This is a genomic window from Azospirillum sp. B21, from assembly GCF_008364825.1.
Lineage (GTDB): Bacteria > Pseudomonadota > Alphaproteobacteria > Azospirillales > Azospirillaceae > Azospirillum.
In genome coordinates this window covers 57,076-114,746 of record NZ_VTTO01000015.1, presented here as the reverse complement: position 1 = coordinate 114,746, position 57,671 = coordinate 57,076, and the positions used below count along the sequence as shown (strand labels likewise).

Here is a 57,671-nt window from a genome sequence, read left to right as displayed (position 1 = left end):
TCCAGCGGATAGCCGTTCGGATCGAGGAAATAGATCGACTCCAGTGCCTCGTGCCGGGTGTATGGCGAGACGGTGATCCCCCTGGCTTCGAGTGTTTTCTTCCACAGCGTCAACTCGTCCATGGAATCGACGCCCCAAGCGGTGTGGGTGGCCGAATAGAAATGATGATCCTCGGGGATGTAGCGATCCGGCCGTTCGCTGCCGATATAATAGAAGAAGGCGATCGTTGCGCCTTTTCCGGCATCAAAGAAGAAATGCAGGAAATCGTGGTGGCCCGGCGGACCCCATCCGCGCGCGCTGATCGTATGAATCAGCGGCAATCCCAGAATGTCGCGGTAGAAGGTCACCGTCTCACGCAGCTTCCAGGTCGGGCGGGCGGTGTGGTCGACCCCGTTCAGCCGCAGCTGGACACCGTCGTCGCTGGCGCGCCGCAGTCTCGAAACGTCCACGTCCTGCGTGCGGTATGAGTGGTCTCCGGCGAAGGCCGTGTTGGAACGCGCCCCCTCGTGCAGTGCTTCGGGCATGGCTTACGGTTCCTGTTCGTGATTTGACGATAGTATCAAAATTTTGACGATTGCGCAAGTAGAGCGTTGGCGTTCGACTACGCCCTCTCTTCGGAAAGAATCCGCTTGATCTCCTCCCGCAGGAGGGGCTTCGAGATTTTTCCGGAAGAAGTCATTGGGAACGCATTCACTTCCTCGATCCGCTCCGGCCATTTGAATTTGGCAATTCCAGCCCGATCGAGATAAGCTCCCGCTTCAGATACCGTTGGTGCCTTCTCCCCGTTGTTCGGAATTATGAAGGCGCAGGTGCGTTCACCGAAAATTGGGTCGGGCATTGGAACAACGGCGATGGCGCCGATTGCAGGATGATCGATCAGAGCCTTCTCGACCTCCTGGCAGTTGATCTTCTCGCCGCCGCGGCTGACCACGTCCTTAACCCGGCCTTCAAAGGTGACGTAGCGCTGGCCGTCGATCCTGACGATGCGCATCAGGTCGCCCGATTTGCAGAATCCGTCCGGCGTGAATGCTTCCCGGTTTCGTTCCTCGGCGTCGAAATAGCCCCGGCAGGAACTCGGACCGCGGAAAACGAACTCGCCGAGTTGGCCCTCGGGAAGCTCCGCACCCGTTTCGGGATCGACGATCCGGTATTCGTCCGCCGGCCCCACCGGGCGGCCCACGGTGTTGTCGAGCACATCCTTCGGATCACCGATCCGCCCGTAGCAGATGATGCCCTCGGTCATGCCGTAGAGCGGAACGCCGAGCGCGCCCGTCAATTCCTCCACATGCCACGCAGACTCTGACACCGACATGCGAACATTCTCGAACCAGGACCGGTCGAGCAGCCCCTCCTTCTGCAAGGCGATCAGCGTCGGCAGAGGAATGCCCATCCAGTTCGGGCGCCGGGCCGCGATCGTCGCCGCGACCAGAGCCGGTTCGAGGCTGCGGGCGCAAACCACCTCGCCACCGCTGAAGAAGGCGGAGCCCCAGTAGCAGATGATCGGGGCGTTGTGCAGCATCGGAGCCGGCGAGAACGCCACCGTGTGTTCGTTCAGGCCATGAAAGTCGGCAACCGACTTGATCTGGTAGAGATACTCGTTGTGGAACCGCGGAATGATCTTGGGCACGCCACTGGTGCCACCGGAAAGCTGGAACACGGCGACCTGTCCCGGATCGGACGGCAGCGCCAGAAGACGCTCTCTCGCGTCCTTCGGATTCTGGCGGGCGGCCAGGTCCGCTGCGGATTTGACCGAGGGATCCCCGCCCGGAGCATCTCCACGCGCCACGATCGTCAACTCAAGGCTCGGCGCGACGGACCGCACCTCCCGCGAAAACGCGAGAAAGTCGAACTTCGCGTCGTCCGTATGAATGAAATGGGCGCGTGCGCCCGCGTGGCGGGACAGGTAGCCGATTTCGGCGGCACGGTGCGCGACCAGCGTGCAGATCGGAATCACCCCGGCCTTGAGGCAGGCGACAAAAGCCACGACCAGTTCGATGCTGTTGCCGACCTGGAAGGTCGCCCGATCGAGGGGCTTCAAGCCTGCATCGAGCAGTCCGGCCGCCAGGCAGTCGCTGCGCTCGTCCAACTCGCGGAAGGTCACCGTGTCCGTGGCGTTCGAGACGGCAACCCGGTCGGCAAACCGCGTGGCGATGCGGCGGAATGCCTGCGGCATGGTCTCGTCACCGAAGAGACCCATCGCCCGATATCGCGCGACATCCTCGGCCGATGGATACACCACGCCCGGCATGGGCTTGCTGACGTCCATGAATGTCCTCCCAAATTTGTCAGGATTGTTGGTGTCTTATACATTCATTGCCGTCAAAAAATCAACGGCCTTATCAAATTTTCCGGCGTCGTCGTTGGAGTCGCTGGTCAATCCTGCCGTCGCTTGCTACAAGCGCGGACGTGAACCGGCACGCCGGGCACGTTGACGGCAACCTTTCACAAGAAGCGGAACCGCATGAAATCGACGGACGACGCTGGTGGGAACGATCGCCGCAAAGTGCGGGTCGAACGCGCGCTGATCGAAAAAGCGTGCATTCTGTTTGCCGAGAAGGGCTATGCCGGCACGAGCCTCACCGACATTGCCGAGGCGGTCGGCCTGACGAGGGGGGCCGTGTACTATTACTTCAAGAACAAGGAGGCGTTGCTCGAAACGATCGTCGATGAGATGACGGTCGCTCCCCTCGCCGAAATCACGCTTTGGCGCTCGACGGCTTCCGGCACCGTGGCGGAAAGGCTGCACGCGTTCGTTGTGCAGCGTGTCAGGGACGTTCTTGCCCGGCAGACCGAAATGCGGATGATCGAGGTCACGGAGGCTGCCCTGCCTCCCGATCTTCTCGAACGGCATTCGCAAGCAAAGCGCCAGATCCTGGGGGAATACCGCAGCATCATCAAGGAGGGCATACTCACCGGTGAGTTTCGGCCCGTGGATGATCGCATCGCTGCGTTCGGCATGATCGGCCTCGTGAACTGGAGTGCGCATTGGTACAGCCCCGATCGGGGTCCCACGGTCGACGAGATCGCCAACCAGCTTGCCGAAATGGCCGTCAGGTCCGTCATCGGCGAAACCGGCCGCAAGGACAGGTTCAGCAACGCCCGCGACGCGATCGCGACCCTACGCGAGGATCTCGACCACCTGGAGAAGCTGGTGGATGACAAGGCCGACCGGCACAGCTGATCGTCGTCGGCGTCGGCGCCGCCGGCGACATCGGATGCAAGGCATGCCTCACGGCTTCAGGATAAGCTTGCCGGCGGTGCCCCGGCCAAGCATGCGTTTGAGCACCGAAGCGGCATCCGAAAGCGGATACTCGCCTTCGATCACCGGCTTGATCTTGCCGGCGCCATACCAGCCGATCAACTCGCTCATGTTGTCGGCATAGACGTCCGGCTCCTTTTCGGTGAAGGCACCCCAGAAGACACCCACGAGCGAGAAGCCTTTCACGAGCGCGAGGTTTACCGGGAACTTGGGGATCTCGCCCGAAGCAAAGCCGATCACCAGCAGGCGACCATTCCAGGCCATGGAGCGCGACAGCGCGTCGAAGGTCGCACCGCCCACCGGATCGAAGGCGACGTCGACGCCTTTGCCATCCGTCGCGGCTTTGAGGTTTTCGCGAAGATTGTCGTACCCGCACACATGGTCCGCTCCAGCGTCCAAAGCGATCCTCTGCTTCTCCGGCGATGACGCCACGCCGACGACGCGCGCGCCCATGGCCTTGCCGATCTGAAGTGCGGCCAAGCCGGTCAGACCCGATGCACCGAGCACGCACAATGTGTCGCCCGGCTGGAGCCGAGCCCTCTGCTTGAGCGCGTAGTGGGATGTTCCGTAACCGCACATGAGCGCGCAGGCATGCGCGGCCGGCATATCCTCCGACAGCTTCATCGCGGCCTTGGACGGAACGGCCACTTTCTCGGCATAGGTGCCATAGGGGCCGAGCGCGACCGCCCGGTCACCCGGCTTGAAGCCTTCGACTCCCTGTCCGACCGCAATGATCCTTCCGGCGACTTCCATGCCCGGAATGAAAGGGGTCTGTGGCCGGGCCTGGTACAATCCTTGGACGAGGAGCCCGTCCGGATAGTTGACTCCGATCGCCTCGGCCTCGATCAGCACCTGACCGGCCTCAACGTCCGGCTCAGGCCAGTCGGCGTAGTCAAGTTGATCGAGCGGGGCGAAATCTCGGGCGATAACAGCTTTCATATTTTGCGGCTTTCCAGTGATTGGCTTTGCTTCGGTGCGACCTTTGCGGCCGTGCAACCGTCCGGCATCGGCGGACAATAGGGCGACCGCGAATGGTTGACAAGATCGTCAGACGATTTTGTGTTGACTTTTCTGCCGGACGACGATGAAGTCAGGGGCAATGGCGGCGCTTTTGCAATCCGCGGGCAAGGGAGGAAGCAGTGCAGGCACATGATCCCGATGCTGTCCGATCAGAACAGACAGGCCGACCGAAGGAAGGCCCGGATGTCGCATCCTCGGCCCTGCAGGCATGGCTTGCTGCCAACGTTCCGGGTTTCGAGGGGGCCTTCGAGGCGCAACGCATCTCCGGCGGCCAGTCCAATCCGACGTACCGTCTGATCTCCAGATCCTGCCGATTGATCCTTCGTGCAAAGCCGGTCGGCCAAACACTACCGAGCGCGCATGCGGTCGATCGGGAGTTTCGCGTCCTGTCGGCTCTCGCCGGTACGACGGTACCGGTTCCGAAGGTCTACGCGCTGTGTGAGGACGATTCGATCATCGGCAGCATGTTCTACGTCATGGACGAGGTTCCCGGACGAACCTTCTGGGATCCCCGGCTGCCCGACCTGTCGTGCGACGAACGCACCTCGATCTTCAATGCCATGAACGCGACGGTCGCGGCCATCCACGCGCTCGACCCGGAAGCGATCGGGCTGGCGGACTATGGCCGCACCGGCTCCTATTTGGAGCGTCAGGTCTCCCGGTGGACGCGCCAGTATCGCGCCTCCGTCACCGGCGAGAACGAGCCGATGGAGCGGCTCATTGAATGGCTGCCGCGCAATCTGCCTCAACCGGGCCCGGTTCGGCTGATCCATGGCGACTTCCGTCTCGACAATCTGCTGATCGCCCCCGACCAGCCACGGATTGCTGCCGTGCTCGATTGGGAGCTTTCCACTCTCGGTGATCCCTTGGCCGACTTTGCCTATCACGCAATGAGCTGGCGGTTTCGGCCCGATCTGTACCGAGGGTTGGCCGGTGTTGACCTGAAGGCGCTCGGCATCCCTGAAGAACAGGAATACCTGCGTGATTACCTGCAGCGCACCGGCTTTGCCAGCCCCGAGTCCTGGGAATTCTACATCGTGCTCAGCATGTTCCGAATTGCCGCGATCATGCAGGGGGTCGCGCGCAGAGCCATAGACGGGACCGCATCGAACGCCGATGCGGCCGAAGTCGGAGCCAAGGCCATACCGATTTCCGCGATGGCCTGGTCAATCGCGAAAAACATGTAGGGAGTAGCCGACCGTGACAGAATTGAAGGACTTCCGCATCGGGGTCGTCGGCGCCGGACTTATGGGTGCCGAAATCGCCTTGGTCCATGCGCTGTCCGGCCACCAAGTCGTCTTGGCGGATCGTAACGAGCCGGCGCTGTCTGCGGCGATGGCGCGGCTCACCGGCATCTTCGACAAGGGAATTGCGCGCGGCTTCTATGAGAGTTCCCTAAAAGCGCCGACACTCACGGCGATCCGCACCACGACCGACCTTTCCGAATTGGCCGATAGCGACCTGGTCGTGGAGGCCGTTTTCGAAAAGGAGGAGATCAAGGCGGAAGTCATCTCCACGCTCGACGGCTGTCTCAAGCCCGGCGCCATCATCGCGACGAACACCTCGACCATTCCCATCACCGTTCTGGCCTCACATGTCGGCGAGGGACGGCAGCCGTATTTCATTGGGACACATTATTTTTCACCGGTCTCGCGCATGACGTTGGTCGAGGTCATCCCGGCGCTGCAAACCAGCGACGAAACCATCTCCACCACCCTGCGCCTGTGTCATGCGATCGGAAAGACCCCGGTCCGGATCAAGGACGTCACGGGTTTCGCCGTCAACCGGTTGCTGCACGTAATGTTGATCGAGGCCGTTCGGCTGGTGGAGGAGGGCGTGGCCAGCCCATCGGATATCGACCAGGCCTGCCGTCTTGGGCTCGGCCATCCGCTCGGGCCGTTCGAACTGATGGATGCGACGACGTCCAGCCTTTGTCTTCAAGTGCAGGACATCCTGTTCCAGGCCTACGGTGAACGCTTCCGTCCCCGTCCGCTCCTCAAACAGCGCGTCCAGGCAGGCTATGTCGGCGGTCGCGGCAAGAAGGGCTGGCGGGCGTAAGACCAATGGGCGCGAATGGCGGCATGCTGCGGCGCATTGTCCGTTGAAGCGGCGCGGATGCCAACGATCACATGAGGCTGACATGGACTTGGATGGCAGGATTGCTGTCGTTACCGGCGGCGCCAGTGGCATCGGCCGGGCGTTGTGCGAGGCGCTGGCGGCCGCGGGAGCGGCGAAGGTGATCGTCGCTGATCGCGATGCTGGGGGCGCGCGTTCGGTGGCCGAGGCAATCGGGGGCGGAAGCCGGGAATGCGACGTATCCGATCCGGCTGCGCTCGCGGCACTCATCGCAGAAACGGAAGAGAACGACGGCCCGATTGATCTGTTTTGCTCGAACGCCGGCGTTGCAACCGGCTTCGATCCCGCATTCGCCAATGCGGCGGGTGCCGCGCCGGAGGTCTGGCAGCAGGCCTGGAAGGTCAACGTGATGGCGCATGTCGAGGCGGCTCGCCTGCTCGTACCGCGCATGAAAGCGCGCGGCGGAGGCCATTTCCTGAACACCGTGTCGGCGGCCGGCTTGTTGTCGCAAGTGGGCAGTGCCGTCTACGCCACGACCAAGCACGCGGCGGTCGGCTTTGCCGAAAATCTGGCGTTTACTCATTTCGATGACGGTATCAGAGTTTCCATTCTTTGTCCGCAAGGTGTCGACACGCCGATGCTTCGTGGCCTCCCCGAGGGGCCGCAATCGAATGATGGAGTCCTCAGTGCGAAGGAGGTCGCGGCGGCGGCCCTTCAGGGAGTGAGGGAGGAACAGTTCCTCATTCTTCCGCATGCGAAGGTCGGCACCTATCTGCGCCACAAGGCGGATAATTACGATCGCTGGATCGCTGGTATGGCCAAGCTCCAGCGCAGCATGAAAAGAGGGACCGAGCCCTCCGCCGAATAAATTGGGCGAAACGACGCACCGGATTTTGAGGTGATGTGGTGGACGGCCCCACCGGTTCTGTCAGCCTTCGCGCCATTTTGCTCGGCGGCGCAGCGACTGGCGATCCATGTCCAGCGGCTCGCCACGCTGCGCGACGTCCCTTCCGTCGCGCAATTCATGGTGTCCGCCTGACCATCGGGTCGCCAGTTCAGACTGGGCCCGGCACCTGACGGAACCGGTCGATGGCGTCGCGGTCAGTCTGCCGCGCGTTCTTTCGCCAACGCCGTGATGCGGGCTATGTGATTGCGGGCTTCGCGCTCGGCCGCTTCGGCATCCCCGGCGAGAATCGCCCCCGCCACGGCCTTATAGTCGCGGAACCGCTCTCGGAGCGTCTGCTGGACGGAACTGCGGATCAAATTGACTTGGATGCTGGGAACAATCCGCTGCAGTTCGCGATTGCCGGAAATCCGGTTGATGGTTCCGTAGAAGGCATCGCGCGCGCTGATCTGCGAATAGTCGTCCGGCCCGTTTTCAAAACGGCGGAGCTTCTCCCAGGCGGCAACGAAGGCGTCGCGGTTGCCGGGTTGATCGATGCGCTGAGCGGCCAGCCGGCTGGCCAGCCCGTTGCACACCTCCAGCAACTGCAACGCGCCGACAACCTCTTCCGTGCTCAGGCGCCGGATGGAGGCGCCCCGATAGGGGAGGACTTCGACAACACCTTCCGCCGCAAGACGTGAAATGCATTCGCGGACGGTCGGCCGGCTGACGCCGAATTGAGCGATCAGATCGGTTTCGACGAGCCGCTGGCCAGGCGCGAAAAGTCCCTCGTGAAGGCCGCGCAATATGGAACGCCGCAGCTGTCCGGCGGCGCTTGGCGCGTGCGCGGAACCGCGCTCGTCCTCGAACTCGGACGTCGTATCGGTGTTCGGACGTTGACGCTCAGCCACGGTAATCCCCTCTCGATCGCATGCCAGAACTAAGTCGATTCGCGCCTCAGCGTCAAGATCGATTGTCAGACGATCTTGCCAGATAATATCGTTTGCCCTACAATGGGGTCTCAAATCCAAACGAGGACAAGGCATGATTCCGTATAAATCCGAGCGGGTTCGCGACTATGAGCACCGGCTTCTCGCGTTCATGGAGGAGCATATCTACCCCAATGAAGCACGGTACTACCGTGAAGCCGAAGAATTGGGGCCTTGGAAGGTCTTTCCGGTCATTGAGGAACTGAAGCCCAAGGCCCGGGCGGCTGGCCTGTGGAACTTGTTCCTGCCGGAGTCGGAGTACGGCGCCGGCCTGAACAACGTCGAATACGCGCCATTGTGTGAGATCATGGGCCGGTCGCATCTGGCGCCGGAGGTGTTCAATTGCAACGCGCCCGATACCGGCAACATGGAAGTGCTGGTGCGCTATGGCACCGAAGAACAGAAGGAACGTTGGCTGAAGCCGCTCCTCGCGGGCGAAATCCGCTCCAGCTTCGCCATGACCGAACCTGACGTCGCCTCTTCGGACGCCAAGAACATCCGGAGCGCGATAACCCGCGACGGCGACGAATACGTCCTCAACGGGCGGAAATGGTACACGACGGGCGCCACCGATCCACGGTGCAAGATCCTGATCTTCATGGGAAAATCAGGGGATGGGCTGGATCGGGACGCGCCCCAGTCCATGATCCTCGTGCCCAAGGACACCCCCGGCGTGACCGTCGAGCGCGCACTCCCGGTGTTCGGCTACTATGGCATGCCGGATCGCGCTTCGGAGGTTCGGTTCGAGAACGTGCGTGTGCCCGCCTCCAACATGCTGCTGGGCGAGGGACGCGGTTTCGAGATCGCCCAGGGCCGCCTCGGACCTGGGCGTATCCATCACTGCATGCGCCTGATCGGGCTTGCCGAAAGGGCGCTTGCCAAGATGTGCCGCCGTACCAGCGAACGGGTGACCTTCGGCAAGCCCGTCGCGGAACAGTCGGTGACCCGCGAGCGGATCGCGGAGGCGCGCATCATGATCGAACAGGCACGCCTCCTGACGCTGAAGGCTGCGCACATGATGGACACCGTCGGCAACAAGGAAGCGCGGGCGGAGATCGCCATGATCAAGATTGCCGTACCCAACATGGCGTGCAAGGTGACGGACTGGGCGATCCAGGCGTTCGGTGGCGGCGGAACCGGCAATGACTTTGGCCTTGCCGCCGCCTATGCAACCGCGCGTTTCCTGCGGCTCGCCGATGGACCTGACGAGGTGCACCGCGACCAGCTCGCCCGGCTGGAGTTCAAGTGGCAAAGCGCTCGCGGCAATCAGGGCGGCATCGGAAACTGGCAACCGGCGACCTCCGCAACCGCCTTGGGCGCCATCTGAACCCTCGGCGGACCACACCAAGCCAAATCACCGCACCGGAAATGCCGGAGCGCCGCCTTCTCCTCTTCCCGGACCAGACCACCGAAGGCCGGATATCCGGCTCGTCGGCAATGCGCACCAACGGGCGGCCACCGGGAATGTGACGGTGCCGCCCGGCTGCCGCCGCGTTGGCTCGACAAGATTCTTGAAGTGATCGCTCGTTTATACGTACTGTGCTTTCATGAGCACGACCAAGAAACCGGTCCAGCGCGGCCGTCCGGTGAACGAACAGGCCCGGCAAGAACGGATGACCCAGATTCTTGACGGGGCACGCGCATGCTTCATCGCGCGCGGCTTTCATGCCTCATCGACAGCCGAGATCAGCGCGGCTGCAGGCGTTAGCGTCGCCAACATCTATCAATACTACCCGAACAAAGAGGCGCTCATCATCGCTTTGATCGAGGCGGACCTAAAGCGGCACCATGATATGATCGTCCGGTTCTGGGCGAACGATCTGAGCGTGACGGCCGTCAAGGCGACCTTGAGCGACCTCTTCCTGACGAAGGAAGGGCATGACCTTGCGGTTCTGCGGGCTGAGATCGCGAGCGAGGGTGCCCGGAACCCGGATGTCGCCGCCATGCTCCGCCGCTCCGAGGCTGGCCTCATCCAAGTTCTGCAACGCAGCATCCTCGCAGCCCGGGATGAAGGGCGCGTGCCCCTCCACATCGATCCGATCGCCGTTGGCGAGCGCTTGTCCCTGGCTTTCGAGGGCATCATGCGCCTTTACGTCTTCTCCCCGTCCGACGGTGCGATCCTCCTCGATCGCTATTATAGCCAAGTCGCCGACAGCTTGCACCTGAAGGCCTGAACCGATACCGACCATGCCTCATTTCGGCGGTCGAAAACCCGTTGACAATATATAAATGAGGCCTCACATATATTGACGTAGCTGACGCTGCGGCGGCCGGAAGCTTCCGACGCCCCTCCCGTAGCAGCCTGAAGGTCATGCCGGATCCCGCTCACGGCCTGATCCCATCTCTCGACGGCAGCGGGCACCCAGATGGAACGAAGCCATGACACAGCATTTTACGACCACGCCCGATCCGCGCCTGAACTGGATCAATGGCGCTTGGAATGGCGGCGGAACGGTTCGCGAATCGATCAGCCCTTCGACCGGCGAGGTGCTCGGCACCTACACCGATATCGGTGCCGACGAGGCGCGACAGGCGATTGACGCCGCCCGGACGGTGTTCGATACGACCGCTTGGTCGCAAGACCGGGGTCTCCGCTCCCGCGCACTCTTTGAACTGGCAGACCGCATCGAGGCGCATGGGCCTGAGATTGCGCGCATGCTCAGCCGCGAGGGGGGCAAGCTCCTTGCCCAAACGCAATGGGAACTGCAAGGATCGGCCGAATGGCTCCGCTATTCAGCCGCGACCGCCATGCTTCAGACGGCCGGCCGGGCGCTTGAATCGGCTCCGGGCGTGCACTTCCGATCCACCCCCGAGCCGATGGGCGTGGTCGGAGTGATCTCCCCCTGGAACTCACCGATCATCCTCTCCATTCGTGCCATGGGCCCGGCCCTTGCCGCGGGATGCACCGTCGTGCTCAAGATGCCACACCAGACCGCACTGACCAATGCGTTGTTCGCCGAGGCCGTGGCCGCAACAAAGCTTCTCCCACCCGGCGCATTGAATATCATCACCGAAAGCGGAAGCATCGGCGCGGCCATGCTCGTGGACTCACCCGACGTCAACGCAATCAGCTACACGGGCAGCACCAAGGTCGGGCGGATGATCGCCGAGAACGGCGCCAAGACGCTGAAGCGCCTCAACCTCGAACTGGGCGGCAAAACTCCGCTGGTGGTCTTCGACGATGCGGACCTCAGCGTCGTCGTCCCGCAAATTGTAACGGCTCTGGTTGTGATGAACGGGCAGTTCTGCTGCACGGGGTCGCGTGTTCTCGTTCAGCGCGGCATCGCCGACGCCCTCCGGGCGGCGTTGATCGAGGCCTACGAGAACGTCCGGCTCGGCCAGAGCGAGGATCCCGACGCCCAGCTCGGGCCATTGATCGACAAGGCGAGCGTCGGGCGGGTCGATGCTCTCGTCGCCGAAGCGGAATCCTCCGCGACGATCCTTGTGCGCGGCGGGCCGGTCACGGAGGGGCCGCTGGCGAGCGGCGCGTTCTACAGGCCGAGCCTGATCGAGGTGCAGCCACTCGATTCCTTCATCATTCAAAACGAACTCTTCGGACCGGTGCAGACCCTCGAGTTGTTTGAGGACGAAGCCGACGCGATCTACCGCACCAATGCGACGGAATTCGGCCTCGCGGCGTCCATCTTCACCGCAGACGCCGCTCGCGCCCGTCGCGTCGGTAAGGCCATTCAGGCGGGCACCATTTGGATGAACTGCTGGGGTGTGATCTCCGAGCACTTCGAGGAGAGCGGCTTCAAGCAGAGCGGCATGGGTGTCCTGTGCGGTCCTCGCGCCATTGAACAGTTCCAGGAGATCAAGGTGTACGCGTCCGTCGACGCGGCGCCGGCTGCTTAATCGCTATCAAACCTTACGGCGAGCCGCGAACGCCGGCGTGTTGCAGGGATAGCCGGAGTTGCCGCACTGGGGAGCGTTGGTGCAAGGAGGCGGGTGCCCGGCCTCTTGGCCCTCTTCGTCTGAGGTCCGGGGAGCCGCCCGCCAGCCGGCGATCGCCGCCTCATCGACCCAAGAGGTCAGGCTGCCGCGTCGGCGCAGACCCGACTCATAGGAGGACCAATTCGTCACCTTGAACGTCATCTTGGGGATGCGGTGGCGGCGGGCGCTTACGGTGTTCTGGTTTCGCTATTCTTCTTCGCTCGATCCTTCTTCGCTTGATCGTGATGCCATTTGATGGCGAAGAACATTCCCGTGCCTAACACGATAATCTTGAACGGAAAGAAGACCAAAGGGAACCAATCGTACATTTTGAATATCTCCAAGCTATGACACGATCATATCGTCAGGGGAGTCTGACGGCAGTCAGGTCGAGCGCGTGTCTTTGCCTGCGGGCGGGGCCACAGGCGGCTGGGTTGGCGCGGCTGTACCGAAACGGGCTTCCTCGGCGTTGTAGAAGTACTGGCTGGCCACCAGCCAACCCTTCAACGGCCGCAAGGGCGGAATACAGGTCAGCAACAGGAACGGCAAGGTCGTGGCGAGGTGTACCCAGTAAGGGGCCTCGAACTTAGCCTCTATCCAGAGCGCCAGGATGACCGTGGGAATGCAGGCGAAGCAGATGACGAAGAAGGCGGGGCCGTCAGCCGGATCGGCGTAGGAGTAGTCCAGACCACAGACCTCGCAGTGGGAGCGTAGCGTCAGGAAGCCACTGAACAGATGACCCAGGCCGCAGCGTGGGCAGCGACCACGCAGGCCAGTGCTGAAAGGGGGAAGAGGCGGCCACTCCTGTTCGGATGACATCGCGTGTTCCTTCGGGAGGCAATGGCAGACAATGCCTGCATGCAATATGAAATTGTATGCTCCGCTGTGGCCTACAATGTCAACCTGAATGCATGCAATATGCCGGCGGAATTCATACGACCATGGAAGACATGGCAGGTGCCTCGGCCAGAAGGTCGGCCACTTGCCGCAATGCCTCGCGCAGATCCTGGCGGTCCTTCGGGGCGCCGAGCGCGACACCGACAGCCTCCGGCAGCGTCGACACGGCAAAGGCATCGCTGCCGACGATACCGATCCCCGTCCCACGCAAGCGCATGATGAACTCACCGCGGGTCCACTCGTTAGGCAACCTTAGATGTTTAGTCCCGGCATTTGATGGTGCATTCTACCCGCAGGAATGGAGGGATGCACTATGGGCTAAGTACTCCATGGGAGCGCCACGACGACAGAGGCGATCCGTCGAGCGATACAACATAGTCAAGAGAGCCTGAGGGTTCTGGCCAAACGCTATGGGATCAACCCGAAGACGGTTGCCAAGTGGAAAGCGCGGCCCACGGTAACCGACAAGAAGACCGGTCCCAAGGCACCTCGTTCGACGGTGCTGCCGGTGGAAGAAGAGGCAGTCATCGTCGCTTTCCGGCGCTATACCCTGCTGCCGCTCGATGACTGCCTCTATGCCCTGCAGCCGACAATCCCCCACCTGACCCGGTCATCACTGCATCGATGCTTGCAGCGCCATGGCATTGCCCGCCTGCCTGATGTCGAAGGAGACAAGCCGGTCCGCAGGAAGTTCAAGGCCTATCCCATCGGCTTCTTCCATATCGACATCGCCGAGGTTCGGACCGAACAGAGCAAGTTGCACATGTTCGTCGCCATTGATCGAACGTCGAAGTTCGCCTTCGTCGAACTGCATGAGACGGCGACGACAGCGACCTCCAAAGACTTCCTGCTGCGCCTGATCGCCGCTGTCCCCTACAAGATCCACACGGTGCTCACCGACAACGGCATCCAGTTCACCACACCGGGCGGCGGCGGATCGGCCGTCCCCCTGATCAAGGAAGCCATCGCCAAGGGCGAGCGCTTCCGGGCTCATGCCTTCGAACTTGCCTGTGCGCGCCATGGCATCGATCACCGCACGACCAAGCCCAAGCACCCGTGGACCAATGGCCAGGTCGAGCGCATGAACCGAACCCTCAAGGACGCCACGGTCAAGCGCTTCTACTACGAAAGCCACGACCAATTCCGGCAACATCTCACCGACTTCGTGGCGGCCTACAACTTCGCACGCAGGCTCAAGACCCTGAAGGGGCTGACACCATACGAGTTCGTCTGCAGAGCTTGGGAGAAGGACCCCTCCAGCTTCACCCAAAATCCGCACCATCAAATGCCGGGACTAAACATCTAAGGCGGTTCAGAAGGCCGAGACTGGGAGGTGCTGGTCTCCCACAAGTCGGAGCAGCCCAGAGACATCATATGGTTGCGGTTGTGCGGTTGACCGGCTATTCGGTGGTTGCGTCTCTTATCAAGCGCATCGGCCGCGATAGCACGTCCGCCACCCCTCTTCGGTCGGACAGTCGCTGGGATAGGACTTCGATGGCCATCCTCTCCGGCAGGCATTGGGAAAACTTCAGATCCCGGACCAAGCCGGCATCGGCGACGGCTTCCAGCTGCGTCTGCGAAATACCGGCCACCTTACGCTGCAAGACCGACGCTTCTGCGGCATCGGTTTGGATGGATAAGTCATCATGGCCACGGGTCGCAAGACCCGAGGAGGCAAGCGCATGTGTCAGCATGGCATTCGCCCGCCCGCCTGCAAAGGTCCACCAACGCATCCGACCGGTTCCATCCGATACCAGCGGCAGCGAGGCGCCGTCGCAGAAGGCATAGCTTTCCTGCAACGACTCCAGGCAGGCCGCTCCCCGCTTCGACAGCCGGGATGGAACGTCTCCGCTGGTCACCACCCGTTCCATGGCTCGACAGAGTGCGAAGCCGAGGCTGTGGGTGCCGCCCATCCAGCGCGAACGTCCCACGTCCGCTGACGGTTCGACAAGAACGAGTCTGCGCGTCCAGTCCACGTCGACGACCTGCCAGCTTCTGCCAGCAAGCAACAGTGTCGTCGGGCGGCCATCGGTTTGTTGCAGGCTGGTGGGGTCGACCTGTCCGACCTCGACGCCGCCGTATCGCACCGAAAGGAGCAGCGGAGTCGTGAAGGCCGCCATCAATTCCATGAAGTTTCTGCGGCCGAATTCGCGCTCACCCTTGGGACCCATCCCCAGAATGCCGCCATCTTGCGCCAAGATGCCGGAATCGAGCATATGGGCGACGATGCTGCCTGCCCGATCGGCAACCAGCTTTCCGAACACGCGGCCTAGACTGTCCTGCCATCCTCCCGTCTCAAGGCCGCGCTCCTGCAGGATCATCGCCATGACCTGCTGCGCGAACAGATGGAGGGGGGCTGCAGGCGGCTCCACGGGTTCGACCCATCCGTCCCCCCACAGGCGCAGGATGCCGGCTGCTTGGAGAAATGCGCCCTCGGACGTCGCAAGGAACAGGCAGTTGCGCGTCGTGCCGGCGCGGCGTCCGGTTCGCCCCATGCGCTGGAGAAAGGACGATACGCTGGACGGGGCGTCGAGCTGGATCACCCGATCGAGGTCTCCGACGTCGATCCCCAATTCCAAAGTGCTTGTGGCGACGATGACGCAGTCGTCGCCGGTGGCGAACGCCTCTTCCGACCGACGACGCTCATCGATGCCCAACGAGCTGTGCGAAACGAAGGTCCGTACTCCCGCAGTCCGCAGGAGCGAGCCTAGCCGCTCAACCTTGCTTCGGCTGTCGCAGAAGACGAGGCGCTTTTCGCCGCGATGGAGCCGCGAGAGCACGATCGACGCATTCTCCAGCGACCCGACATGGTCCAGCATGACGTCGCCACCGGCCGGCGGTGCCGGCTGGCCGACGACGGTGCCGCCTTCGCCACAGGTCAGCCAATCGAGCAGATCCTCCGGATTTCCGACGGTCGCGGAAAGGCCGATCCGCTGGATCGGATGGCCGGTGACGCGGGCGAGCCTTTCGGCGACGGCGAGCAGATGCCAGCTGCGATCGTCACCGGCGAAGGCGTGCAATTCGTCGACGACCAGGGTGCGCAGGCCGGCGAACAACACACGATGATCCACGCGCCGGGAAATCAGGACGGCTTCGAGCGACTCCGGCGTGGTCAGCAGAATATCCGGCGGCTGTCGCAGAATGCGGCTGCGGTCGCCCGCACCGACATCACCATGCCAGAGGCCAACACTCCTCCCCACCAGCCCGGCATAATGCCGCAGCCGGGGTTCTAGGTTGTTGAGCAGGGCCCGCAGCGGACAGACATACAGCACGGAAAGGCCGTCCCACCGCTCGGTCAGCATTCGCGACAGGACGGGAAAAGCCGCGGCTTCGGTCTTGCCGCCGGCCGTAGGTGCCAGCAGCAGCGCGTTGCGACCGTCCAGGATCGGATCGATGGCCTGGAGCTGGGTCGGCCGCAGGGTGGACCAGCCAAGCGAATTGACGATGTGGTGCTGAAGTGCCGGATGGAAGCGGTCGAAGGGACTCACAGTTCCAACTCGACGTCGTCCACGGACCCGGCCGCCATTCCGGCCCGTTCGGCCGCCGTCATCTCCGTCGGCGTCACGGTCAGCGCGTAATGTCTGCGAGGATCGAAATCGTCGAACTGGTCGATACGGTCCAGTACGTCGCCGACCAGCTTCTTCAGGAAAAGCCGTGGAGCGACGCCGACCCGCCCGCCGAGTTGCCCGGTCAGCGCCTGTGCGAGGTCGCGGACATAGGTGTCGTCGGCCAGTTCGCACAACCGCTCCGCATTGGAGGATCCCTCGGCATAGATGTCTCGGACCTTCGCGCCCAGCCGGCCGAGAAGGTCCAGGTCGAAGCCCGGCAGGCGGATCTGGACGGCCCGTGGATTGTCGAACCGGGCGTCGGTCCCGAAATCGACATGGAGACGCTGGGCGAGCGGAGGCAACCGCTGGACGCCCTGCGGGCCGTCGTAAAATGGGGGCGTACCGGTCGTCACGACGAACAATCCCGGGAACCGGCCGGCGTCGATTTCATCCACCAGCTGACGCAGCGCGTTCAGCCCCTTCTCGCGGGTGTCGGTGCGCATCCGCTGAAGCGTCTCCACCTCGTCCAGCACCAGCAGCAATCCGGCATAGCCGGAATCGCGGAGGATGGTCAGCAGCCCGGCCAGGAAGTTTGTGGCGCCGAAATGGTCGATTTCCCCTTTGATGCCGGCCGTACGCTTCACCGATGCCGCGATGTTCGGCTGCCCGCCCAGCCAACCGAGCAAGCCGTCGGCCAACCCCTGATCCTCGGCCACCAAGGCCTGCCGGTAGGCCCTCAGCACGGCCGAGAAGGCAGGTGCCTGCCGCGTCACCGCCGCCAGCCGCTGCTCCAGCAGCGCGTCCGTACGGGCGACCAGCGCTTCGGCATCGGCCGGATCGAGGTCGCCTTCCGCCAGCACGTCCTCTTCCAGCGTATAGAACCAGCCGTCGATTACGTTGCGAAGCGCCCCCTCGCTCGCGTCCTGGGTGGCCAGCCGTTCGGTCATCCGTCGGTAAACGGTTTCCATCCGGTGAAGGGGGGTTTCCGTTTCCGAGATTTGCACCTCGCTGGTGGCGAAACCCCGGCTGCGCGCCCTCTCCTGAAGCCAGCGGCCGAAGAATGTCTTTCCGCTGCCATATTCGCCGCGGATCGCCTTGAATGCGCCGCGGCCGGCCGAGACCCCATTCAGGTCGTCGTCCAGAGCGGGAGCAAAGCGTTCGATGCCGACTGCAAGGACGTCCAGACCGGAGCGGGGAACCGTGCCTCGCCGCAATGCGTCGATGATTTCCGACCGCCTGTGCGGACTCAGCATGACAGTCGCCTCATTGCTTGAGTTCGAATTGCGTGTCGAGAAGCGCGCGGTTCAAGGTCACCGTGCCGGATGAGTCCTCGACCCCCAGCACCTGCACCTGATCCACATTCAAGACCCGACGTGCGGCCATGACCAACGACCCCAGACGGACTTGGGCAACGCCCAGCCGTTGGGCCAGCGCGACGCGGCTCAGCTTTCCACCGCGCTGCGACAGCGCGTCCAGGATCGCACGGATGTCGTCGTCTTTCGGCGCACCGCGGCCGGCAAGCTGCTTTTGCGCCGCATAGACCGGCGATGCCAGCAAGCGGGTGATCCAGTCGGAAGTGGGCGCTGGTGTCGCCGGCTGCGCCGGCACCATGTCGAACAGCGACGGCTGTGTGGTTGATCGCTTGCGAGCCGGCGGCGCTTGCGGACCAGGACGCGCGGGTGCGGTGGCGACCGGCATGGGTGGGGGCAGCGCCTCCCACCAATCCGGCTGAACCGGCGGCGCCAGTCGCCAGCCGTCGGGAAACACGCCCGCCGACAATACGGTCAGGGGGACCAGCACCTCCTGCGGGCTCGCTCCTCCGTGATAGCCGTTCTTCCGTCCGCAGTAGCGTATGGTTTCGCTCCAGGGCAGCACGATGCCGTTCTCGCCGCTCGGCGACAGGGTTCTGCCCTTGGAAAATGCCAACTCCCCCACTGCGGCCGGGACCGTGCCGGCTCGCCAGCGACCGTCATCGGCCTTCGTCATCTGCGTCGTGGCTTCCTCGACCAGATGGCCGTGGTCGGCGGTAAGCACAACCACCCGGCCGGCATTGCGGGCTTCATGCAGGATTGGACGCAGCAGATGCAGATCGTCCAATGACCAGCGCTGGCGCAGTTGCTCCGGTCCATCCAGATGATCGTCGATGGCGTTGTGGACGACGGCCACGATCCGCCGATCGGGGGTGCCGATTGCTTCGCGGACCAAGGGGGCCAAACTGCCGCCTTCGCTGAGGTCGCCTTTATGGAACAGGATCGGCGGGAGGCCGGCCTTGCCGACCGTCCGAAGGGCGGCATGTTCGGCAAAACCTTTGCTCTCGGTGGACTGGGAGCCGCAAGCCGGGCGTCCGCACAGGAGGCTTGCCCGCGACACGGTGGTGACGGTGGGAAGCATGGCGACGGCCGAGGCCGGTTCCGTCGCTTCCGTCGGCCACAACTCGCTCCACCCCGTGTTCATGAAATCGGGCAGCAGTTCGCGGTAGACGGCATGACTCATTCCATCCATCACCAGCAGCAGCACGGGGGCGCTGGCCGCCAGCGGAGCCACGACCTCCTCAAGCACCCGTTCGACCGGAAGCACGGGCCAAGTGGCCGCCGGTGCGGCGTTCCAGTTCCGCAGCAAGTTGGCAAAGCGTTCATTCTGCGTCTCACGGCAATTCCGCACCGCTGCGGCGAGGCTGGAATAAGCCGCCGACAGGTCGGCCATCTCGTCGCCTCCCGCCAAGAACCGGCGGGCCAGATCGACGAACGCTCCGTCGCGGGCATAGTCGAGGACGCCGTCGGCGAAGGACTGAGGTGCGGATCGGGCGGTCACGAGCCAGCGCACCAGACGCAGGGCCATAGCCACCTTCTCCGCCCGTCCCCTCTGGTCTGATGCCTGATCGTGGGAGGCGACACGGGCGGCAGCGGATTCCAGCGCCTGGAGGGCAGCGGCATCGGGAAGGGATGGAAGCGCCCGCGTCAGCTCATCGGCGAAGGCGCGCAGGCGAGCCTGGAAGCCGGCCAGCAGGACCGGACTGGTTATGGCAAATCCCCCGGCGTGGACCTGCTCGAGGAGGGCATCCGCACGCTCCAGCAGCCTGCGCCGCGTGGCTTGATCGAGCGGACGGAGGGCGCCTGCCGCCGCCGCCGCCCACGCCTTGCCATGATCGGCCGCGATCCGTCGCCCACCCACGAACGGTTCAAGCCGTACGGCGGCGGCGGTCAACTCGCTGAGGTGCCAGGACGTTCCGAAGACGACCCCGGCGACAAGTCCCAGCGGCAGTGCGTCGGCACCGAAACCGCTGTCGATGCATGCGGTCACCAAGCTGCCTGCCGGGCCGGCGGCCTCCGACAGCCACGAGGCGATCCCGTTGCGCGCCGTCGGAGGCAGCGACGTGAACCGGGCCAGCGCTCCGTCGCCGATGCTCCAGCGCAGCAGGGCTTCCGCGTCGGGCCGTGCGAAGGGCAGGCCCAGCAGCCGGTCCAGCAGGTTCGCCCATGCCGTATCGGCATCGAGCAGCCCGCCCGGCACCGGCGGATAGGGGCCGCGATGGGCGTGTTCCAACAGCAATTCGGCCAGCCAGGGCTTGCCGGAAATCCGGGGGTCGATGTTGCGGGCCTGGAAAGCCTCCCGCACCATCTCCCATGCCTCGACGGTCAGCAGCCGTGCCTTTACAAGGCGGGCCACGACATCATCGCCGAGCATCTCGGAGGAAAGGTTGGTCAGCAGCACGACGCCGGTGTCGCCGTCACGTTCGGTCAGGGCTTGACGGGCCGCAAGGGAGGATTCGCACCAGACGAGAGTGTAGGCCTGGCCGGCGCAGTCCAGCCGCTCCGGCCAAGCCTGACGGTTCGGTGAACGGATGCCGAGCGCCCGGACCTGGGGGTCGTGCCTGACGACAGCCTCGACCTGGGCACGGATTTGTGCGGTCGTCGGTGCCAGCAACGTCACGGGCGCCTGCCCTTCCTGACGATTTTCCAGGACAGGTTCAGTCGATAGTCCGGATGCCCGGCCAGTTCCCGCTTCAGCCGGTCGAGCAGGTCGGCGGCCTCGCCGGACGACAGGTTGCGCCGGTCGTCGACCGTGATCACCACGTCGTCGGGCTCGACCAGCGGCTCGACCGGGGCGGCGATGTGCGGAATCGTGACCGGTTCCTCGCTGAAGCCAATGCCCGGCCGCGTCGTCGGAGTCGGCGGCGGCGCCGGTTGAGCGGGGGCCGTGTCGGTCAGCAGCTTCAGCGCGCGCCCATGCAGATCGTCGAGCGACGGCTTGAGCAAGACGGCGCGCTCGTCCATCGACAGGGTTTGGCCGATGCGGTCGAGGATAGATGCCGCGGCGGCCTGCCGGTGGTCGGCCAGTTGCCGAAGCGTCTCGAACACCTTCCAACTGGAGTCGCGAAGGGCCAACCCGACCTCGCCGGCGGAGGTCAGGGTCTTCGCGACGTCGGTCTCGGTGGTCCGCAACTCCGCGCCGGCCAGCGAGGTGATGACCTTTTCCGAGGTTGCCGCACCGATGGCGACCAGCATCGCCTGCGCGGAGCGGGCGGTGGTCATCCGGTTGGCGTCGTCGGCGTCGATCCCGAGCGCCGCCAGCCTGTGGCCGAGGTCGCGGACCAAGGCATCCAGCTTGGGACGCAGGTCGGCCGCGCGTTCCGCGATCTGGGCGGACAGCTTGGCAACGTTCGTCGCGTTGCGCAGGTCCGGCGGCACCAGGCCGAATAGGGAAGAGGCCCGCTGCACCGCCAAGCGCCAGTCTTCTTCAGGCGGCAGCGCCTGTTCCCGCAGCTCCAGCTCGTCGTCGAGAGAGTCCAGCGTCGGCCGGATCAGTGCCGTTCCCTTGAAGAAATTGCGGTTGGTCTGTTCGGCATAGGTGAGGATGACGAGGTTCTGCACCTCGCGCGATACACCCATCCGCTGCGGCTCGTCCATCCAGGCGCGCAGGGATTTGACGGTCATGGCGCCGCCCTGCTGCGCGTGCTTCTGGGCGAAATGGGAGCGCCAGTGACGGGTAAGGACGAAATGCGTCTCGCCCATCTCCCCCAGCTTCAGCGGGTTGGCGATGGCGCGCATGGAGTCGCGTATCGTCTTGTCGGCGATGAACACGCGCCCTTCCGGGTCGGCCAGCGCCCGCTCGATGTCCGGCTGCAGCTTGCGCAGGGCCGGCAGCCTGACCTCGGTTCCGAAATTCGGGTGGGCCGGGTAGAGATAGCCGAACAGCTGTTCCAGCAGCTTCTCGAAGGCCGCCTTGAAGTTGGCGCCCACCGGCAGCGCCGGCTTGAAGCCGTTCAGCGACTGCAGGTGCTGGGACGCCTCCAGCGTTGCGCCGACCGCATCCGACGGTTCGCTGGCGATTCCGTAGGCAACCTCCAGGCAGGCGCGCAGGCGTTGCTGGAGCTGGCTGCGCTGGTTGGCGAGGAGCGCGCGCGCCTGATCGCGGTCGACCGCCGATAGATGGCGGGCGTGGTCGGCGAAACGTTCCCCCGTCAGCAGGTGGTTCAGTTTGACCAGCGTGCCGAGGTCGCGCATCGCCTTGTCGCTGAGGAAGGACGGCAGCCAGACGATGGTGTCGGAGCGCCCGACCGGGCCGTCCTTGAATTCCTGAAGGCGGGCGATGTCGTCGGCAGGCCAGCGGTTCGGCTCGTCGAACGGGAAGTCGAAGATGACCGACCACGCGCCGTCTTGGTTGCGCAGCCGGTCGTCGGCCATTTCCCGGACATTGTCGTAGACGATGTTGATCTGCCGCCGGATGCCGCGCCAGACCATCGAATATTCCAGGAAGAAGCCGTCGCTGTCCGGCGGCAGCCCCAGCATCTCGAACAGCATGGAGCGGACGAGCCGGCGGCGGTTGCCGGGATTGTCTTCGCTTGCGACGCTGGCCAGGATCGGGTCGGTGTCGACGCCGGTGATCTGGATCGAGATGACGGGGTTGGCGTCCTCGGTGGTCTTGATCTCCCCGACCTCGCCGCCCCAGCCTTTCAGCTTGGTCAGCACCATGTTGTTTTCGCGGCCGGGGATCGGCGAGCGCACGCTGCCATGGTTCAGCGCGGCCAGCCGCGGCGCGGTCAGGCCCTTCAGCGCCTCCACCTCCGGCACCAGCGCGGCCAGCAGCAGGGTCTTGATCAGCCGCGCATCGTTGCGCAGGGCTTGCGCCTTGGCGGGATCGGCGGTCTCCGCCTCCACCTCGGTCCAGCTGACGCCGTTCTGCCGCTCCAGCAGGGGAAGCAGCTTGGTCCGGTAGAGCTTCTTCGCATTCTCGAAATGGAACTTCATCGCTTCGGAGAAGGGTTCGTCCCCCTCCGCGATGGCGTCGAACAGGTCGCCAACCGGGATGATCTGGCCCAGCCGAAGCTCGTTCCGCCTTTCGACCAGCAATTGCGACATCAGCTTCAGCGCGGTGCGTTCGCGCTGCAGCACCGACGACACCGCGATCAGCGTCTGCACCAGGGCCGGGCTGAACGGATAGACCTGCCGGAACATCGCCTGTTCGCCGGTGGAGCCCAGCAGCGTGTCCAGCACCTCGCGCCGCACCTTCAGGAAATCGTCGAAGGCACCGTCCAGCGTTTCCTTTGCGGTGGGGGAGAGCGGCCGCAGGACGCGCTTCTGCGCGATCAGCGGCAGGTTGCGGTCCTCCAGCGTGATGCGGTGGAACCGGGCCTCCCAGTGCTTCAGCACGTCGGCGAACTGGAGCTGCAGTGCGCCGGCCAGATTCTGGCCGACCAGTTCGCGCAGGTCGCGCTGGCGGGCGATGAAGCTGACCAGCGGGATCGGGCGGCTGTTCAGCGCCTCCACCAGCTTCGACAGTTTGGAGCCTTCGCGCGAGACGAAATTGACGTCGGCCGCATGGGTGGCGAGCCACAGGATCAGCTCGTCCAGGAACAGGATCACCGCGTCGTAGCCCAGCGACTGGGCATGGCGGCTCATGATCGCCAGCCCTTCGTCCAGCGAGACGAAGGCGTTGCCCTTGTTGGTGGCGACATGGGCGTAGCCGGCGAAATAGACGCGCACGAGGTCGCCGATCAGCCGCTGCCGCTCGTCCCCCGTCACCGGCTCGGCCGTGGCGGCATCGAAGCTGCCGGCGTCCCACAGGCCGAAATCGAGCGTGCCCCAGCCGTCGCCGCCGTCGCCGTTCTCTTCCTTGCCGGCGTTCAGCTTGGCGAAGAAGGCGGCGTCGCCCAGGTTGGCGCGCAGGTTCCGCGCATCCTCGAACAGCGTTTCCGACAGGTAGAATCCGGGCACCGGCGCGTCGGGGTGCAGGCGCCGCACATGGCGGGCATACTGGCCGAGGATCGCCGATTCCAGGTCGCTGGCCCCGATCATGTGGTAGGGGACCATCAGGAAGCGCCGGCCCTGGATCCACTCGTCGTGGCGGACCACCACCTTGGCCAGTTCGGGAATCGAGCGGGCGTCCGGGTCGCCGGCCAGCAGCAGGGTCAGCACCGCCATGAAATGGCTTTTGCCCGACCCGAAGGAGCCGTGCAGGTAGGCCGCCTTGCTGGTCCCGCCGGTGACCGCCCCCTTGATGAAGCCCAGCGCGTCGTCGAAACACAGCTCCAGCTGCGGCGTCACGACGTAATCGCGCACCGTCGCTTTCGCATGGCCCAGCCCGTCGGCCAGCTTCAGGACGAAGTCGCCCTGATGCACATGCTCCGGGATGTCGATCAGGTCCCTGATGAGGGGACGGGAGTCGGTGGTCATACGGCAGCTCGGTCCGGGGTTCGAAGGGGGCGGAGAATAGAAAAGCCGGGATGCGGCCGCCACAGCTTTCGGGCGGCCGCAACCCTGCCGGTCACCCGGCGGTCGCCCCGGCCATGCCGCCGGCGGAGACGCCGACCGTCTCGACCTCCTCGATCAGCAGGCAGGCGCCGGGGGTGCGTTCGAACTGGCGGACGATTTCGACGCTGGGCGGACCCATCAGGCCGAAGGTGACATAGGTCTCCAGCTCCACCCGGCGCTGGTTGAAGCTCCGGGCCACCTGCTTCAGCACGGGGATCAGGGTCTTCAGCGCCTTGCGCTGCTCCGGCCCCATCTCCAGCGTGGGGGAGTCCACGGTGAAGGGGTCGCGGAAGGGCTTCTGCAATGCTGCGACCATCTCGTTGTGGGCCTTGATGCCGGCGTCCATCGCGTCCAGCCCTTCCTCCGGTCCCAGCAGGAGCCATTGCGAGCGGGCGCGCGCGATGCTGGCGATGGCGTGCTGCAGCACCAGGGTGATGAACATGTCGGTGTCGTGCAGCGCGTCGCCGCGGGACAGCGCGTCCTTCATCACCCGGCGGAAGAACAGCGCGCCTTCGTTGATCATGGTGTCATAGGGCAGGACCGACTTGCCCAGCTTGTGCGCGCTCTGCGCCCCATCCAGTCCGGCCAGAATCTTGGACTGGATGGCGGCGATACCGGCGTCGCGGAGCCAGTCCACCTTGTGGTCGGTCTTGGCGCTCCGCTCCAGGATGGCTTCGCACTGCTGCGAGACCGCCGTCAGCTTGGACGCCAGCATCGTGAAGCCGGCCACCATGATGGCGGTGTTGACCGCCTGCAGGCCGACCATGACGGCGGGGTTGGCGAGTGCGGCGGCAGGCAGGTTGCCTGCAAGCTCCTGAGCCTGTTCCACGACCTTTCCGTCGCGAAGGAAGCCCTTGATGTGTCCCACTGTGTTCCGAAACTCGCCTCCATGGAGGATCCACTCGCCGGTAGCGAGCTTCTCAGCCACCCAGGCCGGAATTTCGAAGCTGACCGTCGTGATGCTCATCCCACCACCTCCATCTCGTCGGCCATGGCGGCGCACCACAGGCGCATACGCGCTTCGGCGATTGCCATGACGCATTGACCGGTCATCTTGTAGTCCGGCCCCATCTTCTCCCACATCGTCCACGCGGCGATCCCCACGCTGACGGGTATCGCAACCGCACCGATGGCACGGATCAGACCGAGGCCAACGCCCGCCGCGTTGAGCACAGAACCGACAGTGTCACCAAGGGAACTGCCACCCAGCTTGTCCGCATCTACCCGTTCCTTGACCAGTAGCCGTTCCATGTCGAACACGCTGGTGGTGTCCGTCACCGGAATCTCGACCTTCCCGCACAGGTTGGCTACTACGGCCCGATAGCTGCGCAACTCGCCGGCGTCCAATACGTCGTGGCTACCCCACCAGCGGATTTCTTCGACGATCTGCGGGATATAACGGTGGTGGTCGCCGCCGCCCGTCTTATAGGCGTCGCACTCCCTCAGCGGATCGCTCTTGTCGCCGGCTTCCCTCTCGACCAGGATCTTCACCAGCGGGTCGAGGTCGGAACGGCCGAACGCGCCGAGCACGACGGTGAGGTCGTCGGATTCGAGGCGTTCGGCCCGGCTCATGGCTTGGCTGGGCGGCGGGGCCGCCCCTTTGCCTAAGCCGTCCAGGTCCAGGGGTTCGGGCATGCGGGCGCTTCCTTAGCTGGTCACGACGCCTTTCTCCGGCCACGGCGGGCGGTGGCGCGCGCCGGCGGGGTCCACGACCGCAAATCGTCGATGGTCAGACCCAGCGCGCGCGCCTCGTCCGCCACGAAGTCCCGGTAGTAGCTGCCCAGCCCGACGCCGAAGTCAGGGTTGTAATCGTTGTGCCATTGCAACAACCAAGGCACAAGCTCCTGTACGCCGGCCAGCAGCGGAATCAACCGGTCCGCCCCCCAGCCCTCGTTTTCCTTCATGGCGAGATAGTGGGCGGCCAGCGCGGTCGCCTGCTGGAGGTGGTCGTAGCCGGCCCAGGCGACCATCAGGCTGCCGTCGGCGTCGCGTTCGGCGAAGGGGTAGCTGACGAAGCGTTCCTTCGGCACGTCCAGCCCGCCGCGCAGCCGCCAGTAATCAGTCTTCTGGAAGTCGGGCGTGCGGTATTTCGGCGGGACCGGGATGTCGCCCACCTCGCGCGCCTTCATCTCCTTCGCCTGTTCCGGGGTCAGCCGGTTCGGATCGCCCTCCGGCAATCCGGTGCGGGCGTCGATGGCGTCCTCGCGGCGCTGAAGCTCCCAGGTTTCCTCCCAGGTGCTACGCTTGCGCAGACCGTCCTCGCTGTAGCGCAGGACCGGCAGGAAGGGGACGGACTCCGCCGCCACCAGTTCCGCCACCAGCGGCATCACCTGGAAGTCGGGGCGGCCGGTGTACAGCTCCGCCATCGCCATGAAGTCGGCGTCGCGCCGCGCCATGTCGGCCAGCCGCGACACCGGCAGCAGCGAGGGATCCCCCGACCAATAGCGGCCATCCTCCAGCCGGTCGAGCAGCCAGTCCCTCAGCGCCGCCTGCTCCCGCTTCGCCCAGCCGGCGTCGAAGCCCTGGTCGTCCCACTGCCAGCGCCGCTTGTATTCCGGCCGCTCGACCAGACCGATCCAGCGGTTGTCCTCGATCAGCGCGATGCGCCGTTCGACCAGCGCCCGGTAATCGGCCGGCCAATGGGCGGGGATGTCGGTGACGGGGGTGGAGCCGTGGCGGTCGAACCACGTCGTCTCCAGCTCGCCGTCGGCCATCTTGCGGGCCATGACGATTTCGAAGGCGCGCTCGCCCAGATCGACCTCCGGCGGGGCCGGATGCTCGGCAGCTTCGTCCAGCAGGCCGTAGAGGCGGTAGCAGCGGAAATCCAGCTCCTCCTGCAAGGCGATCATGCGGCGGCGGATCGACCGCGCGCGCGCCTTCGCCGCGTCCAGATCGGCGCGGGTCGGCAGGGCACGGGCGATCACCGCCTTCGGCAGCGCGTCGGTCAGCTCTCGGGCGAGACTGTCCAGCGCGGTGGCGAGGTCGGTGGGGTAGGGTTCGGCGAGGGGGAAGGATTGGAGTTTGGTGGCATCAAATTCGTATCTACTTTCCCAGGCCTCATCCTGAACACCTCGCCCGATTCCGCTGCCTCCTTTCAAAAAAGATACTTGCTTTATCCAGAAGCAAGCGATTGAGCTATTGAGAATCCCAATAGTCGCCAGAAAATCATTCTTATGAGACCCTTTTTTTAGTTTTATGACCGGAGATGATCTATTGAATATTCTGCCGTCAATATCAAATGAGAAATGATTGTGCGTTGAAACAAAAGAAAAACATATACTAAATCTGTCATTCAGCTTCGTTTGGTAAAGCTCCTGGTACTCATGCCAAGTTAATCCCTTGGCAATCATCGGGGTTCCAAATCTCTTTCTGGTAAGTAGTCTTTGCTTGAGGGGCCACAAAATATTTTCTAGTGTGCGAAATTCCCTCAGAGAAACCGGTTCATATTTCTCATTGTACGGCCATATTGCATATTGTGCATCAATGCTCCAGTCTCTCACAGCATCTCCATTAACAAACTCTACAAAGCCAATAACACCATTTCTCTTTGCGTGAGAAATGTCGCCAAATAGAAATGCATCATCCTCTCCAGTAACGGCTGTTATTCCAACGTCTTGTGACGTGTCTGAGATTCTTATCCTGCAAATACCTTCAATTTCGTTTTTTAGATTTGATGCGCCGCCTCCGCCCATGCTCCATGGATGTTGAGTTAGAGCGTCCCGAGACATATCAACAACGTTAATAAAAGTATTTTGACTACTTGGCGCATCGATCTGCGTCACAATGGAAGTCCATACCAGTCCTTTGCTGGGATCATCCGGTGTTCCCGGCTCCCCCTTGATCCCCAAAGCTGCCCGAACAGTATCTCCGACCGCATGTCGGTTCCGCCCGAACAAGATGACCGTCGGCGTGCCGTGTCCGGGAATGTAGGCGCCATCCGTATTGATAATGTGCGTCAGGTCGCGATCCGGCAGAAACACTTCAATCAGCTTTTTGCCGAACTCCCGCTTCATGAAGGAATTTGCTGTAATCAGGCCAACATAGCCCGCGGCAGCACCCTCACGGCCTGCAATGGCCAGATCCCAAAATCGCTGCGTGAAAGGCACCCCAAGCGAGTATTTCATATGGCAAGTGGAATACCGCTCCCGATACGCCTGATTCAGCGCCTTGTCCTTCACCGTGATATACGGCGGATTCCCCACCACCGCGTGATACTGCCGCCCCAGGATCAGGTCCAGCGCTTCGCGGTCCTCCTCGTGGTAGACGTGGGCCAGTCCGTCCTCCGGCATCAGCGACATCTGCCAGCCGCGCACCTCCATGAAGCGCTTGCCGTGCAGCAGGCTGTCGCCGACCGCCACCGACACCCGGAAATCGGGGGCGCCGCGCAGGCTGGCGATGCCGCAGGCGGTCAGCGCCGCGATCAGCAGGCGGAAGCGGGCGATGGCGGCGGCGAAGGGGTTGATGTCCACGCCGCAGACGGCGTCCAACGCCTTCTGCGCGCTGTCGCGCGGGTTGCGGGTCGGCTCGTGCAGGGACCACAGGCCGAACAGCCGGCGGAAGGCGCCCAGCAGGAAGTGGCCGGAGCCGCAGGTGGGGTCGATCAGCCGCACCTCGCGGAAGCCGAACTCGCGCACCGCCGGGTCCAGCGTGCGGTCGAGGATGAATTCCTCGACAAATTCCGGCGTCTGCAACAGGGCGAAGCGCTTGCGTGCCGCCTCCGACAGATCCTGGTACAGGTCGCCCAGGAAGCGGGTGCCCAGCGTGTCGTCGGTGAAGTCATGGACCAGCGCGCCGCTGTCGGGGGGGCGGCGCTGCCAGAACTCGCGCAGCAGGATGGCGCCGTCGCCCGACACCGGCAGCCGCCACAGCGGGTTGTGGCGCCGGTCGAACAGGGCGCCCAGCCCCGGCAACTCCGCCGCCTCGGCGAAGCAGGCCAGCAGGAAGTCGCGCTCCTCCCCGGTCGGGTTGGCGCGGAACCATGCCTCGTGCCGGTCGCGCGCCATTTCCAGCCGCTCGCCCGGTCCCGACAGCCAGGGCCGGTCCACCAGCCCGTTGTCCTCGACGAAGCGCAGGAAGACGCAGCCCAGAACCCAATGCACCGCCGCCTGCGTCACCTCCTCGTCGAGCCAGGCGGTGTAGGCCTGGGCGGTGCGCTTGGCATCGCGCGCCGCCTGCCAGTCGGCCCGCAGCTCCGCATCCAGTGCGGTGCCGGTCACCCGCTCCCGGATGTCGGTTTCCAGGGCGCGCAGCAGGCGCTTCAGGTCTTTCAGCAGGGCGGTGGCGTCGATCATGGAATTGCCGGTCGCTGTCTTCGAAAGTGGTATGGGACTTGGGCCGCCGGAATAGCACAGGGACGGGGGCGGGCGCTATGAACACGCGCCGCCGTCCTGGGCGTCCGCTACCTTGGGGTGCGGCATGGGGTGGGTGCCGGGGTCACGCCGCCGGGCGGCTGCCGGCGCGGTGGGCATTGGTGATCCAGGCGACCGACAGGCGCGCCCACTGGCTGCCGTCGATGACCGGCACCGCCTTGCCGCCGATGGTCGGCAATCCGCCGTCGGGCAGCGGCAGCAGCAGCCACAGCCCCGGCGGGCCGCCCGCCGTGCCGGAGGCATCGCGCAGGATCTGCAGGCGGTCCATCAGGCCGTAGCGGGCGAACAGGCCGCAATCGGTCAGCAGCACCGGCTCCCCGGCGGTCATCAGGGCCTGTTCGATCTTCGGCATGGCGAAGCCGATCAGCCGTTGCAGGTTGCCCCAGTCGCGGCTCTGCGGATCGGCGGCGTCGGCGCGCAGCACCAGCGACCAGTCCACCTTGCGCCCGTCGGCCTCCGCCCGCATGGCGTCCAGCATCAGGCGGTCGAGGCTGAGGCGTTTCAGCGGGAAGCGCTCCACCAGCGCCCGTTCCGCATCCCGGTAGTGGCGGGGATCGACGGTCAGCGCCAGGAAGCCGCCGGTGCGCCGGGCATAGGCGAACTTCTCCTCCAACTGGCGGGCGGCGAGGACGTCGGGCGTCTCGTCCACCGCCGGCCCCTCGGTCATCAGCCGGTGGATGGAGCTGTAGCCGGACGAATGGCCGGGGCTGGCCGTGTCGGCGTAATAGCCGGGCTCGTTGTCGCCGGCGTCCGGACCGATGCCGTGCTCGCGCCATATCCGGCCGATCCCTGCCTGTTCCAGCAGGCCGTCCAGCGCCGGGCGGGCGGGCAGCGGGGCGGCGTCGGGATAGCGGCCGCGCACACGCTCGCGTAGCTGCTCCTCGGTCAGCATGCGGGGGCCGAGCAGGGAGCCGGCGGCCAGCCGCAGCGTGCGGTCCGGCACCATGCCGCGCGGGTAGATCTCCCCCTTGCTCGACAGGGCGGCCTGGGCCGACGCCGCGACCGCCAGCGCGCGCAGGCGGGCCAGGGTGGGGCGGGGGGCGGCATCCTCCCGGTCCAGCACCGGCCAGCCCAGCGCCTCCAACTCCTCATGCACCCGCTGCGGCGGGGCGAGCGGGTCGAGGGCGGCGAGCCGGTCCGCCGCCTGCCCGAGCGTCCGGGCGTGCTGCGCCAGCTCCGCCGCCTCCGCGACCAGCGGCATCGACTCGGCGCCGTAAAGCAGGAAATGCGGCTCCTCCAGGGCACCTTCGGTTTCAATGGCGGCGCGGAGGACCGCACCGGCCAGTTGCAGGCGCTCCGCCTCGTCGAGCTTGGCGGAGCCGCGCATGGCCAGCACCTGCGGCGTCAGCTCCGCCACCGTCATCACGCCGCCATGCAGCGTCAGCAGGGCGCGCAGATCGGTGCGCAGGGTGCCCAGCGCCTTCTGCCGCTGCCAGCGCTCCCGTCCCTTGGCGAGGGCCGCGGCGACGGCGGTGCGGGCGATGCCGCAGCGGCTCGCCACCTCGCCGACCGAAGGCCAATCCTGCGGGATTGCGGCCGCCTCCAGCCCGAGGAAGACGGCGAGCACCTGATCCTCGGTCGTCTCCTCGCCCAGCGGACGGCCGGGGATCAGCATCTCGGCCAGCCGGTCGATGCTGGGGCGGTCGGTGTCGGCGGGGCCGAGGTCGGTCGGGGTGGGGGTGCCGGGGGCCAGATCCTTGCGAAGCTGGGCCAGCCGCTTCGCCTTGAGCCGGATTTCCTTGCGGATGCGGTCGCCGACGCCGCTCGCCAGCCGGATGTTGCGGCGGGGCACCTCCAGCAGGTCGCGCACGCTGTGGACTCCCATGCGGTCGAGCACGTCCTGCGCCTCGACGCTATAGCCGAGGTCGGCGATGGGGGTGGTGGCGGTGACGCGGCGGGCGATGGCGTCGAAGCCGTCCGGGTCGTCCGGGGCGGTCACCGCCTCGTCGAACACCCGGCGCCAGGCCCGCAGCATGTCCTCCGCATTGTCGAAGCGTTCACGCGGGGTGCGGCGCAGCGCCTTGTCGAAGAAGGCGGTCAGCCCCTCGCGCAGATGCGGATCGATGCGGTCGGACGCGATGGTCGCCTCGTCGTCGATCATCGCCGCGTCGCTCTGCCCGTCGCCCCAACTGGGCAGCAGGCCGGTCATCATCTCGTGCAGGGTGACGGCGGCGGCGAACCGCTCGGCACTGAGGTCCCAGCGCGGCGGGCGGCGCAGGACCAGGAAGGGGTCGAGATAGGGGCGCGTCCCCGCCTGGATGTTGTCCGGGGAGGTGCGGGCCAGCGAGAAGTCGAAGAGCACCAGCCGCCGGCGCTCCTTCCCCTCTGTGATGCCGATGTTGTCCGGCTTGATGTCGCGGTGGGCGACGCCCTTCTGCTCCAGATGGTCGACGGCGCTCAGCAGCTCCTCGCCAAAGCGCCGCTTGAGGTCCAGCGACAGGCCACCGGGGGCGCGAAGCAGCTGCGCCAGGGTCTGGGGGCCGGCACTTTCCATCAGGATCGCCGTCCGTCCGGCAACGGTCAGCGTGCGGCGGGCCGAGACGATGTTGGTGTGGTGCAGCTTGTCGAGCGCCGCGGCCTCCGCCTCCAGCCGGTCGTTGTGGGCGGGGTCGAGCGCCACCTTCAGCACCAGCTCCCCTTCGTCGCCATCGGGCTGGACCAGCAGGGCGTCGGCCGAGGCGCCGCGGCCCAGACGACGGACGACGGTGAAGCCGCCCTCCAGCCGCTCGCCGGGTTTGGCAGAGGAGGGGTCGACGGTGGTTTCCGGCGTGCCGCGCTGCAGGTCGCGCTCCACCTCCGCCAGCCGTTCGAGGAACTCGTCCATCGAGGCGATCCGCATCGGCACCTCCGGATGGGTGCCGATGCGGATCAGGTCGACAAGGCTCTGCATCGCCCCGTCCACCACGTCGGAGACCAGCAGGCCGGAGCCGGAGCGCAGCCGGGCGGCCAGTTCGAGCGGGGAGGGGGCGGGCGGCTGGCCGGTGAACAGGTGGTAGGCGATGGCGGCCAGCGAGAACACGTCGTGATGCGGCCCGGACTGGGGGCCGCCGCTGAGCGCTTCCGGCGCGATGTAGACCTTTGCCGGATCCTCGACATAGCTGTCCAGATGGCTGGTGCCGGTGGTGGCATGGGTGGTTCCGGCGGCCGACGCTTCCCGCGCCGCCGTCTGCCAGTTCATGATCTGCAGCCGGGGCAGCGGCTGGTCGACGTCGCGGACAAGGATGCTGTGGGGCGACAGGGCGCGGTGGAACAGCCGCTTGCCATGGGCGTATTTCAGCGTTTCCGCCAATTGGCGGATGATGTGCAGCCGTAGCTCCGCTCCCATCAGATCGAGATGGTCGCGCATCAGCAGGTCGAGCCGGATCGCCCGTGGATCGTGATCGAAGATCAGCGCCGGGCCGCGTTCGGTGTCCCTGTAGTCGCGAACCCGCAGCAGGCCCGGATGGTCGATGCCCTCCAGGACCTGGAACTCCCTGACCGCCATCCGGCCGAGCGCGCGTCGCGCCTCCTCGTCGGATGCGGAGCTGTAGGGATAGAGGCGGATGCGCCGCGCCACGTCCAGGGTGACGTGGCGGCCCTCCCAGTCCTGCCAGCCGTCGCCCTCGGCCAGGATGCGCTTCAGCTCGTAGTCGCCGATGCGGCGGTCGCGCAGGGAGGGGCGGATCCCAGCCTCCGCGATTGCCCGGCGCACCATGTTGGCCTGTTCGGCCGTTATCGGCGGGTGCGGCCTCGCGGTCTGCAAGCCGTTGTTCAGGGCGTTGATGATGCCCTCGCCCGATCTGGAGGGCCGCCGGCCGAAGGTGGACAGGGCGGTGGACGGATCGACCTGCCAGTCCAGCCCATCGGCGGACAGGAAGATCACTGCCGAGATATAGGGCAGGCCCAACTTCAGCCGCTTGACCACGCTCTGCCCCTTCAGCAAGCCCTTCAGGCGCCTGGCCTTGCGGTTCGCCAGGATCAGCGGGTTGTCGTCCGTGCGGCGGCGTCCGTCCGTGGTCCAGGTCCAGCTGTGGGCATCGCCGTCCAGCCGGCCCGGGCGGCTCTTGATCTCAACCAGGAACAGGCCGTGCGGCGACAGGACAAGCGCGTCGACCTCGTTGACCTTGCCTTCGTCGTCGATGAACTCGACGTTGGACCAGGCGTACCAGGGATCACGGTCGGGCAGGTGTCCCCGCAGAAATTCCAGCGCCTCCCGCTCCCAAGGGAACGGGGACTCCGTGATCGTCAGCCAACGCTGTGGACCCATCGCCATGAGGTACCTCTTCCTGCAAGCGGCGGCAGGATGCGACAGGCGAGGGCGCAGGTCCAGAGCTGGGTTGTGTTTCCCGGCCGGTATCGATCGGAAGGTGCTTCCGCGTCTGGAGGTGGAGCCTGCTCATCGTCAGCGCGACGCAGGCCGTGATGACTTAATTCGCGGTTTATGAGTGTGCGACGAAAGCGATTATAGTCAACGCCGCCGCCTCCAGAGACGTGGCATTTCTGAAAGCCGCATTGACGAAATTCTGGCCTGTGTCGATCGGATCGGAAATCTGCGCTCCTGCTGGGGCGGGAGAACTCAGAGAAAGCCGGCATGCCGTTCGGCGACTGGATACGCACCCGCGACGGCGGCTTTCTGGAGATGCATCTCATTCCGCCCGAACCCCACCTTTGGGTACCGGAGGCTCTTCGCAACCACTCTTGCCGATCTCGATCGCTCCCGAAGGCCGGACGCTCCCGCAGCGCCGGCCTTCGTCGTGTTTGCGCCTAACCCGAGACTGAGCAGTGCCACGATGTCGCCGTCCAGGTCGAGGTCGAAGCGGCGGGTGTCGCTGCCGCTGAAGCGCACCACCACCCGCCCAATCGGTCCGTCGCTTCTTCAATGGTGATTGATTTGCCCGTTTGGGGTGTGCGGCTACTGTCCCCGGGATCTTTAGGGGTATCCCCCAGCTGCCTGATCCAGGGACCGACATGCCAATCTCCATGTTCTACGAACGCCCTACGGCGTTGAACCGTGACCAGCATTCCGCCGTCAGGCTGAAGCCCAACGGCTTGGATTTCTCTTTTGCGGCGGGGGTGAATTCGGTCCCGCTGGCTGGCGTGGAGTTCGTCGAGGCGGCGCGCTCGTACCCCATCTTCTTCCTTGAACCGCAGGATGGCGAGGCGTTTCCCATCGCCCTGCTGGGCATGGCGTCCGGCGGCAACCGCTTCGTGGCCGAAGACGGACGCTGGCGGGACAGCTATGTCCCGGCCTTCGTCCGCCGCTATCCCTTCGTCCTGGCCGATGACAGCACCGTCTGCTTCGACGAGGCCTATGCCGGCTTCAGCCAGGACGAGGGGGAACCCCTGTTCGACGCCGACGGCAAGGAAAGCGAGTTCCTGAAACGCACCATCGCCTTCCTGGTTCATTTCCAGGAGGAGATGCGCCGCACCCAGGAGTTCACCGCGAAGCTCCGCGAGCTGAACCTCCTGAAATCCTGGGCCATCCAGACCACGGGGCCGGGGGGCGAGCCGCAAATCCTGGACGGGCTGTCCATCGTCGATGCCCGCAAGCTCGCCCAGCTTCCGGACGGGGACGTGACGGCGCTGTTCCGGTCCGGAGCGCTGGCCTGGATCCATGCGCACCTGCTGTCGCTCGGCACCATTCCGGCGCTCACCACGGTCGCGGCTAACGGCTGACGCGTGGTGCCGGCAGGCGCCGCCGGGCATATCGACCAAAAAAGACAATCCACGGGGCAACCATGGGCAAGCAGGATCAACGGCGCGCGGTCGCGCCGAAACCCGGTACGCGTCAACGCGCGCAGGTGTGGCGGCGTTCCCTGTTGCGTTCGACGGCGTTGTATCCGCTGGTGATCGTGGCCATGGCCGCGGGCGCTCCGGCGGTGCTTGCCCAGCAGGCCCCCATCGGCAGCGCCCCGGCCGGCAACCTCATCGTTCCCGACGGACGCACCCAGACCCGGCTGGAGGTGCAGGGCGCCAGGACCGACATCACCACCGGCACCGTGAATGCGGGGATCGGCTTCAATTCCTTCTCGCAGTTCCAGCTCGGGGCCGGCAACACGGCCAACCTGCATCTGCCCGCCGGCACCGAGCATCTGGTCAACATCGTGCGGGACGGCCCGGCCATCGTCGACGGCGTGCTGAACGGCTATCGCGAGGGGCGGATCGACGGCCATGTGGTGTTCGCCGCGCCGCAGGGCTTCGTCGTCGGCGCGTCGGGTGCGGTCAATGTGGGGGCATTGACGGTGGTGACCCCGCCCGCCGATTACCTCGACCGCGCGGTCGGCCCCGGCGGCGCGGTCGATCCGGCGATCGCCCGGCAGATCGTCACCGGCTCCACGCCGATCTCGCCGGGCGGCCTGATCTCCGTCCGCGGCAAGATCAACGCGCCCGGCGGCGCCAGGCTGAAGGGCAAACGGGTCGAGGTCAGCGGCAGCGTCAAGACCGGGCCGCAGGCCGAACTGGACCCGGTGTTCGCCGCCGCCGTCAACACCCAGGGGCTGGCCGCTGGCGCCGGCATCGTGGAGCGCGACGGCGGGCTGGAGATCGTGGCCGAGGACGACGTCGCCCTCTCCGGCCATGTGGCGGCGGATGGCGGCCCCGGTCCGGGCGGAGCGGTACACGCCGCCGCCGGGAAGATCGTCGTCAATGCCGGGCGCGACATCAGCGTCGCCGGCACCGCCAGGGTAACCGCCAACGACAACCGGGCCAACACCACCGGCGGCACCGTCAGGCTCTACGCCCAGCGCAACGCCACGGTGGCCCCCGGCGCGCGGTTCGAGGCGAAGGGCGGCGAGGGCGGGCGCGGCGGCTTCATCGAAGTCAGCGCCGCCAAGGTGCTGGAAATCGCCGGCGGCCATTACGACGCCTCCGCCGTCGGCGGCACGCCGGGCACCGTGCTGTTCGATCCGACCGATCTGACCGTCTCGAACACCTTCACCGGCGGAAGCAACTTCGTTCTGGTCGCCGACAACAGCATCACCGTGGCGCCGGGGGCGACGGTTTCCACCAGGAACCTCGCCAACGGCCGCTCGGCGGGCAATTCCGGCTCCATCAGCCTGACCGCGCCGAACATCACGGTGTCGGCGGGAGCGGTGCTGGACGCGTCGGCGGACAACGGCTTCGCCGCCGGCGACATCCGCCTGATCGCGCGGGCCGAAGGGTCGGTGCAGGCCAACCGGATCGCGCGGGACACCAACATCTCCGTCGCCGGCACCCTGCGCGGTGCCAACATCGTGCTGTCGGCGGTGTCCACGGCCAAGGCCGAGCATACCGACGGCAGCGTGACCTTTTCCAACCAGAAGCTGGACAACGTCATGCCCGGCCTCGCCGCCGGCCTGCTGGGGGCCAGCGGCGGCGCGGCGGTGTCCATCCTGAACGGCGCCGTGGTCAGCGGCACCGGCAACGTCACGCTGGAAGCGGCGACCATCGTCACCGTCAAGGAGGCGGCCAAGTCCGGCGGCGGCACCGACGTCAGCGTCACCGCGCTCTATGGCGAGGTGGGGGCGGCATCCTCCGCCCGCATCCAGGCAGGGGCCCGCGTCGACGCCGGGGAAGCGCTGACCGTCCGCGCCGCCAACGCCGTGTCCCTGTCCGTCCGCGCCGAAAGCGCCTCCTCCAAGGATGGGCAGGTGTCCACCACGCTCGCCATCGGCAAGGCCGACGTGCGGGCCAGCGCCGTCATCGACGGCGGCGCCGTGGTGGGCGCGCGGGTGCTCGACCTGCGGGCGCGCAACGACGGCAGCTTCTCCGTCACCTCCACCGCCAAGGCGTTCGAGGGCGGCGCGGCGGGAATGGCCGCCGCCCTGCACTTCATCGACACCGACGCCACCGCCCGCCTGGGCACCGACGTGCAGCAGGCCTGGCGCATCAATGTCGATGCCGCCACCGCGATCAAGGGCCTGTCGACCGAGGCCGCCACCAAGGTCGGAACCCACAGCCGCGGCACCATCGGCGTCCTGGGCGACAAGCTGGACGCCACGGTCGCGTCCAAGCTCGGCCAGAATCCGGCGGCCAAGGAGGCGGTGGGAACGGAGGAGGGATCCGATTCCATCAAGCTCGGCTCGGCGATGGCGCTGACCGTCGCCAACCAGAATGTCAGGGCCGAGGTCGCCGCCGACGGCGGCCGCGCCGCGCCCTCGCTGACGGCCGGCGAGTCCATCACCGTCACCGGCCGCCTGACCGTCCAGGGCATCCAGAGCAAGGCCGACAGCGCGGCGGAGGCCATGAAGGGGCAGGGCGGTTCCGCCACCCTCAGCGCCGGCATCGCCACCGGCTTCTACACCAACTCCACCACCGCCCTGGTCGGCGGCGGGGTGTCCCTGGAGGCGCCGCGCGTCGGCGTGTCGGCGGACACCGACCTGCCGCTGGCGGTGGACGTGGCGCAGGTGCTGGGCTGGACCAAGTGGGACGATTTCGACACCGTCAAGACGCGGCTGATGTCGCTGAGCGGCGTCACCAGCCTGCTGACCTCCTATGCCAGCGCCACCGCCCAGGGCGAGGCGCAGGTGAACCTCGGCGGTGCGGTCAACCTGTTCAGCGTCACCAACCAGACGGACGCCTGGGTCGACGACGGCGCCCGCATCGCCACCCCCGCCGGGGCGTGGACGGGGTGGACCAGTGCGGTTGAAACCGGCTGGAACGCCCTGACCGGGGTTTCGGCCACCGCCACCAGGACGTGGGAGGAAGCGGTGGTGGTGCGGGCGCACACCGGCGTCACCTCCATCGACATCGGCGGCAACATCAGCGTGACGCTGCAGGGCACCGGCGGCAACGAAAACGGGACGGCGGTCGGCGGAGCGACCAACCTCGTCACCCATATGTCGAAGACCAACGCCGGCATCGGCGCCGGGGTGGTGATCGACACGCAGGGCGGCGTGTCGGTGAAGGCCGACACCGAGAATTTCCTTCTGGCGATCAGCCCGACGGCAGGGCGCGGCAGCGGCATCGGCGTCAACGTCATCCTGGGCATGGTGACGGTGGGCGACGCCACCCGCGCCACCATCAGCAACCAGGCCGACATCGACGCCGCGCGGGTGTGGGTGACGGCGGACCAGTCGATGAATGTCTGGAACGCCGCCGGGGCCTTCTCGTGGAACAAGGAGGCCAGCGTCGGCGCCGCGGTGGCGATCAACATGCTGGCCACCGACACGCTGGCGCTGGTCGGCGACAACAGCGCGTTCGACCGCACGGGCCGCACGGTCACCGCCGCCGGGCGCATCGGGACGGACTGGCTGACCGTCCGCTCCTTCAGCGACGGGGTGGCGGGGGCGCTGGCGGTGGCCGGCACCGTCACCAAGAATTCCAGCCAGAAGCAGAGCGAAGCCGACAACGCCGAGGTGGAGAAGAAGGGCGGCATCGGCACCAAGATCAAGAACTTCGTCGTCGGCACCAAGGACGCGCTGGTCTCCAGCCTTCCCAACGGGCTTACCAGCACCGTCTCCACGGTGAAGGACTTCGCCTTCTCCGATCCCGGAGGGGAGCAGAAGAAGCTGGAGGAGGCCCGTTTCGGATTGGCGCTGTCCGGGTCCGCCACGGTGCAGCTTTCGGCGCTGAACACGCGGGCGCGCGTCGACGGCGCGCTGATCCAGGGGAGCGGGTCGGGGCTGAAGGTCAACGTCCAGGCGCTGAACAACGCCTTCCTGCTCAGCCTGTCGGGGGCGGGCGCGCTCACCTGGTCGCAAAGCTCGTCCAGCCAGATGAACGCCGCCGTCGCGGGCGCCATGGCGCTCAGCATCAGCGACAACCACACCGACGCCATCGTCGCCAACTCGCGGATCAGCAAGGCCGACGCGATGGCGGTGCAGGCGCTGAACGGCGGCATGACCGTCGCCATCGGCCTGGGGCTGGCGGTCAACCAGTCGTCGGGGGAAAACAACGTCAGCGGCGCCGGGTCGGTGTCGCTGGCGCTGGTGCGCGACAGCGCCAGCGCGGTGATCGACGGCGGGGTCCTGACGGGCAATCCGGGCAACGGCAGCACCATCGACGGCGCGCCGGCCGATTACGTGACCGTCACCGCCTATCAGCGCACCGACATCGGGGTGGGCGGCGGATCGCTGTTCGCCGGGGGCAAGGCCGGGGCGGGGCTCGCCTTTTCCTTTGCCATGGTGACAGACGGCATCGGGGAGGGGGGCGTCCACCTGAACGCCGCCGAGGCCAGCATCCGCAACAGCGACGTGCGCGATTTCAGCAGCATCGCGGTGTCGGCGCTGGACGTGCGACGCCTGGGGGCGGGTGCGGCCATGGGCAGCGCGCTGACCGACTATGCCGCTGCCGGCGCCTTCGTCCACATCGATTCCGGCGTGACCAGCCTGGCCGAGATCCGTCACAGCACCGTGCGCGCGTCGGGCAACATCGCAGTCCTGGCCGACGGCACGGCCAACGCGGCGCTCGACCAGGCGCTGGCCAATGACGGCAAGCTGGCAACCAATTCCGAGAATGTCGACTTCGCCGGCAAGGCGGTGAAGAAGGAGGGGCTGGGCTCCACCATCGTCGGCGTGGCCGGGGTGGTGCAGCAGGGGCAGAGCAATGTCGGCCTCGCCTATGTCGGCGCGTCGGTCCACAACCTCCATCTGGCCCGCGTCCTCGCCGCCGACATCGCCAGCAGTGGCGGGGTGGTGACGGTGGACGCCCGTGACAGCACGCTGATCGTCACGGTGGGCATGGGGGCGGCGCTCGCCCAGGGCTCCTTCGCCGGGCTGGGCACCATCACGCTGAACGTGGTCGAGAACCGCAACATCGCCCAGCTCGGCGATGCCGGGGCGGAGGCCGGCAGCACCCGCGTGGCGGGAACGCAGGTGGCCGTCCGCGCCACCGACGCGACGCTGATCACCTCCGCCTCCGGCAATGCCGGCTATGGCGGCTCGGTGTCGATGGGCGGCGCCTTCGCGGTCAACCATCTGGGCAGCACCACGCGGGCGACGGTGGCGCGGGCCGCCGTCACACCGGGGGCATCGGGCCTGTCGGTGCTGGCGGAATCCCGCGGGGAGATCTGGGCCGTCGCGGTTCAGGGTGCCTTTTCCAAGGAAACCGCGATTTCCGGGTCGGGCACCGGCAACAACATCTCCAACCGGCTGGAGGCGGAGGTCATCGACACCACCGCCGTCACGCCCGCGGCGAATGCCGTGGTCCGGGTCTCCGACAACTCGTCGATCCGCGCGGCGGCCGGGGCGGCGGCGTTCAGCATGAACTGGGCGTCGGTCGGGGCCGGCATCGCCGTCAACCGGATCGGCAACATCCTGACGGCGTCGGTGCGCGGCGCCGGAACCAACCTGTCGGTGCGCAACCTGCTGGTCGATGCGCAGACGCGCACCGCCATCACCAGCGTTGGGCTGGGCGTGGCGGGGACCAGCATGGCGGCGGTGGCCGGGTCCATGGCCACCTCGATCCTCAACACCTCGGTGGACGCCAGCATCCGCGACCGTGCGGTGGTGACCGCCGAGAACAATGTCGGGGTCACCGCCTCCAGCATCGACCGCATCGACGGCGGAGCCGGGGCCGTCGGCGTCGCGGTGGAATATTTCGGCATGGGCATCGGCACGGCGGTGAACGTGGTCACCGGCACCACCACAGCCCGGATCGCCGAGGGGGCGGCCGTCACCGGCAAGGGGCTGAACGCCGCCGACACGCTGACGGTCCATGACGGCGGCGTGAGCGGCCTGAATCCCGTCACCGACGTCCTGGGAGCCGGCGAGGTCGCGGCGCGCTTTGCCGTGAAGGACATGGCCGGTTCGGTGAAGTCGGTGCGCGGCGTCGCCGTCAACGCGCTGTCGCTGCAGCAGGTGGGGGTGTCCGCCGGCAGCGTCGGTCTGGCCTTCAACATCGCCGGATCGGCGGCGCTGGCGGCGTCGGTCGGCGTGAATGTGCTGACCGGCCACACCGCGGCCCAGGTGGACGGCGCCACCGTGCGCGGCGCCAACCTGGACGTCGTGGCGGGCAGCCACACCCTGGCCGTCGGCATGGTGACGGGCATTGCCGGCGGCGGCGGCTTCGCGGCGGCCGGCGCCTTGGAGTCCACGGCGTTCAGCCGCACCACCCGCGCCACCGTCACCGCCAGCGACGTGTCGGTGGGCGGCGAGGTGGGCATCCGGGCCGACGCCTCCCAGACCGCGGCCAGCGTGAACAGCGGCATCGGCGTCGCCCTGGCCGGCATCGCCGCGGGCGCCATCGTCACCGTCTTCGACGCTGAGACCGAAGCCTACACCACCGGCAGCGCGATCAACGCCGCCGGCCTGACCATCGCCGCGGCAAGCCGCAACGCGCTGAGCACGGCCGGCAACACCATGGTGGTGTCGGGGGCAAGCGCCGGCGGCGCGCTGTCGGTGACGACCAGCACCAACCGCACCCGCGCCTATGCCGGCAGCCTTTCGGGGCCGGCGGTCGGGCTGGCGGTCGGGCGGCTGGAGATCGAAGCCTATGGCGGCAACGCCTTCTTCAACCAGACCCTATCCGCGTCGGGCGGTTCGCTGGTCGGCCTCGCCGCCATGGCCAACGTGCTCTATGCCGGTAACGAGACGCGCGCCGGCCTCTACAACGCCACCGTGACCGGCAGGACGGCGAATACCGCCGTTGATGTCAAGGCGACGGAGGATCTGTCCGTGCTGGCCCTGTCGGGCGCGCTGGGGATCGGCGTCAACGGGTCCGGCATCGGCGCCGCCGCCAACATCCTGGTCGCCAAGTCGGACGTGGCGGCGGAGATCGACCGCGCCACCCTGACCAGCAACATCGGCCATGTGTCCGTCACCGCCCTGTCCAACCGCAGCGCCGACGTGGTCACCGTCGGCGGCGGGCTCGGCGTCGCGACGGGCATCGGCGGGGCCGGGTCGCTCATCCTGTTCGGGCTGGGCAGCGCCGGCGACGCCTATCAGGTGCTGGACAAGGACGGCAACGGCACGCTGACGCGCGCGGGCCTGCTGGCCGACACCACGGATCTCACCCGCAACAACCAGAGCCTGTCGGGATCGGACAAGGCGCGCTACGACGCCTACGGCCACCGGGACGTGGCAAAGGCGATCACCGCGTCCAAGGCCAACACCACCACGGCCCGGTTCGACAACAGCACGCTTGCCGGCAACAGCCTGAACGTCCGGGCCAAGGACACCACCGGCACCCGCAACATCGTCGGCGGAGTGGGCGGAAGCTTGCTGGGCGAGGGGGTCGGCGGCTCGGTCGGCGTGACGCGGGTCTACAACGCGGTCACCGCCCAGGCGCTGGGCAGCGGCATCCAGGCCTACGGCGTCGTCGTCCAGGCCGATACGGCCAATGGCGCCTCGGGCAAGACCGCGGACGTGATCGCCCTTGCCGGAGCGGCCGGGTCGGTGGCGCTGGGAGCCGCCTATGCCGACGCGGCGGCGGACAACCACGTCACCGCCCGCCTGGAGTCCGCCGCCAGCCCGAATGGCGGCACCGTTTCGGTGGCCGCGGCGGACGCCGCTTCGGTCAATGCCGAAGCCTATGGCATGGAGATCGGCGGCACCGCCGTCGGCGTCTCCATCGCGCGGGCGGGCAAGACCGGCACCGTCCTGGCCGGGGTCGGCGGCGGCGGGGCGCGGTCGATCACCGGCTTCGACACGCTGACCGTCGATGCCGGCAGCACCGGCACGGTCGGAACCCATGCGGTCGCGGGCGTGGCGGGCATCGCCTTCACCCTCGAAGGCGCCGTGGCGCTGGCGAGCGACGCCACCGCCGTCCGGGCCGAGGTCGCCGACGACACCACCGTCGCCACCCGTGGGGCGGTGGCCGTGCGCGCCCATGCGGCGCCGAACACGTCGAGCAAGGCCGTGGGTGCCAGCGTGTCCAAGGTGGCCATCGGCACCTCGGTCGCCACCTCCACCGTCGAGACGACGGTGACCGCCGCCACCGGCAACCGCTCCGTCATCACCACCCCGGCATCGGTGACCATCGCGGCGTCCGCCCGGCCGGAGGCGGAGCAGGAAACCGCGCGGGCCGAAGCGTACAGCGGCGCCGGCGGCCTGCTGGCGGCCGTCAACGCGACCGTCGCCACCGTGACCGGCAAAAGCACCGTCCGGGCCCTGACCGGCGCCGGCTCCTCCATCACCCATGGCGGCCTGGCGGTCACGGCGCTGAACGAGTCCGTCCAGACCGCCCTGGGGCTGGGCGTCACCATCGGCGGCGTGCTGGCGCTGGGCGCCAACCTGTCGGCGGCGGAGTCCGCCATGGTGACCGAGGTGTCGCTGGGGGGCGGCAGCTATGTGGCCGGGAACGAGGCGGCGAACACGGCCGTCCTGCTGTCGGCCGTCGGCCGGAGCATGGCCACGGCCGAGTCCACAGCCGGTGCGGGCGGCCTCATCGCCGGTGCCGCCTCCGCTGCGACCATCAAGGACGGCAGCCGCGTCCGCACCACGGTTGCCGACGGCCTGGCGCAGACCGTCGTCAGGGCCGGCGGGATCACCGTCGAAGCGGCCCACACCTCGGACTATTGGGGATATGCCAACTCGGTGCAGGCGTCCATCGCCGGCATGAGCGGCTCGCTGGTCGACAACAGCCTGTCGGCCGACGTCGGCGTGGTCATCGGCAACAATGTCCGCCTGCACGCCACCCGGGACGCCATGTCGCTGGAATCCCGCGTCGCGGTGGTCCAGCGCGACCTCCTGGACGAGAACGGCGATCCGCGCAGCAATGCGGAAGGCGGGGCCGGGGGCGTCATCACCGGGGCGGCCGTCACCAGCCGCACGGTGCTGGACACCCGCTCCGCCGTCGACATCGGGCAGAACGCACAGCTCTGGGCCTTCGGCGGCGCGGTGCTGAACGGCGGCAAGCCGTTGAACATCAACGCCCTGACCCTGGTGGAGATCACCGACCGGGCCAAGCTGATAACGGGCGGCCTGATCCAGATGCCGGAGGTGCGGAGCACCGTCACCGGTTCGGTCCGCAACACCGTCGCCATCGGCAGCGGCGCCGCCCTGAACGCCATCGGCTCCATCGGCATCGGTGCCTACACCGACGGTTCGGTTCTCGCCGCCGCCATGGGCAAGACCTATGGTCTGGCCGGCTTCCTGGCCGGCACGGCCAAGGTGGGGCTTTCCGCCATCCAGTCGGTGACGGTGGGCACCGGCGCGTCGGTCTGGTCGTGGGAGAACGCCACGCTTGCCGCGGGTGCGCGCGGCGACGGCTCCGCCGCCAACCGGCTGCGTCTTGCCGCCTATACCGACATCTACAACGGCACGGCCTTCTCGCTGAACACCGATCCCTATGCGGAAGCAAGCGGCAACAGCGTCAACACCCTGCTGCTGGACACGGGCTCGATCGTCCGGGCCGTGCGGGACGTGACGCTGATCGCCGACCGCGGCGAGGTGAATGTCGGCGGGTTCGGCAACGGCACCAACCCGTGGCTCGACCTGTTCGGCCAGAAGATCACCGATTCCAAGTCGATCCTGAGCGCCACCGAGCGGATGACCCTGCGCGGCACCGTCGATGCCGGCATCCTTTACGACCAGTCGCTGGTCATCACGAAGGGAAGCGACGGCAAGGCCGTCCTGACCACCGGCACCAACGGCTGGCAGGCTTTCGCCACCAGCAACGGGGTGGTGCAGGTCAACCTGCGCGAGCGGATGGCCGCGTTCCTCCAAGAGAATCCAAGCCAGCAACTGCTGTATGGCGACATCCTCAACCAGCTGAGCGACGGCATGTCGGCGGTGGTGGTGTCCGGCATGCGCGCCGCACCCGGCAATGTGGTGATCCGCACGGGGGAACTGCTGGCGGGCAATGGTGCCACGCTGACCGCCCATGGCGCCCCCAGCATGCGCATCCTCAACACCACCGACTTCAACGTGGTGGTCGAGGATCTCTACATCGCCGACGGCACCGGCGGGCAGGTGCTGTTCACCGGCGCGTTGCGGCGGCCGAACGCGCCGGCGGAGCTGAGGATCGTCGAGGATGGGCTGAACCAGCTTCCGTCCGTTTCCATCGTCAACAGCGCCACCAGCGGCGCTCCCCTGCTGGCCCTGATGGGAACGGCCTTCAATCCGCGCGGCATCGTCGCGCTGGAAAACCAGTCGGGCGACATCATCCAGATGGGCGGCATGAACGCCCTGTCGCTGTCGGTCGTCGCCCCGCGCGGCAGCTACACCCAGCGGGTCGCCGGCACCTATCACCTGGGCGGCATCAACCTTTCCGGGGTGGCGACCAGGGACAAGACCTATTACAGCTCCATCGACGTCATCACCGACCACCTCTCCGTCCAGTACAGCCAGAGCGGCAGCACGGATGCCGGCATGGCGGGCGAGCTGCTGATCAACGCCTCCCTGATCACGGCGGGAAAGGTGGCGATCGTCGCCGACATGATCGACGTCGGGGGCCGCATCGTCAGCCAGCAGACCTTCGACTACGCCGTCCTGTTCGATGGCGGCGACTCCGCCCTGAATGCGACCATGGATGCCGCCCGCAGCGCGTGGCGGGCGGGAACCGGGCAACGCTACACCACCATCACCGGCAGGGTCCTGAACGGAGCCGCCCTCGCCACCGCCCGGTACGATGCGCTGCAGGACCGCATCCTCATGGACGACATCGTGGCCTCCACCCGATCCGGCGGGCTGCCCTCCGCGACGGAGGTGGACGCGGCGGGCGTCAAGGTGAAGACCGTGTCGCTGGTGGGCGGCGGCAGCGTCTATCTGGAAGGGAAGATCGTCAGCACCGTGGGCCGCCCGCTGTCGGGGATCGAGGTGCAGGCCGGCTACGGCAACATCGAGATCCACAACACCACGGGCCGGGAACTGGTGCTGGGGGGCATCGACGCCGGCAGCGCCGGCACGGGCCGCGTCACGCTGGTGGACAAGCTGAAGACCGACGCCGGCGGCCGCCCGCTGATCTCCATCTACGAATTCACGGCGGGCCAGGGCCGGACCGACTACATCGGCTACGATCAGGCGGCCCTGGTCAAGACCGCCGTGGCCGGGGACACCGCGGAGAACCGCAGCCTTCTCTACACCCCGCTGCAGGGTGCGGGATTCCATTACCAGTATTCCGCCACGCTCGACGTCTACCGGTCGGGGCCGAGCCCCAACGACATCAGCATCCGGTGGCAGGACCCCTGGAAGGCCGATTTCGAACCGACCTTCGCCGTGTTCACCGATGCGATCGGCAACTCCGCCTCGGCCATCAGTTTCCGGCACCGGTCCAACACGCTGGATCCGTTCACCGGCTCTCCGGTCGGGCTGGTGGATCTGACCTTGTGGCGGCGGCTGGGGGCGGACAACCCCTTCAGCATCACTTTCACCGGCAACGCCGCCGGCACCGTCAAGGTGTCGTCCGCGGCCAACCTGATCGTCGGCGGCGACATCCGCAACGCCAGCGGCGCCACAGCGCTCAGCTCGTCGCTGGGCAACGTCACCAGCATCAACAACGCCACCATCACCGCCCGGACGCTCACCATCGATGCCGGCACGGGCATCGGCCTCGGCAAGGATTTGCCGCTGACCGTGGAGCTGACCGGCAGCCGTCTGGTCGCCACCACCCACAGGGGCGACATCGACCTCACCGTCAAGACCCCGGTCCTGGCGGCGCAGCTGGATGCCCGTACGGGCGACGTTCGCCTGACCGCCACCGGCGACATCGTCGGCCATGACCGCGCGGCCAGCGGCTGGACCTACGACGTCCATGGCCGCCACGTGTCGCTGTCCACCGTGGGCGGCAGCATCGGCACCGCCGGAACCCCGCTGGCCCTGCTGGCGACGGAGCGGCTGGATGCGTCGGCCAGCAACAGCATTGCCGTGACGCAGGTGGCGGGCGACCTGAAGGTCGGTTCCATCGCGTCGACCGGCGGGGACGTGTCGGTGACGGCGCTGAACGGCAACATCACCGACGCCAACCCGATCCAGATCGACGAGGAGAACCAGGCCCGTCTGGCCCAGGTGTGGCGCTCGCTGAACCTGACCAGCGACAACGCCGAGTATGAAACGGTGATGGCCTATGAAATGTCGGTCACCGCCCGTTATCAGGAATATTGGAGCATCCGGAGCATCGCCTATGCGGGCGGCAGCCTCGACCTGACGGGCAAGAGCCATTTCTTCAAGGCGCAGGCCGCCGCCGCCCTGGGCACCGCCAATCCCACCGACGCCGACATCGCCGGCTGGGTCCAGGCGCGCTATACGGCTCTGGACAGCTTCTTCCGCACCGAGGTGTATGGAGGCGGCCCGTTGCCGGACGCCTTCACCACCCATCAGGAGGGCTGGACATACACGCTCGACCGCAGCTCGACGCTGTACGGGGAGATGGTCCGGGGCGCGCAGTGGACGGAATCGCAGCTCCACTACATCGTGGATGCCAAGGCGGTCACCCCCGTCACCGGAACCAGCGTGCGGCGGGGCACGCCCAACATCTCCGGCAACAATGTGACGATCAATGCCGCGCAGGGGTCGATCGGCAACACCGGATCGCCCATCGTCATCGAGATCCAGTACGACGGCCCCTTCAGCATCACCGATGCCCAGGCGGCGGCGCTGGCCGGTGCGGCGCCGGGCGAGCTGTCCGTCGCCACCTATGACGACCCGAGCCACTTCACCCTCATCACCATCGCGAATCCCGATCCGCTGTTCGTCAACGCCACCGGCGTGCTGCGGGCCACGGCGCTCAACGACGTGGTGATGTCGGCCCCCGGCACCATCCGCACCGGCGGCATTCATTCCGTCAGGGGCGACGTGAAGCTGACGGCCGGCAACGGCATCGAGCAGGTTGGAACGTCGGACAGCATCTCCGGCAGCCGCCTGAAGCTGGACGGCGGCAGCGGCAGCGTCGGAACGCTGGAAAATCCGCTGCTCGTCACCGGCACCGGGGGATGGGTCGATCTGGCCACCGCCGCCGGCGACGTCGTCATCGCCCGGAAGACCGGCGATCTGGTGGTCGGCAACATCTATGCGGGCGGCACGATGAAGCTGGCGGCCCAGGCCGGTTCCATCCTGTCCTCGTTCAACAACAGCGCCGTCCACCTGATGGCCAACTCCATCGACCTGTGGTCGGCGGGCAGCATCGGCAATTGGGAATGGCGCCTGAACGTCGGGCTGGGCGGCGGCTTCATGAATCTGCGTGCCCTGGGCGACGTCTTCGTGCGGGCGCCCGGCGGCGACCTCCGGGTCGGCAACGCCACCACCGCGGCGACGCTGGTTCTGGGCAGTGCGGCCGATCTGGTCGTCGGCGGGACGGTGACAGCGCCGGCTGTGGACATGCAGGTTGCCGGCACCGTGAAACTGCTTTCGGGCGGGTCCATCACCAACACCGTTCATCCGCTCATCCTCAACGCGGGCGGGCTGACGATGGCCGGCGGAACCAGCATTGGCTCGGTCCTAGGCGTCAACATGATGCTGACCGGCGGCGCCACCATCGGCGAGGAGGGTGGGGCTCCGGCCACCATCACCGCCGGCCACGGCCTGTCGATCAACGCCGGCGGCCCGGTGACCCTGCAAGGCAGCGGCTCCACGCTGCAGGCGGGCGCCGGCGACCTGACCGTGACCGGCGGCGACGACGTCCGCCTGACCGGCGGCGGCCTCACCGGCTCTCGCATCGCCGTCACCTCGACCAGGAACGTGACCCTGTCGGGCACCTTTGCCGGGACCAACGGCGTGACGGTGACGGCGGGCGGCAACCTGATCGCCGGCGCCTATTCGGTGGTGCGCAGCATTGCCGGCGACGTGTCGCTGAGCGGCTATTATCTCCGCCTGGACCACGGCACCGCGGTGGAGGGCGGCAGGCTGACGGTGGGCACGACCGCCGTCGGCGCCAACCTCGGCGAAGGGCTGGGTCCGGTGTCGCTGAGCGCGCGGGACACCGCCACGCTGACCTTTGCCGGCAGCGTGGGTCTGGACGGCAGCATCACGGCGGCCAGGGGCTTGAGCCTGACCGCGGGCGGCAGCTTCGGCACCGCCGCCGGATCGCGGCTGCATGGCGGCGCCGGCGACGTGACGCTGAGGGCCGCATCCCTGGATCTGACGGGCACCCGGTTCTCCGGCAGGACGGCGAGCCTGACCGGCACCGGCGCGATCCGGTTGACCGATCTCGTCGCTGCGAACCTCGACGTGACCGGCGGGGTCGTGACCATCGACCGTGGGCAGGTCGGCCGCGCCACCATCGCCGCCGACGGCGCACTGCGGATCGACGGCCTGGAGGTCGATGAGAGCGTCTCGCTACGGTCGAGCGACATCGTCGCCTCCCTGCGCCAGATGGCGGACGCGTCGCGCAATGGGCGGACGCTGGGTCTGCGCGTCGATGGGGGCGGCTCGGCCACCCCCATTGCGGTGATGAGGATCGAGGCCGCAGCCGTCCAGGCGGAGCTGAGCCGGGTCCATTACGTCACCTTTGACACCAGCGCGGCTCGGCTGCGGCTCCAGAACAGCGAAGTGACCGGCAACATGCGGCTGAGCGCCGCCGGGCTGGCGGCTTGGATGGACAACACCAGTCCCGTCCCGGTGCTGGTGGCGCAGCAATATTACGCCGGGAACGGGAGGTTCGACTTCATCTTCGAAGATGGCCGCGTGACCACCACGGCGACGCGGATCGTCCTGCCATCGCCTCCTCCGCCACCTCCTCCTCCGCCACCACCTCCACCACCTCCGCCGCCGCCGCCGCCGCCGCCGAAGGAGCCTCCGGTGGTTCCCCCCGTGCTTCCCCCGGTCACGCCGGAAAATCCTCCGGTGGAGACGCCGCAATCGCCGCCGGTGCGGCCACCCGTCTCGCCACCCGTGGCGCCTCCGCCCCCACCGGTGGTGCAGCCGGTGCAGCCGGTGTCGCCGTCCGTCGTGCCGAACAGCGGCGTGCCTTCCGACGCCGTTCAAACGGTGGTGAGGCAGGTGATGTCGGCGACCACCACGGCGGCGGCGGGAAGCTCTGGCACGATGTCGGCGGCTCCGGCCGGCGGCGGCACCCCGACCGCCTTCACCTCCGGTCCGGTGACCGGTCCCATGGGCGGTATCGCCGGGGTGTCCCGTCCCTCCTCCGGCGGCGGTCCGGTGGTGGGGGTCAATCTGGGCGACTCTTCCTCCGGCCAGTCGCCGGGGACCACGACAAGCCAGGGGGCAAGCCAGGGGGCGAACCAGGGGAATGCACCGGCTTCCCGCTCCACCGATGGGCAGCAGCCCGCCGGGACGGGCGAGAATTCGGACGAGGACGGCCGCAAATCCGCGCGGGCCGGCGCCACCCCCGCCGGAGGCACGCGATGACGGACGGCATGACCGCAAAAGGCCTGGGCCGTTGGCGCCGGGGGCTGGGCTACGGGCTCGCGGTGCTGGCGATGCTGCCGGGTGGCGCCGCAGCGCAGGCCCTTCCGCAATCCCTTCCGCAATCCCTTCCGCCCCAGGTGACGCCCAGCGTCATCGGCGCCGGCTCACGCCCCGCGGAGGAGCGGACGGAGCCGCCGCCGGTGCAGGACGAGCCGCTGGTGGGCGGGCAGGGGCTGGACGGCCTGCCGCGCATCACCATCCGCGGCGGCGGAACCCGCTTCACCCTGACCGGCGTGGATTTCGATCCCTCCAGCCTGTTGCCGGCGGAGGAGCTGGCGACGGTCGAGAGCGGCTATGCCGGCCGCAGCGTGACCTTCGCCGACCTGCAGGAGCTGGTGGCCGAGGTCAACCGCCTCTACGACGCCCGTGGACAGAGCGCGGCCCGCGCCGTGCTGCCCGCCCAGAGGATCGACGGCGGGCGGGTGCGCATCCAGCTCGTGGAAGGGCGGGTGGAGAGCATTGCCGTGCAGGGCGACCCCGCGGTGGGCGACCGCTATGTGCGCGACCGCATCCGGGCCGCGTCGGGGCAGGTGCTCGACACGCGGGAACTCCACCGCGACGTGCTGCGCTTCAACCTGACCAACGAGGCGCAGCTCCGGGCGGCGCTTCAGCCCGGCGCGTCCTTCGGCCTGACCGATCTGCAATTGGCGGTCTTCGAGCCGCCGCGGACCGCGCTGGACCTGTCGGCGGACAATTACGGGTTCGAGGCGACCGGACGGGGCCAGGGCGCGGCCATGTTCCGCACCGGCAGCCTGATCGTCCCCGGCGACCGCACGACGGTCTATGCCGCCGGCTCGCAAGGCACGCGGGTGGGCAACCTCGCCTACAACCTGCCGGTCGGGACAGGCGGCGGCCGGATCGGCTTCGGCCTCAGCGGCAGCTGGACGGAGGTGGTGAAGGGCGACTACCGGCGCTACGGCATCACCGGCACGTCGCGGTCGGCCTCGCTGACCGGCAGCCATCCGCTGTGGACCGGTGACAGCGCGCAGCTGTCGCTCACCGCCGCGCTGGCCCGCAGCCTGTCGTCCAACAGCATCGCCGGCACCCGCCTGTCCGGCACCCGCACCACCAGGGGAATGGCGGGGCTGTCGTTCTATTACGGCGACGAGGGGACGTCGGTCATGGCGTCGCAGGCCGTCGGACTGGCACGCATGACCGAAACCACCGGCGGTCAGACCCGCAACGCCCCGCTTTTCACCGGAGATCTGAACGCCTTCCACCGCCTGTCGGAGGAGTGGGCGGTGCAGCTTCGCGGCGCGTGGCAGCTCAGCACGCTGCGGGAGCTGTCCGGCGACCAGCTTTTCCAGATCGGCGGAGCGGCGTCCCTGCGTGCGCTGCCCCCCGGCGCGCTGACCGGCGACGACGGTGTCTTCGGTCAGGCCGAACTGCACTGGGATGCGGCCACCCTGGTGGAGGGAACGCCGCTGCGGAGCCTGGACCTGTACGGCTTCTACGAATCCGGGCTGATCCGGCTGACCGGCGGACGGCGGGCCGTCATGTCCGACGCCGGTGTTGGCGCGGCTGCGCGCCTGAGCGACCTCGTTTCCCTCGAAGCGACAGTGGCGGCACGGCTGCGGGACGGCGATGCCGCGCCGATGGACCGCTACCGCCTCTATGTGCGGACAGTCTTTCACGTCTTTTGAAACCACCGACCATGCGTACCGGAAGGATCCTGAGGATGAACACGATGTTTGCCGCCCTGTTCGCGGCTTTGCTCGCCGCCGGCCTGGCCCACGGCGGCACGGCATTCGCCGCGCCTGCCGGCACCACGTCGACGGCCGGAGGGGCGGCCGGGGCGGCGGAGGAGGGTGCTGCCCAGCGGGCGCCCGCTACGGTGGAGGGGTTCCGCTCCGCCAAGTTCGGCATGACGGAGGAGGAGCTTCGCAAGGCCATCCGCACCGATTTCGGTCTGAAGGACACCGAGATCGAACGCACCGACAACCCGGTGGAGCGCACCACCTCGCTGTCGGCCACCGTGAAGGATCTCCTGCCCGGCGGCGGGGCGGCGCGGGTCAGCTACATCCTGGGCTATTCCAGCAAGAAGCTGATCCACGTCAACGTGCTGTGGGCGCACGAGCTGGGCGCCACCTCCAACGAGACGCTGCTGGCCAACGCCACCACATTGCAGAGCTACCTGAGCGAACAGCCCTTCCCGCCGGCGGGCGTGGCGATGAACGCACAGTTGGCGGACGGATCGATCCTGCTGTTTCGCGGTACCGACGCCAAATCCCGCACCGTGCTGCTGGTGGTGAGCGGACTGCCCCGCCCGGCCGAGGCGGCGAAGGCCGGAGCCGCCAAGGGTTCTGAGAAAGGTGCCGAAAAGGCTGCGGAGAGCAAGCCGGTGGTCCGGCTGTCCTACATCGCCAACCCCGCCGAACCCGACATCTTCCGGGTGAAGCCCGGGCAGTTCTGACAGCCGTGCGCGGGATCGCCGTCCGGCTGATGGCGCTGGTCCTGGGCGCCGGGCTTCTTGCCGGCGTCGCCTGGGCTGGGGACGGGGCCGGGGATGGGCCGCCGGTTCGCGGCGGGATGCTCGACCTGCGGGCGGGCCTGCCCGACGGCGCCCTCCTGGCGCTGGACGGGGAATGGCTGGCGGCCTGGGGACGGCTGGCCGGGGCGGAGAGCGGGGCCTGCTTCCCCGATCCGGCGGGCGGCTGCCCGGCCGGCGATTGGACGGCGGCCCATCTGCCCGGCATCTGGAACGGCCAGCCGCTGCCGGGCGGCGGCGTGATGGGATCGCAGGGGGCGGCGACCTACCGGCTGCGCATCCTGCTGCCGGCGGACGGTGCCGTCCACACGCTGCAGGTTCCGCTGGTGAAGTCGGCGTCGCGGGTCTGGCTGAACGGCGAGCCCGTCGCCGCAGCCGGCGTTCCGGCACCGAGTGCCGCCGGGGAGGTCGCCCAGACCGCTACCCGCTTCGTCACACTTCCCGCCGGACTGCGCGTCGCCGACATCGCGATCGAGCTGTCGAATCATTTCCACCATGAGGGCGGGATCGGGGCGAGCCTGCTGCTCGCCAGGGGCGATGGGCTGCGCCACGACTGGACGGTGCGGCTGCTGGTGTCGTCCGGCGTGGCATTGTCGCTGCTGTTGCTGGCGGCCTATCTGACGGCCTTCGCCCGGTGCGGCGAGCGATCCACCTATTACCTGATGAGCGGCCTGCTGACGGCCAGTGCGGTGCGGATGCTCTGCACCAGCGAATTGCTGACCACCCTGTTTCCGCGGGTGGATGCGGCACTCGCCTACCGGCTGGAATATCTGCCGATCTATCTGTTCTGGCCCATCTATTTCCACGCGCTGGACCATCTGCTGCCCGGCTGCCTGCATCGGCGGGTGGGGCAGGGGATGGATCTGCTGGGCGGGGCCGGGGCACTCTTCGTGCTGCTGGCCGAGCCGGCGGTCTTCACCCGCTTCCGCGACGTGGCCAGCCTCCTGCTCGGCCTGTCGATCCTCTATTTCGTCCTGCGGATCGCGGCGGCGGCGCGGCGGCGCCATCACGGCGCCGTCCTGCTGGGGCTGGGGGCGATGCTGTTCATGCTGGCCGTCGTCCACGACGCCATGATGTACGCCCACCTGTTCGACGGCGTCGATCTCGTCCCATTCGGGGTTCTGGGATTCCTGTTCATGCACGCGCTGATCCTGGGCCGCCGGGTGATGCGCGCCTTCGACGAGGTGCGGAACCTGTCGGCGGAGCTGACCTGCCTGAACGAAGGGCTGGAGCGGCAGGTGCAGGACCGCACCCGGGAGCTTCGCCGGCAGTCTGCGATCGTGGAATCCGTGCTGCGGCAGGCCAAGGAGAGGGCGGAGGCCGATGCGGCGTTGAAATCCCGCTTCCTCGCCCATCTCAGTCACGAGGTGCGCACGCCGCTCAACGCCGTGCTGGGCATGGTGCGGCTGATGCAGCGGAGCCCCGCCGCCGCGGACGCCGAGCGGCTGCGGGTGATCGACGGGGCGGGGCGGCACCTCGTCGGGCTGCTGGACGAGGTGCTGGAACTGTCGCGGCTGGAGGCGAACCGCCTGACGCTCAACCCGGAACCGTCCGACGCGGCCGGGCTGGTCCGCGACGCCGTGGCGCTGTTTCGTCCGGCGGCGGCCGAAAAGGGCCTGGACATCGCGGTGACCATCACCGGTGCCGTGGCGCCGTGGTACCGGCTCGACCGGCGGCGGCTGCACCAGATCCTGTTGAACCTGCTGTCCAACGCCGTGAAGTTCACCCGGCAGGGAGGCGTCCTGGTCACTCTCGATGCCGTTCCGGCGCCGGTGCCGGGACGGGAGGAACGGCTGTTGCTGTCCGTGGCCGACAGCGGTCCCGGCGTGCCGGATTCGGAGAAGAAGGCCATCTTCAACGCCTTCACCCGGGTCGAGGGTGTCGACCGTCTCCACGGCAGCGGTCTGGGCCTTGCCATCGTGCGTGGGCTGGCGGTGGCGATGGGCGGCAGCGTGCAGGTGTCCGACCGGCCGGGCGGCGGCGCGCTGTTCACCTTGGCGCTTCCGGTCCATCTCGCGCTCCCTCCCCCCAAGAGCATGGTGGGTGGCATGGTGAATGGCGTGGTCGGGGCAGCACCGGCGCCTTCCGCCCTCGACATCCTGGTGGTGGAGGACGCGGAGGAGAACCGGGCGGTGCTGCGCGCCTTCCTCGCCCCCGCCGGGCACCGGCTGGTGGAGGCTGAAAGCGGGGAGGCGGCGCTGCGGCTGCTGGAGGACCGGCGCTTCGACGTGATCCTGATGGACATCCGCTTGCCCGGCATGAGTGGCGTGGAGGCCAGCCGCCGCATCCGCGCCCTCCCCGACGAGGCGGCGGCCCTGACCCCGATCATCGCCGTTACCGCCAACGCCTCGTCGGGCGACGAGGTGGAGTATCGTGCCGCCGGCATCGACGACATCCTGCCCAAACCCCTGGACCCGGACCATCTGTCCGCCGTGCTGGCCCGCCACACCCCAGCCCGCAACTCCGGCGGTGCGGCGGTGCCCCGTCTTGCCGAAAGCATCGCGCCGGATCGGCTGGCCCGCCTTCTGGGTCTGTTCGCCGCCACCTGCCGGGAGCAGCGTGCGGCCCTGGCCGAAGCCGATAGTCCCGCGCGGGTGGCGTCCATCGCCCATCGGCTGAAAGGGTCCGCCGGCACCTATGGATACCCGGCGCTGTCCGCGGCTGCGGCCGCGCTGGAGGCGGCGGCCGGCCGGGGCGGCCCGCCGCCCGCCGCGCTGCTGCGGGCGGTGGATGCGGAGCTGGAAGCGGCGCTGGCGTCGCTGGAGGTCCGCACACGGACGCCGGCCGGTGGTTAGGAGAAGACCGGAATCACCCGGCCTTGCCGGCGCCGTCCGCCAGGGCGTAGCCGACCCCGCGCACGGTGACGATCGGCGCGGGGCGCCCGTCCTCGTCCTTCATCTTGCGACGCAGCCGCATGATGAGCATGTCGACTGTGTGTTCGCTGACGGTGTCGCGGTCGCGGTTGCTGATGACGTCGAGCAGATATTCGCGGTTGACCGGATTCGGGCGCATGGCGGCCAGTGCGGCCAGGATGTTGAATTCCCCGGTGGTCAGAGCCAGGAACGTGCCGTCGGGCCGGAACAGCGCACGCCGCACCAGATCCAGCGTCCAGCCGTTGAAATGCAGGTAGGAGTCGCGGGACTTTCGCCGCAGCAGGTTGCGAACGCGGGCCAGCAGTTCCCGCGGGTCGACCGGCTTGGTGACGTAATCGTCGCCGGCATCCTCCAATGCGCCGATCCGATCCTCGTCGTCGGTGCGCACGGTGACGAACATCAGTCCAGCCTGGTCGCGGATGCGCAGGCGCCGGGCGATGTCCAGCCCGTTGCCGTCCGGCAGGTTGATGTCGAGGAGAACCAGATCGGGATGTTCCTGCGCCAGCAGCCTCTGCATGGTGGTGACGTCGGGCGCATGCAGGACACGATACCCCGCATCGGCGAGGAAGCCCGCATACAGCTCCCGAAGTTCGACGGCGTCCTCCACAACCATGACCGTGGTCTGTGCCATTCATTCACCCAATAACGAAGCAGGAACAAGGCACGCGCAGAACGCGGATTCGAAAGAATGCGGACAAAGCGATGCAGCGGCAAGTCGCTGCGACAAATCGGTGCGGCATCACGGCCCGGCAATCATCAGGCAACGCCCCAAGTCAGAACATTTTTACTATATAACGATGCAACCGCTGGGAGCAAGACAGGTTCACCATGGTCAGTATCAACCGTCTTTCGTGTCACATTGCGCTGGGTTGTGCTTTTGCTCTGGCTTATTATGCCGGTGCCTATGCCAGCGTGCGCATCGCACGCATCCCCGAGGCGAACTGGACGGTGATCTGGCTGAGTTCGGGCGTCGGGCTGCTGTGCGTGCGAGCGCTGGGACGGGCAGGGCTGGCGTGGATCGGTGCGGCGGCGGTGGCCACGTCCACCGTCTATTATGGGATTCGCCTGGGTCTGCCCTGGCCGCTGGCGGCGGCGGCCGTCCTGTCCACGGCAGCCCTGGATGTGATACAGGTCTGGCTGGCTGGGATGGCGGATCGGCGCCTCGGCGGCTGGGACCAGGACGGGAGCGTCGGCGGCGGTGGAGCATGGGAGGGATCGGGGGGCGGCTCCTACGGCCGGCTGGCCGCCTATCTCCTGCAGGTCTGTGTGGTGCCGCCCCTGGTGACCTGTTCGCTTCTCGTGGTGAAGGATCCGCTGCTCGGCATCGGGTCCTTCAGCCCCGGCGGCGGGGTCGGCGGCGTCCTGATGAAGATCTTCATCGTCGT

General features: G+C 67.1%; 29 protein-coding genes and 1 pseudogene (2 of these 30 only partly in view). 14 read left to right on the top strand and 16 right to left on the bottom strand.

All coding sequences use genetic code 11. The annotated features are described in order from the left end of the window. On the bottom strand, positions 1-524 hold the 5' portion of the coding sequence (locus FZ983_RS26360; protein ID WP_211102994.1) for a VOC family protein. The gene continues 178 nt to the left of window position 1, outside the view; the window shows 524 of its 702 coding nt (coding positions 1-524); it begins with the start codon at positions 522-524; the stop codon falls past the left edge of the window. 77 nt (positions 525-601) lie between these two features. Beyond that, positions 602-2,266: an AMP-binding protein gene (locus FZ983_RS26355; RefSeq protein ID WP_149226967.1), complete on the bottom strand. Its 1,665-nt coding sequence runs from the start codon at positions 2,264-2,266 to the stop codon at positions 602-604. 195 nt (positions 2,267-2,461) lie between these two features. Here FZ983_RS26355 and FZ983_RS26350 point away from each other — a divergent pair, with 195 nt between their 5' ends. Beyond that, complete coding sequence (locus FZ983_RS26350; protein WP_149226965.1) at positions 2,462-3,181, top strand: TetR/AcrR family transcriptional regulator; 720 nt, start codon at positions 2,462-2,464, stop codon at positions 3,179-3,181. Positions 3,182-3,229: 48 nt separating this feature from the next. On the opposite strand, the gene FZ983_RS26345 is transcribed toward FZ983_RS26350, so the two are convergent. After that, on the bottom strand, positions 3,230-4,198 hold the full coding sequence (locus FZ983_RS26345) for an NADPH:quinone oxidoreductase family protein (RefSeq protein WP_149226963.1): 969 nt from the start codon (positions 4,196-4,198) through the stop codon (positions 3,230-3,232). A gap of 200 nt (positions 4,199-4,398) precedes the next feature. Between FZ983_RS26345 and FZ983_RS26340 the strand changes: the two genes are divergently transcribed. The 3 genes from FZ983_RS26340 to FZ983_RS26330 all read left to right on the top strand — a co-directional run bounded on the left by FZ983_RS26340 (position 4,399) and on the right by FZ983_RS26330 (position 7,223). Next, complete coding sequence (locus tag FZ983_RS26340; protein WP_149226961.1) at positions 4,399-5,466, top strand: phosphotransferase family protein; 1,068 nt, start codon at positions 4,399-4,401, stop codon at positions 5,464-5,466. A gap of 13 nt (positions 5,467-5,479) precedes the next feature. After that, positions 5,480-6,337: a 3-hydroxyacyl-CoA dehydrogenase family protein gene (locus FZ983_RS26335; RefSeq protein WP_149226959.1), complete on the top strand. Its 858-nt coding sequence runs from the start codon at positions 5,480-5,482 to the stop codon at positions 6,335-6,337. Between the two features lie 82 nt (positions 6,338-6,419). After that, the gene (locus FZ983_RS26330) at positions 6,420-7,223 is read left to right on the top strand and encodes an SDR family oxidoreductase (protein ID WP_149226957.1); all 804 of its coding nucleotides are present in this window, start codon (positions 6,420-6,422) and stop codon (positions 7,221-7,223) included. 233 nt (positions 7,224-7,456) lie between these two features. On the opposite strand, the gene FZ983_RS26325 is transcribed toward FZ983_RS26330, so the two are convergent. Beyond that, positions 7,457-8,149 (bottom strand): GntR family transcriptional regulator, encoded by a 693-nt coding sequence (locus FZ983_RS26325; RefSeq protein ID WP_188092521.1) that lies wholly within the window; start codon positions 8,147-8,149, stop codon positions 7,457-7,459. A 133-nt stretch (positions 8,150-8,282) separates the two neighbouring features. On the opposite strand from FZ983_RS26325, the gene FZ983_RS26320 reads away from it, so the two are divergent. From FZ983_RS26320 to FZ983_RS26310, 3 genes are all read left to right on the top strand, one after another. Continuing rightward, positions 8,283-9,554, top strand: coding sequence for an acyl-CoA dehydrogenase family protein (locus FZ983_RS26320; RefSeq protein ID WP_149226953.1), 1,272 nt, complete (start codon positions 8,283-8,285; stop codon positions 9,552-9,554). Positions 9,555-9,774: 220 nt separating this feature from the next. Then, complete coding sequence (locus FZ983_RS26315) at positions 9,775-10,401, top strand: TetR/AcrR family transcriptional regulator (protein WP_149226951.1); 627 nt, start codon at positions 9,775-9,777, stop codon at positions 10,399-10,401. Positions 10,402-10,606: 205 nt separating this feature from the next. Next, on the top strand, positions 10,607-12,082 hold the full coding sequence (locus FZ983_RS26310) for an aldehyde dehydrogenase family protein (protein WP_149226949.1): 1,476 nt from the start codon (positions 10,607-10,609) through the stop codon (positions 12,080-12,082). Positions 12,083-12,208: 126 nt separating this feature from the next. Here FZ983_RS26310 and FZ983_RS26305 read toward each other — a convergent pair. From FZ983_RS26305 to FZ983_RS26295, 3 genes and pseudogenes are all read right to left on the bottom strand, one after another. Beyond that, positions 12,209-12,322 (bottom strand): annotated as a pseudogene (locus FZ983_RS26305) (IS5/IS1182 family transposase); the annotation flags it as partial. A gap of 222 nt (positions 12,323-12,544) precedes the next feature. Next, entirely contained in the window at positions 12,545-12,979 is a 435-nt protein-coding gene (locus tag FZ983_RS26300; RefSeq protein WP_149226947.1) for a DUF983 domain-containing protein, read from the bottom strand. A 112-nt stretch (positions 12,980-13,091) separates the two neighbouring features. After that, positions 13,092-13,274 (bottom strand): hypothetical protein, encoded by a 183-nt coding sequence (locus FZ983_RS26295; RefSeq protein ID WP_149226945.1) that lies wholly within the window; start codon positions 13,272-13,274, stop codon positions 13,092-13,094. A 138-nt stretch (positions 13,275-13,412) separates the two neighbouring features. Here FZ983_RS26295 and FZ983_RS26290 point away from each other — a divergent pair, with 138 nt between their 5' ends. After that, on the top strand, positions 13,413-14,363 hold the full coding sequence (locus tag FZ983_RS26290; protein WP_247883990.1) for an IS481 family transposase: 951 nt from the start codon (positions 13,413-13,415) through the stop codon (positions 14,361-14,363). A gap of 94 nt (positions 14,364-14,457) precedes the next feature. Here the strand turns inward: FZ983_RS26290 and FZ983_RS26285 are convergent, their stop codons facing one another. The 8 genes from FZ983_RS26285 to pglW all read right to left on the bottom strand — a co-directional run bounded on the left by FZ983_RS26285 (position 14,458) and on the right by pglW (position 33,977). After that, entirely contained in the window at positions 14,458-16,545 is a 2,088-nt protein-coding gene (locus FZ983_RS26285) for a DEAD/DEAH box helicase (RefSeq protein ID WP_149226941.1), read from the bottom strand. Next, positions 16,542-17,858 carry a BREX system ATP-binding protein BrxD gene (brxD, locus tag FZ983_RS26280; protein ID WP_149226939.1) on the bottom strand — a complete coding sequence of 439 codons (1,317 nt, stop codon included), beginning with the start codon at positions 17,856-17,858 and terminating at the stop codon, positions 16,542-16,544. The genes FZ983_RS26285 and brxD overlap by 4 nt, the downstream gene beginning before the upstream one ends. Before the next feature lie 10 nt (positions 17,859-17,868). Continuing rightward, complete coding sequence (gene pglZ / locus FZ983_RS26275) at positions 17,869-20,535, bottom strand: BREX-2 system phosphatase PglZ (RefSeq protein ID WP_188092520.1); 2,667 nt, start codon at positions 20,533-20,535, stop codon at positions 17,869-17,871. Next, positions 20,532-24,278, bottom strand: coding sequence for a phage resistance protein (locus FZ983_RS26270; RefSeq protein ID WP_149226934.1), 3,747 nt, complete (start codon positions 24,276-24,278; stop codon positions 20,532-20,534). The genes pglZ and FZ983_RS26270 overlap by 4 nt, the downstream gene beginning before the upstream one ends. A 91-nt stretch (positions 24,279-24,369) precedes the next feature. Then, positions 24,370-25,323, bottom strand: a complete 954-nt coding sequence (locus tag FZ983_RS26265) for a hypothetical protein (protein ID WP_149226933.1) — start codon at positions 25,321-25,323, stop codon at positions 24,370-24,372. Beyond that, the gene (locus FZ983_RS26260; protein ID WP_149226932.1) at positions 25,320-25,991 is read right to left on the bottom strand and encodes a hypothetical protein; all 672 of its coding nucleotides are present in this window, start codon (positions 25,989-25,991) and stop codon (positions 25,320-25,322) included. The genes FZ983_RS26265 and FZ983_RS26260 overlap by 4 nt, the downstream gene beginning before the upstream one ends. A 20-nt stretch (positions 25,992-26,011) precedes the next feature. Next, the gene (pglX, locus tag FZ983_RS26255; protein WP_149226930.1) at positions 26,012-29,647 is read right to left on the bottom strand and encodes a BREX-2 system adenine-specific DNA-methyltransferase PglX; all 3,636 of its coding nucleotides are present in this window, start codon (positions 29,645-29,647) and stop codon (positions 26,012-26,014) included. A 142-nt stretch (positions 29,648-29,789) separates the two neighbouring features. Then, positions 29,790-33,977, bottom strand: coding sequence for a BREX system serine/threonine kinase PglW (gene pglW / locus FZ983_RS26250; protein ID WP_149226928.1), 4,188 nt, complete (start codon positions 33,975-33,977; stop codon positions 29,790-29,792). 695 nt (positions 33,978-34,672) lie between these two features. Here pglW and FZ983_RS26245 point away from each other — a divergent pair. The 5 genes from FZ983_RS26245 to FZ983_RS26225 all read left to right on the top strand — a co-directional run bounded on the left by FZ983_RS26245 (position 34,673) and on the right by FZ983_RS26225 (position 56,208). Continuing rightward, the gene (locus FZ983_RS26245; RefSeq protein ID WP_149226926.1) at positions 34,673-35,380 is read left to right on the top strand and encodes a SapC family protein; all 708 of its coding nucleotides are present in this window, start codon (positions 34,673-34,675) and stop codon (positions 35,378-35,380) included. A gap of 182 nt (positions 35,381-35,562) precedes the next feature. Further along, on the top strand, positions 35,563-50,865 hold the full coding sequence (locus tag FZ983_RS26240) for a leukotoxin LktA family filamentous adhesin (RefSeq protein WP_188092519.1): 15,303 nt from the start codon (positions 35,563-35,565) through the stop codon (positions 50,863-50,865). An 8-nt stretch (positions 50,866-50,873) separates the two neighbouring features. Beyond that, entirely contained in the window at positions 50,874-52,568 is a 1,695-nt protein-coding gene (locus tag FZ983_RS26235; protein ID WP_188092518.1) for a ShlB/FhaC/HecB family hemolysin secretion/activation protein, read from the top strand. A 35-nt stretch (positions 52,569-52,603) separates the two neighbouring features. Continuing rightward, entirely contained in the window at positions 52,604-53,338 is a 735-nt protein-coding gene (locus tag FZ983_RS26230) for a hypothetical protein (protein ID WP_149226920.1), read from the top strand. Positions 53,339-53,343: 5 nt separating this feature from the next. Next, entirely contained in the window at positions 53,344-56,208 is a 2,865-nt protein-coding gene (locus FZ983_RS26225; RefSeq protein ID WP_149226918.1) for a response regulator, read from the top strand. Positions 56,209-56,221: 13 nt separating this feature from the next. On the opposite strand, the gene FZ983_RS26220 is transcribed toward FZ983_RS26225, so the two are convergent. Next, a complete protein-coding gene (locus FZ983_RS26220; protein ID WP_149226916.1) occupies positions 56,222-56,917 on the bottom strand; it encodes a response regulator transcription factor in 696 nt (231 codons plus the stop codon). A 281-nt stretch (positions 56,918-57,198) separates the two neighbouring features. Between FZ983_RS26220 and FZ983_RS26215 the strand changes: the two genes are divergently transcribed. Next, positions 57,199-57,671, top strand: the beginning of a protein-coding gene (locus FZ983_RS26215; protein ID WP_188092517.1) for a response regulator. It continues 1,912 nt past the right edge of the window; 473 of the gene's 2,385 nt are visible here — the first part of the coding sequence; it begins with the start codon at positions 57,199-57,201; its stop codon lies beyond the right edge, outside the window.

Bases quoted from the DNA above. Each gene is read 5' to 3' on its own strand.
- FZ983_RS26355 (WP_149226967.1), bottom strand. From the start codon at position 2,266: ATGGACGTCAGCAAGCCCATGCCGGGCGTGGTGTATCCATCGGCCGAG.
- FZ983_RS26350 (WP_149226965.1), top strand. From the start codon at position 2,462: ATGAAATCGACGGACGACGCTGGTGGGAACGATCGCCGCAAAGTGCGG.
- FZ983_RS26345 (WP_149226963.1), bottom strand. From the start codon at position 4,198: ATGAAAGCTGTTATCGCCCGAGATTTCGCCCCGCTCGATCAACTTGAC.
- FZ983_RS26330 (WP_149226957.1), top strand. From the start codon at position 6,420: ATGGACTTGGATGGCAGGATTGCTGTCGTTACCGGCGGCGCCAGTGGC.
- FZ983_RS26320 (WP_149226953.1), top strand. From the start codon at position 8,283: ATGATTCCGTATAAATCCGAGCGGGTTCGCGACTATGAGCACCGGCTT.
- FZ983_RS26315 (WP_149226951.1), top strand. From the start codon at position 9,775: ATGAGCACGACCAAGAAACCGGTCCAGCGCGGCCGTCCGGTGAACGAA.
- FZ983_RS26310 (WP_149226949.1), top strand. From the start codon at position 10,607: ATGACACAGCATTTTACGACCACGCCCGATCCGCGCCTGAACTGGATC.
- FZ983_RS26300 (WP_149226947.1), bottom strand. From the start codon at position 12,979: ATGTCATCCGAACAGGAGTGGCCGCCTCTTCCCCCTTTCAGCACTGGC.
- FZ983_RS26295 (WP_149226945.1), bottom strand. From the start codon at position 13,274: ATGCGCTTGCGTGGGACGGGGATCGGTATCGTCGGCAGCGATGCCTTT.
- brxD (WP_149226939.1), bottom strand. From the start codon at position 17,858: ATGCTGAGTCCGCACAGGCGGTCGGAAATCATCGACGCATTGCGGCGA.
- FZ983_RS26270 (WP_149226934.1), bottom strand. From the start codon at position 24,278: ATGACCACCGACTCCCGTCCCCTCATCAGGGACCTGATCGACATCCCG.
- FZ983_RS26265 (WP_149226933.1), bottom strand. From the start codon at position 25,323: ATGAGCATCACGACGGTCAGCTTCGAAATTCCGGCCTGGGTGGCTGAG.
- FZ983_RS26260 (WP_149226932.1), bottom strand. From the start codon at position 25,991: ATGCCCGAACCCCTGGACCTGGACGGCTTAGGCAAAGGGGCGGCCCCG.
- pglX (WP_149226930.1), bottom strand. From the start codon at position 29,647: ATGATCGACGCCACCGCCCTGCTGAAAGACCTGAAGCGCCTGCTGCGC.
- pglW (WP_149226928.1), bottom strand. From the start codon at position 33,977: ATGGCGATGGGTCCACAGCGTTGGCTGACGATCACGGAGTCCCCGTTC.
- FZ983_RS26245 (WP_149226926.1), top strand. From the start codon at position 34,673: ATGCCAATCTCCATGTTCTACGAACGCCCTACGGCGTTGAACCGTGAC.
- FZ983_RS26240 (WP_188092519.1), top strand. From the start codon at position 35,563: ATGGCCGCGGGCGCTCCGGCGGTGCTTGCCCAGCAGGCCCCCATCGGC.
- FZ983_RS26235 (WP_188092518.1), top strand. From the start codon at position 50,874: ATGACCGCAAAAGGCCTGGGCCGTTGGCGCCGGGGGCTGGGCTACGGG.
- FZ983_RS26230 (WP_149226920.1), top strand. From the start codon at position 52,604: ATGAACACGATGTTTGCCGCCCTGTTCGCGGCTTTGCTCGCCGCCGGC.
- FZ983_RS26220 (WP_149226916.1), bottom strand. From the start codon at position 56,917: ATGGCACAGACCACGGTCATGGTTGTGGAGGACGCCGTCGAACTTCGG.